Source organism: Pseudomonas pergaminensis (genome assembly GCF_024112395.2).
GTDB lineage: Bacteria > Pseudomonadota > Gammaproteobacteria > Pseudomonadales > Pseudomonadaceae > Aquipseudomonas > Aquipseudomonas pergaminensis.
The window spans coordinates 1833528-1891198 of sequence record NZ_CP078013.2 but is presented as its reverse complement, the minus strand read 5'-3'; the positions used below and the strand labels follow the sequence as shown (position 1 = coordinate 1891198).

The following is a 57671-nucleotide window of genomic DNA, read 5'->3' as shown; positions in this document are numbered from 1 at the left end:
GCTTGATCAACGAAACACATTGCGCACTCCAACAAACAGCCGACTTTATTAATAAATTGCGAGCACTCGGCTTATATGACAAAACGCTTTTGGTGGTAAAAAGTGATCACGGGGCGACCGCAGACTATTTTGACGACGCACCAAGTGATAAAAAAATGGAGGGTACCCAATTCAACGGCAACGCGCTGTGGGGGTACAACAGATATCGCCCATTGCTGATGATCAAGCCCTACTCAGCTGCCAATGAGATGATTGAATATAACCACCAAGCCGCCAGCTTGAGCGACCTGGCCAGAACTTTGTGCGAGCAATCTCCTAAGCCTCAGACATGCCAAGAATACAAGGGGCTGAACCTATTAATCCCTTCAGAAGAAGATAGCGCTCCAGTCCTATATATGGATGTCGTCAAGGACGACTCTTCCACTTTCGATTTTGATACTCAAATGACAATAAACTTACCCAGGAGTATGAGTTTCGAACAAGCGCTCAAGGACACTGGAAAAGTATCTCTGGACAATCCAATCGCAACATTCAAACAGCGCAAATCCGACCTGGACGAAATCCACACCGCCCTGGAAAACTATCACAACGTTCACGGCGCCTATCCCCAGAGCTCAGGATTTGACGGAATTCATTCCGATTGGGGACGCTCGTCAGAGAACTGGATTTCAGGCTTGGTACCTGCTTTCACTGAGGCCCTTCCCCGAGATCCTGAAATGAGCACAACCGCATTGCCACAATATCTGTACTGGTCCAACGGCACCGACTATAAACTCATCGCTCATGGAACACCTCAGTCCTGCTCCTTCGCTTCGCAGCTGAATCCCGAGATGGTTGATCCGGTCCGCCAATGCTACGCATTTGGCTACTGGAGCAAAAACGCCGAAGCCCGATAACACAATGTTTATAGTGCGTCATGGATAGAACGAGAAGGTAGTCATGCAGTCAGCCGTAATTTTTCTCGGGGCAGGAAGGCCTTTCCAAGGCGACGAGCACGCTGCCTTGCGCAACGCCTCGGGCCACACACGCGTGATCGACTGGCTGCTCCACGCCACGACGTCACGTTCGTCGGATGTTCATTTTGTGGGTGGCTATAAGGTCGACTCGATCAAGGAGCGATACCCGGACTTCAACTATTGGATCAACACGGACTGGCAGGAAACTCAATCTGCCTATTCATTTCTGCAAGTTGACCTGACAGATAAAACCAAGAGCCTGGTTTCCTACTCCGACATCCTGTTTCGTCGCAGCCTGATTGATACCATGGTCGAGTCGCAGGCCGATATCAGTGTTGCAGTCGACAGCCATTGGCGCACCCGATACGCTGGTCGTACGCGTTCGGACCTGGATCGCAGCGAGAAAGTCTGTCTTTTCGGACACACAATCACAAGACTCGGACCTGACATCCCGTCCAGTACCGCCTCGGCGGAATTCGTCGGATGCGTGCATTTCGGCCCGCGAGCAGTCCAATACCTACAAGCGTCCAAAATTGACTTGCAGCAGCGCTTCCAAAAGGGCCACCTTTCTGACCTCGTCGAGGCGTTACGCTGCCAAGGCATGAACGTACAAGCGGTTGACGTTCAAGGCGACTGGGCCGAACTCAATGAGCCTCAGGATCTGGCGCATTTTGTATTGGGTACTAAAGCGCAGACGCTTCGCCGCCTGCGCAGAATGGTCAAACTGAGTCGAATTGAAGATCAGGTCAGTTTCACGGTAGCTCAATGGTGGAAAATCGCGGACTCACTGACAGGTACTATCCAACATGAGTTTCCGGATCGATATTTGGTTATCCGCAGCAGTGCGCTTTCCGAGGACGGATTTGTCAACTCCAATGCTGGCGCCTACACCAGCCTGTTAAATATCGATGGCCGTGACTCGATACGCCTGAAAGAGGCGATAGAACATGTTATTTCCTCTTACAGCGATGCAAACCCTGACAATCAGGTGCTGGTTCAACCCATGCTGGAACAGGTGCTCGCAAGCGGTGTCGTGTTTACTCGCAGCTTGAGCAGCGGCGCCCCCTACTACATTGTTAACTACGATGACACCAGCGGCAGTACCGAATCAATTACCAGTGGGTCGAGCCAGGATCACAAGACACTGCTGATGAGGCGTGATGCTGTCGCGCACAGCCCTAACATCCCAGAACATTTGCGAGGCCTGCTCCCTGCACTGCGGGAAATTGAATCCTTGCTGAGCTATGACTCTCTGGACATCGAGTTTGCGATCACCGCAGATGCTGGACTTCACATTCTGCAAGTCCGCCCAATAGCAGTCGACCATTCCAAATGGGACGGCAATGACCAAGATATCTTGAAGCGCTTGGATGATGCCCGCGAGCTTTTCAACCAGTTGCAGCAACCAGCACCGTTCGTCGTGGGGAAAAGGGGCCTGTTCGGGATCATGCCGGACTGGAATCCCGCTGAAATTATTGGTACCAAGCCAAACCTTCTGTCTGCCAGCCTTTACCAATATCTGATCATGGATGAGACATGGGCTACTCAGCGCGCCGAGTACGGATACCGTGATGTGCGCCCCCAACCACTATTGATCAGTTTCGCTGGCCACCCTTACGTTGATATCCGCGCGAGCTTTAACTCATTTGTTCCCAAGTGCCTTGATGATGCACTGGCCGGCCGCCTAGTTGACTTTTATCTGTCTTCGCTGAAGCGCCAACCCCATCTTCACGACAAGGTAGAGTTTGATGTTGTTCCGACCTGCTTTGCTCTGGACTTTGACCGTTGGCATCAACGCCTGACCACGCACGGAGGGTTTACTGACAGCGAGATCGAGCAACTCCGCGCCGCCCTGAGGGACATAAGCCAGAACGCACTTACGCGCAGTCACCAGGATCGTACCACTATAGATGCGCTTGAACGCCGCTTCGCTCATCTTGCCTCGCCCACCATCCCCCCCCTAGAGCAAGTCTGGACACTGTTGCACGACTGCCGTCGGTACGGCGCCCTGCCATTTGCGCATTTGGCGCGCAGTGCTTTTATCGCCGTTACGTTCCTGCGCTCCGCTGTAAGTACCCGTGTCTTGACCGAGGCCGAAATGGACGATTTCCTGGGCTCCATTCGGACCGTCAGCCACGAATTGACCCATGATGCCTTGAGCTGCTCCAAAGGCGAGATGCGTAATGAAGACTTTGTACAGAAGTACGGTCACCTGCGCCCGGGCACCTATGACATCAACTCACTGAGCTATCGGGAAGACCCCGAGCGCTACCTGACACCTATCGTCGAGAGTGCGGTATCGCAACCTTCGACGCCCAGGGTTGACGGCCAACTATGGCATCAGGCACGGCACCGATTGACTAACGCCCTGAACGAACAGGGCATTGTCTGTAGTAGCGAAGAGCTGGAGACTTTTTTAAGAGAAGCCATCGAAGGACGCGAATACGCCAAGTTTGCGTTCACACGCAATCTTTCGCTAGCGCTTGATACGCTTGTAAGCTGGGCAGAGCCGCTGGGAATTTCACGCGAAGAGCTAGCCTACATGGACATCCACACGCTCATGGGGTTGAGAAATACAACACTTCCCCCTGAACAGCTCAGTCAGTTCATACGCGCAAAAGCCGATAGAGGCAGGGCAGAACATGAGCAAATACAGGTGATAGAGCTACCGCCCTTGCTGTGCTCCGCTGAGGACTTCAACGTATTCCTGTATCCGGCGACACAACCCAACTTCGTTGGCGCGGGCATAGTAAGCGGCATTTGCGTGGATCTGAGCCAAGGCACAGATGAGCAAGACCTTACCGGCAAAATCGCGATGATTCCACAGGCAGACCCCGGTTATGATTGGGTATTTGGTCGACAGATTGCGGGGCTGATTACCATGTATGGTGGTGCAAACTCGCACATGGCCATCCGCGCGGCGGAGTTTGGCCTACCCGCCGCACTAGGGGTTGGCGAGACACAGTATCGCACCCTGGCCGCCGCACACAGCCTCGAACTGGATGCAGGCAATCGCATGATTCGGGTGATCCGGTAATGCGTGTTGCAATCACACAACGTGTTGAACGAATCCCTGGGTACGCCGAACAACGTGACTGTCTCGATCAGCGCTGGACGACCCTCATGGAAGAACTGGGTATCGATCTGGTGCCGGTGCCTAATGGGATGTCTTCGGTAGATGGATGGTTCGAGCGCCAAAATATTGCCGGCCTTGTATTAAGCGGCGGAAACGATCTCACACACCTTCCCGGCGCAGCAAACGCCTCACCGGAACGCGATAAGACCGAGACCACACTTTTATCCAAAGCCATGGCAATGAGCCTACCTGTATTGGCAGTTTGTCGTGGGATGCAGATGCTTAATCATTTTCTGGGCGGTAGCCTCACGCGCCTTTCCGGCCATGCTAACGGCGCTCACGCCATATTCGTGTCAGACCAGACCCCGTTAATGGGAGAGTATCGAGAGGTGAACAGCTTCCATACTTGGGGAATTCAACCAGAAGACCTGGCAGAGAACTTGCTTGCTCAAGCTTGGGCACATGATGGCTCCATCGAGGCATTTATTCACACTCAGCTCCCCTGGACAGCCATTATGTGGCATCCGGAGAGACCTTCCGCTAATCCGACTCGTGATGCGAAACTAATTCGCCAGCTCTTCTTCAGTAAGGACACACCATGCGTGTAATTATTCTGGCGGCAGGTCAAGGCACTAGATTACGCCCTTTTACCGATGATAGGCCCAAGTGCCTCGTCGAGTTGAACGGTCGCCCTCTGCTGCATCGCCAACTGGAGGTGTTAAGAGCTGCGGGCTTGACTGAAATTGCGCTCGTTGGCGGATATCGTGCTGACTGCCTCGAAGGTCAAGGCGTCGAAGTACTCCACAACCCCCACTTTGCCACTACGAATATGGTCTCCACCCTTTTTTGCGCGCAGGACTGGATGGTTGACGGGGAAGATCTGCTGATTGCCTACGGCGATATCGTCTATGAGCTGTCGGTGCTTGAAAGCCTGCTGGCGACCGACGCTCCGCTCGCCATTTCAGTGGATCGAGAGTGGCGCCGATATTGGGAGATCCGCATGGAAAACCCTCTATCTGATGCCGAAACCCTAAAGCTCAATAGTCATAACTGCATCACCGAGCTAGGCAAAAAACCGACGAGCTATAGTGACGTCCAAGGACAGTACATGGGCTTGATCAAAGTGAAGGGCAATTGCGTAAAAGCATTTAGAAATGCCTGGCACAACCTAGACCGCACGGTTCTGCGAGACGGCAAGGATTTCGACAACATGTATATGACAACGTTTCTGCAGCATCTCATTGATACAGGGTGGACTGCCCGGGCTGCATTCACGGAGAACGGTTGGCTGGAGGTCGATACCGTTGAAGACCTGAATCAATATCATGGCCTACATCTCAGCGGACGCCTTAGCACATTTATCCAGCTTAGGGACTGAGCATGTTCACTGCATTGGGCAAAATGTTTCGGGAGTGGCAAGGCTTACAAGCTTTCAAACGTGTTCCACGCGAAGAACGCACATTGGTGTTCTACTCCGAAGGACGCGGATACTGGACCTACTTCGAGTCTATTTATAACGCACTCCAAGCGAGTCATAGCACTCCGATTCTGTATGTAACGTCAGCCGAAAACGATCCACTCCTGGAAAACCCGCTGCCGGGAATGCGCGCGTTCTACATTGGCGAGGGCAGCATGCGAACACTGTTCTTTGCCACTTTGGACACAGATGTGCTGTTGATGACAATGCCGGATTTGCAGAGTTTTCATATCAAGCGATCGCCATTTTCGGTCCATTATGCATACTTGCATCACTCGATCGTCAGCACCCATATGATTTATCGGCCAGCCGCATTTGATCATTTTGATTCAATCCTATGCGTGGGTCCTCACCATATTGAAGAAACCAGAGCTAGGGAGAAGCTGCTCGATCTGCCCCGAAAAGTGCTTGTAAAGCACGGTTACGGACGCCTGGATATGATCCTAGAGAGCGGCCGCCAAGGCCCTCCCGAGCGTTACGGAGCACCCTTCCAGGTGCTGGTTGCGCCGACATGGGGCGAAAATGGCCTTATTGAGCGTCACGGACTGGATGCAATCAAGCCACTGATCGATGCAGGCTTGAAGGTTGTACTACGCCCCCATCCTCGCACCCGCAAACTGGCGCCGGCAAAACTTGATGAAATCGTCGCACATTATCAGCATGAACCGCGATTTCGCCTGGATGAGGATAGCGATGCCACCACCTCTCTGCTCGATTCGGATATCATGCTCAGCGACTGGTCCGGTGCGGCCTTGGAGTTTTCGTTGGGGCTGGAGCGCCCGGTCATATTTGTAGATGTTCCACGCAAAATACTGAACTCAGAGTACCCAGCAATCGGTATTGAACCGATTGAAGTGCAAGCACGCAGGCAACTAGGCATCGTGGTCCCAACGGATGAGTTGGCAGAACTGGGGGGCATCGCGTGCGCCATGGCTGCTGATTCAAAAAAATGGCAAGAAACGGCGAGCGATAGACGTCGAGGCTGGGTTTATAACGTAGGGCAAAGTGGCGAAACAGCCGCTGCTTATTTGGTTTCCTTAATTAAATAATGATGGGGTGTAGTTCATGAAAAGATCAAACTTCTCAATCGTCGCATTGCTATGTTTGGTGATCTTGCCAATCAATGCATTCGCCTACTTGGACCCAGGTACTGGCAGCGCGATGCTGCAAGGCATTCTGGGCGCATTGGCGGCGATCGCGATGGTCATGAAACTATACTGGCACCGATTACTGCGCATGCTCGGTTTGCGCAAAGACGTCATGAAAAAAGAAACTGACACCGAGAAAAAATAAGTTAATTGATATCCACAAGTCACCCGTCGCAATCATGAGCGCCGGGGGCTTGCGGGCACAAACTCGCCTGCGAACTAAAGCCTCCTCCCGCCCAACGCAGTCAAAAGTCACTCTTATGCCATCACTTATAAAAGTTATTCAACACTATTGGCTTTGCTGCTTTCTGGTATTGCTTACTCAAGTGGCGCAGGCAACAGACCAGCCGTCCCCCTCGCTTTCAAATACAAATATGCAGTTGGACTTCAACTTATTAACAGGTGCCGTCCAGCATTGGTTACTTCCACAGCTGCACGGTGCATCCAGTCACGCCCAAGACATGGCAGCCCCTAAGGGAGAGTTGTTCTTGCTGAGTGGAGAGCTTGATGGCCGGCCGTTGAGCGAATGGCAGCAACTCGCTGGCGGATGGAAGGTAGTGGAACAACAACCAGACGTCATAGTACTTGGCCTGGAGAGTTCTGATTTACCCTTCAGCATCAGGAAGACGTGGCGCCTGCTGGAAAACCAATGGCGTGTCGAGTTCGCGCTCGACCTTGACCTCAAGAGCCTGAAAAAAAACCCGGCCAATCACCTGACCCTCCAAGTCGGACCCGGCATAGGAGAAACTCCCGCCAAAGGCCTAGGAATGGGGCAGAGTATTTATTCGTTCACTGAATTGGTTTATCGCGACGCAGAGGGCACTGGAACACTTCGGTTAAACGATACCGACTTCCCAAACGGATACGTATCTAATAAAGCGAGCCATTGGAGCTGGGTAGGCCTTCAAAGCCGTTACCTAGCCCTGATTATGGCGCCCTCCAACGATCTCACGAAGCGCGCAACCTGGCATGCCAGCATTCCGCAAACGTCGGACGTAGAGGCGGAGCATGCCTCATTCCAAACCTCCGTGAGCATTCTTCTACCTATTGGGGAGCCGGGAAGCCAATCCGTGCAATCCTATCAATGGTCGGTATTTGGAGGCGGCAAAGCGTACTCGGCGCTTACCGCTCAAACACCCGATCTAGACGGATTACTGTTTTCCGGATTGTGGGATTGGATGCGATGGTTGAGCTTGGCCATCATGCATCTACTGCACTTCATTCAGCAAATAGTCGGCAGCTGGGGCATTGCGATTATCCTGCTGGCAGCACTCGTACGCTTAGCAGTTTTCCCAATTGCCAAGAACGCGATTCTGGCGCAGAAGAAGTTCGCGGCCATTCAGGAGCGCCTCCGGCCTGAACTGCAAGACATTCGCAAGAATTACAAAGGGGGGGAGCAAAGTGAAAGAATTCTTCAACTGTACGAACAGCATAACGTCAGCCCCTTGGCAGGATTGAAACCACTTTTGATCGTGCTGATCCAAGTGCCTGTATTTATTTCTCTTTACCATTTACTGGGGCAGACATTTGAGTTAAGAGACGCTTCTTTTCTATGGATGAAAACATTGGCTGAGCCCGATCAGTTATTTTCACTGGGCGTAGACCTGCCTCTATTTGGCTCTTATTTCAACTTACTACCCGTGCTGATGTCTCTTACGACGATACTGAGCATAAAGCTAAATCCAACAGTCTCTCCCGAAGGAACATCATCGCTGCGCCAAAGCCTCACTACCGGACTGATGGGACTGTTTTTTTTCCTGCTGTTTTACTCCTTCCCTTCTGGAATGGTGCTGTACTGGACGGTTGCCAATATCCTGCAAGTCGCCCATCAAAAAATAGCGAAGGTAGCCTGAGCCCATGATGATCGAGCACTTTATCAGCAACTATTTGCCTGCCACACCGACACCTTGCAAACACGACGTTTACTTTGACACTGCATCCGTATTGCGCACAGCGGCAGCGTCCGCCGAATGGACGGATGGCGTGCACCAAGCCATACAGTTCCTCTCAAAACGCGTTGAGATCTCCAAGCACCTCTACGAGAGCTACCACGAGAACGGTACCAAGGCGTCCACAAACCTTTTGGCGGGTGAATTGCAACCTTTGGCGCTGACACTACTGTTCAAAGACTTCAGGCGCTTAGCAGACAATAGAAGCACGGCGTGTGCGGTCAAGAGGCTCAATGCCGTACTGAAGCTTCTGGACCGTCTGGCGGCCGAGAACAAGGCAGTGGACCCATCCCTAGCAAACCTGATCAATAACGAGGCTGAGCGGTTTCTGACAAGATTTCCGCACTGCGATACACCGCCCTCGAAAACGTTCGCGAATACCCAGGTGCCAATTAATGGTAGAACGCTCCCGATCACTGTCTTATTTTGGGAAGGCCCCATCGCTCGTGCATATCTGGCAACCCTAAAGGGTATGGGTTTGAAACCTGAAAAAATCATTCACCTAGTATCAAAGAATGATTTAGTCTCCCGAAAACCGATCGGGCGTTTTCTGCCAGGCAGCTTGAAGTTGGCTTATGCCCAGTCGAGGCAAAAAAACAGCATCCACTACTGGTCAACAACTCTGCGCAAAACAGAAAGCACTCTTTATAACTCGATCAGAAATACCGTTTCAGACAAACTGGGTTTCGCGGACAAGGACATAGATGAGGCACTAGCACTGTGCGATTTGAGTGATTATTCGCCCGACGTAGAAACGCTGATGATAGAAAACCTGGAAGACAGCGCGCTCTACGAACGACTACTGGCGCTTTCGCAAACACAGCTGTTATTCACCGGTGGCGGAATCGTACCGAAACGGTTGCTGGAAATCACCACACTCAAATTCATTCATATACACCCGGGTCACTTGCCGGAAGTACGCGGTGCTGACTGTGTCCTGTGGTCATACCTGATGAAAGGACGCACCTCCGCGACATGCTTCTACATGGCGCCGGGAATCGATGATGGCGACGTTATCCTAGCGAACTATTTGCCTTCACTGAGCCCAAACCTAAAAGTAACCGGCATAGACGTTAGGACGCTTTACAGGGCTACCTACGCATTTCTCGACCCATGGGTCCGGTCCTATGTACTCCGGCGAGCACTGATGGAAACTGCTGGCTTTACGCAGGTTGTAGCCTATCCACAAGTCGAAGACGCAAGCGTGACGTATCACTTTATGCATGATCAGATTAAGCGAACTGCACTTAACCAACTGTTCGCCGAGGCCTAGCCTATATTGACAGGGGAGGGCCCGACAAACCTAAACCCTGAGTTACTTCTGTATGGGCTGTATCGCGTGCTGTTGAGCAGGCAGCTCATCGATACATACATTCGCATTCAGGCGTGGAACCGGGGAGCCAGGACTCCCCTCTTTTGCTTTGTCGCGACTTGCAGCAATGGCATACCGTAATAGCGCGATGCACAATGCGAGCACGGCCCCACCCAACAAGCCAAGCAGCACGACAAGCAGACGATTTGGGCTAGCCGCCACCAACGGCTCAAGGGCCTGCTGGTCGACAGTCACTAACTTCAGGCCTGCCATATCAATATTCAGGCTACTCAAACGGGCCATTTCCGCGCGCAATGGTTGAACGCCCGCGAGAAAGATATCCTCATTTTCACGTGCGCTCAGCACTTCCACCTCGCGATTAGACACCAGTAGCTGAAGCTCCTTGGCTATCTGAGCGACACGAGGGTCAGTGAAGTCATCGGATTTTCGTTGCTTCAGTGCTACCAGCTCAGCGTTAAGTGCTTCTACCCCCATGAAAAACAGGGGTACTTGTTGATTATTGACTTCGGTGCGCATCACGCTGCTAGCGCCGGCATTACCGGATTCACCGAGTGAAAATGGGGTGGTCGGCCTTTGGATACCTAAAGACTTGGCAATCCCAATCGCTTCATTCAGCAGAGCAATACGATCATTGCGCAGCGACTTCAACTGCGAACGAAGCGCTTTTAGCTCATCCTGCAACTGTGCGCGCTTCAGCAAATCGTTTTCCCATAAAGAAGCGATTTTAGCCTCTTTTTCTACCTCATAATTCGAGCGAGCCGAGTCAAACCTACCTTTCAGTTCATTGATTCGGTTTTTGACGATTACGTCCAGGTCAGCAGAGATCTGCTCACGCTCAATGCCGATAGCATAGTCAACAAAGCCGTTAAGGATAGCGACGCCGTCGATGCCTTTCGGATAGGACATTTCAAGCTTGACGAAGGTAGTGAGCGAATTTTTCCTATCCGTATCCGGAAGAATCAAATGAATCGAATTACGGTTGAACGCCTCAAAGCTTTGCTCTAGGGTTTGGCCGGGACGCACAAACGGTTCAAACAGCTTTTGATTGGCTCTGAAGAAAGCAAGACGAGTTTCATAAGACTCGAGCGCTGCACCAACTTTAAGAAGAGCGTCAACCGGGGGAAGTTGGTAAACCTCAGACCGGTTCAAAGCATCCAAATCGTTAATAGCTGCAGGACGCAATACTGCACTGATTTTATACGTGGGTGTTGCCAAAAATGCATAGCATACTGCGATCAGCCCGCACCCCAAGGTGATAAAAAGCAAAAGCTTTTTTTGACGCGAGAGAAATTTAGAAAGCGCAACGAAATCTATTTCGTCGGAGGACCGTACAGGGGGGGCGCGAAAGCTACTACTCACAACAAAAACCTGCCTTCAAAGAGAAACTGCGGGCTCGTTATGCAGATCAGATTGTGTTTTTTCTAATTGGATGACCGCTAAAATCCAGCGTCGCTGCCAAATTTTTAGCGCACAAAATGCCCGTTATCGAGAACAGATTTCATTTTGCCATCTCTCTGACATATTACAAGTCTTGACAGATCTGTAGGGCAATTCTCAAGCGATAGAGGCCAACTCTTATAACAGTCGTCCGAAAGCGCAGAAAAGGGAAGGGAATTTCGAATGAGCCAGTTAACATTGAATGATTCGGCTAGGACGACTGCCTGTTAGAACCGCTTCGCAGCAACGCTGCACAGAGAATACATAAATGCCGAAAAAAATATCTGACAGACGGCATCATGGATCTCACATAGCCTCTCGATAGATCACGCTACTGCAGACCCTAGGTGCGCGCTGCGGGAGTGGGCTTACGACGTGGCTTAGGCATCCACATACTCAACAGCGGGCCTATCAACATGCCGATAATCAACGCCACGACCACAAACACCGATACTGGCATCTCACCCGTGATGAAGCCAAAGAATGACAAAGACACACCCTGCCGGTTTTCCAATACAAACGCGAGAACCACCAACGCAACCACCAGAGTCATCAGCAACACAACAACTCGCTTAACCCCACGCATAACCTTCTCCTACCCCAAAAACACTCAGACGCCTTCTTCCTCTTCTTCGTTCACCCGGTCGCGCAATTCCTTGCCCGGCTTGAAGTGAGGTACGAATTTGCCGTCAAGGCTGACGGACTGGCCGGTCTTTGGATTACGACCTACACGGGGTGCACGATAGTGCAAGGAGAAGCTGCCAAACCCACGGATCTCAATCCGATCCCCGGTCGCCAGGCACTGGGACATTTGCTCGAGCATGGTCTTGATAGCCAGCTCAACATCCTTGGATGAGAGCAGCCCTTGATGGGTGACAATTCGTTCGATCAACTCCGACTTCGTCATATTTTTCCCTTCTTTTTCAAGCAGCTAGGAAAAGCGCTTCGAAGGTTTTAGCATGACTTGATGAATTTGAACAGCCCGCCAGACAACTTATCTGCAGGTTAGATGGCAACTTGCTATAGGCGTATTCCATCATCAATTACAGATCACCAGCATGGTTCGCGTTACTGCGCCGGCGGGGTTCCAGCCGAACAGGTAGTCGCCCTCTTCGTCCGTGGCATCACTGGACCTGGTGATGACCTTATAGCCCTGCATTTTGCACTCTCGGGCCGCGCGCTTCTCGCACTTCTCCCATTTGTTACCCAAGCCCGAACAATCGATCTCGATGCCGCTGACGCCGCGTTTGGCGTGGGTCTTGGCGCTGGTGGTGGAGCAGCCTGCGAGCATGACCACTGCGAGTATTACGATAAGCCTGTTCATTCCATTCCTTATTGAAGCGACAACACAAGAACCGCTTTTTTTCTTAAGACTATAGTCAGTTCTGACACTGAGCTATACGCCTTGGTTCTTGGTGTTGATTCAACGAATTTCAGGCACAAAAAAGGGCGACCGAAGTCGCCCTTTTTCTATGGTCTGACAGAACTTAGTTCTGTTTTTCCATTTGTGCACGCAACAGGTCGCCCAGAGTGGTAGGACCAGCAGCGATGCTATCCGAAGGCTTGTCTTTCAAGCTTTGGATGGCTTCTTTCTCTTCAGCATCGTCTTTCGACTTGATGGAGAGCTGGATTACACGGCTCTTGCGGTCAACGCTGATGATCTTGGCTTCTACTTCCTGGCCTTCTTTCAGAACGTTACGCGCGTCTTCAACGCGGTCACGGCTGATTTCGGAGGCTTTCAGAGTCGCTTCGATATCGTCGGCCAGAGTGATGATGGCGCCTTTAGCGTCAACTTCTTTCACAGTGCCCTTAACGATTGCGCCTTTGTCGTTGTCCTGAACGTATTCAGAGAACGGGTCGCTTTCCAGTTGCTTGATACCCAGGGAGATACGCTCGCGCTCTGGGTCAACCGACAGGATAACGGTGTCCAGCTCGTCGCCCTTCTTGAAACGACGAACAGCTTCTTCGCCCACTTCGTTCCAGGAGATGTCGGACAGGTGAACCAGGCCGTCGATGCCGCCGTCCAGACCAATGAAGATACCGAAATCGGTGATCGACTTGATGGTGCCGGAGATTTTATCGCCCTTGTTGAACTGGCCAGAGAAATCTTCCCATGGGTTAGATTTGCACTGCTTGATGCCCAGGGAGATACGACGACGCTCTTCGTCGATGTCCAGAACCATAACTTCCACTTCGTCGCCGACTTGTACGACTTTCGAAGGGTGGATGTTTTTGTTGGTCCAGTCCATTTCGGAAACGTGTACCAGGCCTTCCACGCCTTCTTCCAGCTCAGCGAAGCAGCCGTAGTCGGTCAGGTTGGTAACACGCGCGGTAACGCGAGTGCTTTCTGGGTAACGGGCTTTGATAGCAACCCATGGATCTTCACCCAGTTGCTTCAGGCCCAGGGAAACACGGTTGCGCTCGCGATCGTATTTCAGAACCTTGACATCGATCTCGTCGCCAACGTTGACGATTTCGGAAGGATGCTTGATACGCTTCCAAGCCATGTCGGTAATGTGCAGCAGGCCATCCACGCCACCCAGGTCGACGAATGCGCCGTAGTCGGTGAGGTTTTTGACGATACCTTTGACTTGTTGGCCTTCCTGCAGGGATTCCAGCAGAGCTTCACGCTCGGCGGAGTTCTCTGCTTCCAGGACGCTGCGACGGGAAACGACAACGTTGTTGCGCTTCTGGTCGAGCTTGATGACCTTGAATTCGAGTTCTTTGCCTTCCAGGTGCGTGGTGTCGCGCACTGGACGAACGTCGACCAAAGAACCTGGCAGGAACGCACGGATGCCGTTAACGTCGACAGTGAAGCCGCCTTTAACCTTACCGTTGATAACGCCCTTGACCACTTCTTCAGCTGCGAAGGCTGCTTCGAGAACAATCCAGCATTCAGCGCGCTTGGCTTTTTCACGGGACAGCTTGGTTTCACCGAAACCGTCTTCAACCGAGTCCAGAGCAACGTGAACTTCGTCACCGACATTGATTGTCAGATCACCAGCATCGTTGTAGAACTGTTCCAGCGGGATCAGAGCTTCAGACTTCAGACCAGCGTGAACGGTTACCCAGCGAGCTTGGTAATCGATATCAACGATAACACCGGTGATGATGGAGCCTGCCTGAAGGTTCAGGGTTTTTAGGCTTTCTTCAAAGAGTTCCGCAAAGCTTTCGCTCATTTTAATTCCTGTTGATAAGGGCGAAGAATACGCCCATCTCCACACCCCAGACGGTGTGGGTCAGTTTCAATTAAAAGAAGCACCACAGGACTATGACTGGTCCCCTGCGGCCTTCTTGGTCACCCGGCGATATCGCGAATGGCGATCTCGCTCAAGATGCGTTCCAGCACCTGCTCGATGGACAACTCCGTGGAATCCAGCTGTATGGCATCAGCCGCCGGCTTGAGCGGGGCTACTGCGCGCTGGGTATCACGCTCATCGCGTGCACGGATCTCATCTAGCAGACTCGACAGACTAACACCATCGACTTTGCCCTTCAACTGCAAGTAGCGGCGGCGAGCCCGCTCCTCGGCGCTGGCGGTCAGGAAAATCTTCAAGGGTGCCTCGGGAAACACCACGGTTCCCATGTCACGGCCATCGGCCACCAGGCCCGGCGGCTCCTGGAAAGCCCGCTGGCGCTGCAGCAGCGCATCACGCACGGCCGGCAGCGCGGCAACCTGGGAAGCCCAGGAGCCGACTTGTTCGTTGCGCAGGTCGTCCGTCACATCGTCCCCTTCGAGGATGATGCGCTGGGGATGACCTTCTGTCGCGCCGACGAACTGCACATCAAGGTGTGCCGCCAGCAGCTTGAGGGATTCTTCGTTGGTCAGGTCGACGCCATGGTTGCGTGCAGCGAATGCCAGCAAGCGGTACAGCGCGCCGGAATCCAGCAGGCACCAGCCCAGGCGCTTGGCCAGGATGCCGGCGATCGTGCCTTTGCCCGAGCCGCTTGGCCCGTCGATGGTAATCACCGGTGCTTTGATATTCACAATTGAGCCTCTTGGGCAACACGGATGCCGACTTGGGCACACAGTGTAAGAAAATTCGGAAAAGACGTAGCAACATTGGCGCAGTCACGGATACGAATCGGCGCCGCCGCCCGCAGGGAAGCTACGCTGAACGCCATGGCAATCCGATGATCGCCATGGGCATGGACTTCACCACCGCCCATCAGGCCACCGTCAATGATAATCCCATCGGGGGTCGGTTCACACTTCACCCCCAGTGCCAGCAGACCGTCGGCCATGACCTGGATGCGGTCGGACTCCTTCACGCGCAACTCCTGAGCTCCACGCAACACGGTTCGCCCCTCGGCGCACGCCGCCGCGACGAACAGCACCGGGAACTCATCGATTGCCAGCGGCACCAGGGCCTCGGGAATCTCGATACCTGTTAGCGTCGCCGCGCGCACGCGCAGGTCGGCAACCGGCTCGCCGCCGACTTCGCGCTGATTTTCCAGGGTGATATCCGCGCCCATCAGCCGCAGGATGTCGATCACGCCAGTACGCGTCGGATTGACCCCCACATGCTCCAGCAACAGCTCGGAGCCTTCGGCGATCGAAGCCGCTACCAGGAAAAACGCCGAAGAAGAAATATCCCCCGGCACTTCTATATGGGTAGCCGTCAACGCCTGGCCCGATTCCAGCGAAGCCGTCGCGCCCTCCACCGCCACCGGGTAACCAAAGCCGCGCAACATGCGCTCGGTATGGTCACGGGTCGGTGCAGGTTCAATGACCGCGGTCTTGCCCTCGGCGTACAACCCCGCCAGCAGCAAGCAGGATTTGACCTGCGCGCTGGCCATCGGCATGGCGTAGGTCAGGCCTTTCAACGACTGCCCACCACGGATAGTCAGCGGCGGACGCCCTTCCGGACCCGTCTCGATCACCGCGCCCATGTCCCGCAGTGGCTTGGCCACGCGATTCATCGGGCGCTTGGACAGGGACGCGTCGCCCGTCAGCACGCTGTCGAAACGCTGCGCCGCCAGCAACCCGGACAGCAGGCGCATGGAGGTGCCCGAGTTGCCGAGGTAAATCGGCCCCGGCGCTGGCTTCAAACCCTGCAAGCCCACGCCATGGATGGTGACGCGCCCATGGTGCGGGCCTTCGATCACCACACCCATGTCGCGAAACGCCTGCAAGGTCGCCAGGGCGTCTTCACCCTCAAGGAAGCCTTCAACTTCAGTCACACCCTCAGCCAACGAACCCAGCATGATCGACCGATGGGAGATCGACTTGTCGCCCGGCACCCGAATGCTTCCGCTCAAGCGGCCGCCCGGGTTGGCGAGGAAGGTCAGGTCATCGGCGTTCACAGCGGTTTCCATGTAGGCCCGGCGCGCCAGGATCTTGCTGAAATGCTCACGCGCCACCCGCGCACGGGTGAACACGCCCAATAATTGATGGCCATCGCCGGCATCCACCGCGTCGCGCAAGGCATCGAGGTCGCTGCGGAAGGTGTCCAGGGTGCGCAACACTGCCTCGCGATTGGCGAGGAAGATGTCGTGCCACATCACCGGGTCGCTGCCGGCAATCCGCGTAAAGTCACGGAAGCCGCCGGCGGCGTAACGGAAAATCTCGAGGTTCTCATTGCGCTTGGCCAGCGAGTCCACCAGGCCAAATGCCAGCAGATGCGGCAGATGGCTCGTCGCAGCCAGCACTTCGTCGTGACGCTCGACCTGCATATGCTCGACATCCGCCCCCAGCTCGCGCCACAGGCGATCCACCACCGCCAACGCAGCCGGATCGGTTTGCTCCAGCGGTGTCAGGATGACCTTATGCCGACGGAACAACTGCGCATTCGACGCCTCCACCCCGCTCTGCTCGGAACCGGCAATCGGATGGCCCGGCACGAAGCGCGCCGGCATGCCACCAAACGCCTGTTGCGCCGCGCGCACGACGTTGCCTTTGGCACTGCCGACATCCGTGAGGATCGCCTGGCCCAGGTCCATGCCCGCCAACACCGCCAGCAATTTCTCCATGGCCAGGATCGGCACCGCCAGCTGGATCACGTCAGCGCCCTGGCACGCGAGCGCCAGGTCCGCCTCGCAACGATCCACCACCCCCAACTCGACCGCCAACTTGCGCGATTGCGGGTCCAGGTCGACACCCACCACTTCGCCACACACGCCGCTTTCACGCAGGCCTTTGGCGAAGGAGCCGCCGATCAACCCGAGACCGACCACCACCAGGCGACCGATCATAGGCACAGCAGGTTGCAATGCAGTGACATCAACCACGAGCCAGAACCTTGGCCAGCGCCTCGAGGAAGCGGCTGTTTTCCGCCGGCAGGCCGATGGTGATGCGCAGGTGGTTCGGCATGCCGTAGTTGGCCACCGGCCGCACGATCACGCCTTCGCGCAGCAGGCCCTGGAATACCGGAGCAGCCACTTGGCCGAGGTCGACACAAATGAAATTGCCCTTGGACGGAATCCAGCCCAGGCCTAGCTCACGAAAACCTTCCTGCAACTGCAGCATGCCGGTTTCGTTGATGCGACGGCCTTCTTCCAGGTACTCGGCATCCTTCACCGCCGCACAAGCCGCCGCCAGGGCGAGGCTGTTGACGTTGAATGGCTGGCGCACGCGGTTCAGCACATCAGCGACCACCGCGGTGGACAGGCCGTAACCCACGCGCAGCGACGCCAGACCATAGGCCTTGGAGAAGGTGCGTGAGACCAGCAGGTTCGGGTACGCCGCCAGGAAGTCGAGGCCGTCTGGCAGGTCGCTGCCCTCGGCATACTCGATGTACGCCTCGTCCAGCACCACCAGCACGTGTTCAGGCACGTCTTGCAGGAAGTCGTTCAGCGCCTGGGCGTCGAACCAAGTGCCGGTCGGGTTGTTCGGGTTGGCGATAAACACCACGCGGGTTTGTGCATCGATGGCCGCCAGCATGGCCGGCAGGTCGTGGCCCCAATCCTTCGCTGGAATGACGCGCGCATCGGCACCGACCGCCTGGGTCACGATCGGATAGACCGCAAACGCGTGCTCGCTGAACACCGCGTTCAAGCCTGGCGCCAGGTAGGCACGGCCGACCAGTTCAAGAATGTCGTTGGAACCGTTACCCAGGGTTACCTGGTTCAGCTCGACCCGGCACTTCTCCGCCAGCAGGGACTTGAGTGCAAAGCCGTTGCCATCGGGGTAGCGGGTCAGCTCGGCCAATTCTTCACGGATCGCCGCCAACACTTTCGGGCTAGGGCCCAGTGGGTTCTCGTTGCTCGCCAGCTTGACGATCCTGGACGGATCCAGGTTCAACTCACGCGCCAGCTCGTCCACAGGCTTGCCCGGGACGTAAGGCGACAGTTGTTGCACGCCCGGCTGAGCCAGGGCGAGGAAGTTGCCACTCATGTTAAAGCCTCACAAAACCGCTTTCGGGTAAGAGCCCAGCACCTTGAGTGCCACGGCTTCCTGACTGATTTTCTCGAGCACGCCCTTGACCAGTGGGTCCCGGTGGTGGCCGATGAAGTCGATAAAGAACACGTAAGTCCATTTACCGCTGCGCGAAGGACGAGTCTCGATGCGCGTCAGGTCAATCCCGTTGTCGTGGAACGGCACCAGCAGCTCATGCAGCGCGCCGGGCTTGTTGCTCATGGAAACGATGATGGAGGTCTTGTCGTCGCCGGTCGGTGGCACTTCCTGACTGCCGATCATCAGGAAGCGCGTGGAGTTGTCCGGGCGGTCCTCGATTTTCTCGGCCAGGCGCGTCAGGCCGTACAAGCCCGCCGCCATATCACCGGCGATGGCCGCCGAATTCCACTCGCCCTTGACCCGCTTGGCGGCTTCGGCGTTGCTTGAGACCGCGACGCGCTCGACATTCGGGTAGTGAGCGTCCAGCCACTTGCGGCACTGGGCCAGGGACTGGGCATGGGAGTAGATGCGGCTGATGCTGTCAGTCTTGGTGTTCTCGCCCACCAGCAGGTGGTGGTGGATACGCAGCTCGACTTCGCCGCAGATCACCATGTCGTGCTCAAGGAAGCTGTCCAGCGTGTGATTGACCGCGCCTTCGGTGGAGTTTTCCACCGGCACCACGCCAAAATTCACCGCACCGGCTGCCACTTCACGGAACACTTCGTCGATCGCCGCCATCGGCTTGCTGATCACCGCGTGGCCGAAGTGCTTCATGGCCGCCGCTTGGGTGAAGGTGCCTTCCGGGCCGAGGTAGGCCACTTTCAGCGGCTGCTCAAGGGCCAGGCACGAAGACATGATTTCACGGAACAACCGCGCCATCTCTTCGTTGCCCAGCGGGCCCTTGTTGCGCTCCATCACACGCTTGAGCACCTGGGCCTCACGCTCGGGACGGTAGAACACCGGCACTTCGCCTTCAGCCAGGGACGCCATCTTCACCCGTGCCACTTCCTGGGCACACCGCGCGCGCTCACTGATCAGCTCCAGGACTTTCTCGTCCAGGCTGTCAATGCGTACGCGCAGGGCCTTGAGTTCTTGCTCAGACATTAGCCGTGTTCCTTTTCGAACTCTGCCATGTAGGCAACCAGCGCCTTGATGGCGTTGATGTCGACAGCGTTGTAGATGGAGGCGCGCATGCCACCGACCGAGCGGTGGCCCTTGAGGTTCAGCAGGCCGCGCTCGTCGGCACCGGCCAGGAATGGCTTGTCCAGACGGTCGTCAGCCAGGCGGAACGGCACGTTCATCCACGAGCGGTCCGTCAGGTTGATCGGGTTGCTGTACAGCCCGCTGGCGTCGATGAAGTCGTACAGGGTGCGCTTCTTCTCTTCGTTCAGCTTGCCCATGGCGGCGACACCGCCCTGCTCCTTCAGCCACTCGAAGACCAGGCCGGACAGGTACCAGGCGAACGCCGGCGGGGTGTTGTACATCGAGCCGTTATCGGCCGCGACCTTGTAGTTGAGCATGGTCGGGCACAGCGAACGGGCACGCCCCAGCAGGTCTTCGCGGATGATGTTGACCAGGATGCCGCTCGGGCCGATGTTCTTCTGCGCGCCGGCGTAGATCATGCCGTACTTGGACACGTCGATCGGGCGCGAGAGGATGTCCGAGGACATGTCGCACACCAGCGGCACGTCGCCCACTTCCGGCACCCAGTCAAACTCCAGGCCTCCGATGGTTTCGTTGGCCACGTAGTGCACGTAGGCAGCGTCCTTCGACAGCTTCCACTCGTTCTGACCGGGAATGGCGAAGTAGTCGTAAGGCTTGGCGGTACCCGCGACGTTCACGTGACCGTAACGCGAAGCCTCTTCAATGGCCTTCTGGCCCCAGATGCCCGTGTCTATATAGTCAGCCGTGCCATCTTCCGGCAGCAGGTTCAGCGGGATCTGGGCGAACTGCTGGCTGGCGCCGCCCTGCAGGAACAGCACTTTGTAGTTGGATGGGATGTCCAGCAAGTCGCGCAGATCCTGCTCGGCCTTGGTGGCGATGGACACGAACTCATCGCTGCGATGGCTCATTTCCATCACGGAGAGGCCTTTTCCATGCCAGTCGAGGAGTTCACCCTGCGCACGCTGCAGGACTGCTTCAGGAAGCGCCGCGGGACCGGCACAGAAGTTATAGGCTCTCTTGCTCACATCCAATCTCACTCTGATCTGGTGGGGCTGCAATCATGTTCGGTAACAACCTTTCTCTGGAGCGAACCCTTGTGGGAGCTGGCTTGCCTGCGATAAGGGCACCTCGGTAGCGCAGTGATACCGCGGCGCTGCCATCGCAGGCAAGCCAGCTCCCACATTGACCGCGTCCAGCCAAAGGACGTGCTATTTCATAAGGAACAAACAACAAGGGGGCGAATCTTCATCCGCCCCCTGTGTGTCCGCTTATTCCTGCGGTTCTTCTTCGTCTGCGGCAGCATCGAGGGTTGGCTCGTCGACGTTGTCATCGCCGGCTGCGATCACCTCGCCGTCAAACTCCTCACCTTCCAGCTCTTCGCCTTCGACTTCCGATGGTTCCTGGACACGCTCCAGGCCGACCAGTTTTTCGTCCTTGGCCAGCTTGATCAGGGTCACGCCCTGGGTGTTACGGCCCAGGCTCGACACTTCAGCCACACGGGTACGCACCAGGGTGCCCTGGTCGGAAATCAGCATGATTTCCTCGCCATCGAGCACCTGGACCGCGCCGACCAGACGGCCGTTGCGGTCGTTGCTGACCATGGCGATCACGCCCTGGCCGCCACGCTTGTACTCCGGGAACTCGCTGATGGCCGTACGCTTGCCATAACCACGCTCGGAAGCGGTGAGGATCTGGCTGCCTTCTTCCGGGATCAGCATCGAAATCAGCTTTTGCCCTTCTGGCAGGCGCATGCCGCGCACACCGCGGGCGGTACGGCCCATGGCGCGAACGTCGGATTCCTTGAAGCGCGTGACCTTGCCGCCGTCGGAGAACAGCATGACTTCACGCTCGCCATCGGTGATGGCAGCAGAGATCAAGACGTCGCCTTCGTCCAGCTCCAGGGCGATCAGGCCCACGCTGCGCTGGCGGCTGAAGGATTCCAGCGGGGTCTTCTTGACGGTGCCTTTGGCGGTGGCCATGAAGATGAAGTGACCTTCGGTGTATTCCTCGACCGGCAACATGGTGGTGATGTATTCATCACTGTCCAGCGGCAGCAGGTTGACCAGCGGACGACCACGGGCGGCACGGGAGGCTTCCGGGATCTCGTAGGTCTTGAGCCAGTACACCTTGCCTTTGCTGGAGAACAGCAGCAGCGTAGTGTGGCTGTTGGCGACCAGCAGGTGAGCGATGTAATCCTCATCCTTGACGCCAGTTGCCGATTTACCTTTACCACCACGACGCTGGGCCTGGTACGCAGCCAGCGGCTGGGTCTTGGCATAGCCACCGTGGGAGATGGTCACCACACGCTCTTCTTCCGGGATCATGTCACCCAGGGTCAGGTCGAGGCGCGCGTCGAGAATCTCGGTGCGACGCACATCGCCGTATTCGGCGCGGATCACTTCCAGTTCTTCGCGGATCACTTCCATCAGGCGCACGGCGCTGCTGAGGATGCGGATCAACTCGCCGATCTGGTTGAGGATCTCCTGGTACTCGGCCAGCAGCTTCTCGTGCTCCAGGCCGGTCAGGCGGTGCAGGCGCAGTTCCAGGATGGCCTGGGCCTGTTCCGGCGACAGGAAGTACTTGCCTTCGCGCAGACCGTATTGCGGGTCCAGGGTCTCCGGACGGCACGAATCGGCGCCGGCACGTTCAACCATGGCCACCACGGCGCTGGATTCCCAAGGGGTGCTGATCAGCGCCTCTTTGGCTTCCGACGGGGTTGGCGAGGCTTTGATCAGGGCGATCACCGGGTCGATGTTCGACAGCGCAACGGCCTGGCCTTCCAGGATGTGGCCGCGTTCGCGAGCCTTGCGCAGTTCGAACACGGTACGGCGGGTGACCACTTCGCGGCGGTGACGCACGAAGGCTTCCAGCAGATCCTTGAGGTTCAGGATGCGCGGGCGGCCGTCGATCAGTGCAACCACGTTGATACCAAACACGCTTTGCAGCTGGGTCTGGGCGTAGAGGTTGTTGAGGATCACCTCAGGCACTTCGCCACGACGCAGCTCGATCACTACGCGCATACCGTCTTTGTCGGACTCGTCGCGCAGCTCGGTGATGCCTTCGAGCTTCTTCTCTTTGACCAGCTCGGCGATCTTCTCGATCAGACGCGCCTTGTTCAACTGGTATGGGAGTTCGGTGATGACGATCTGCTGGCGGCCACCGACCTTGTCGATGTCTTCGATGATCGAGCGGGCGCGCATGTAAATGCGGCCACGACCGGTGCGGTAGGCTTCGATGATGCCGGCGCGACCGTTGATGATCGCAGCGGTCGGGAAGTCCGGACCCGGGATGTATTGCATCAGCTCGTCGACGGTCAGCTCGGGGTTGTCGATGAGCGCCAGGCAACCGTCGATGACTTCACCGAGGTTGTGCGGCGGGATGTTGGTCGCCATGCCCACGGCGATACCGCTGGAACCATTGACCAGCAGGTTGGGGATCTTGGTCGGCATGACGGCCGGGATCATTTCGGTGCCGTCGTAGTTCGGCACCCAGTCCACGGTTTCTTTATGCAGGTCGGCCAGCAGCTCGTGCGCCAGCTTGGTCATGCGCACTTCGGTGTATCGCATGGCCGCGGCGTTGTCGCCGTCGACCGAACCGAAGTTGCCCTGGCCGTCTACCAGCAGGTAGCGCAGGGAAAACGGCTGGGCCATCCGAACGATGGTGTCGTACACCGCAGTGTCGCCGTGAGGGTGATACTTACCGATCACGTCACCGACAACACGGGCAGATTTCTTGTACGGCTTGTTCCAGTCGTTACCCAGCTCGCTCATCGCGAACAGCACACGCCGGTGCACGGGCTTCAAGCCATCGCGCGCATCAGGCAGTGCCCGACCGACAATTACGCTCATCGCGTAGTCGAGGTAGGACTGTTTCAGCTCGTCTTCGATATTGACCGGGAGGATTTCTTTGGCCAGTTCGCCCATGAGAAGCCTGATTCCTTTTTCGGGTGAAACCTCGTCACATCCATATGGGACGAACGAAGCTCGCCGCTGCCGGCAAAGTGCCTGACAACGACTTACGACAAATCAACGAGTTATGACACGGATCTGCACGTTATAGGCCACCCCTCGGGGCAACCCTGGAAACCGCCGGATGTTATCACAATCGCCGCCACGCACCTATCCCCCTGATGCGCATGGAGCATAGTAAGTTGACGGATGACAGGCTTGAGGGGGACGAGAGGGGCTCAGAGGTGGGGTGGTGCTATTTTTCGGGCGTGGATCCGAGGATTTTATTGACTTAAATGGCCAATCGCAGGCAAGCCATCTCCCACACTTAGACCTGTGAACACTATCCAATGTGAGAGCTGGCTTGCCTGCGGTTGCCATTTCACGGGCGCCAGGCTCCTCAATGCAAGCGCTTGCGACACATCAACTTGGCCAATTTGGCCGTATCCGGCCGCTCGACCACGCCTTTCTCCGTCACGATCACATCAATCAGGTCAGCCGGCGTCACATCGAATACCGGATTAAACGCAGCGGCCTCAAGACGCTGCCCCATCACGTTTAACAGTTCCCCGGCATCGCGCTCTTCCAGGGCCACGTCATCGCCAGTGGCCATCATCATGTCCAGGGTCGAGCTCGGCGCCACCACCATGAAGCGCACACCGTGGTGCATCGCACACACCGCCAGTTGGTAGGTGCCGATCTTGCTGATCACATCGCCATTGGCGGCAATGCAATCGGCGCCGACGATCACCCAGGTCACGCCTTTGGTCTTGAGGATATGCGCACCCGCCGAATCGGCATTCACGGTCACCGGGATGCCCTCGCCCGCCAGTTCCCAGGCGGTCAGCCGCGAACCCTGCAGCCAGGGCCGGGTTTCATTGGCGTAGACCTGCTCGACCATGCCTTCCAGGTAAGCTGCTCGAATCACCCCGAGCGCCGTGCCCACGCCGCCGGTCGCCAGGGCGCCTGCATTACCATGGGTAAGGATGGCCTGGGCATTGCCTTGGTGCTTGCGGATCAGCTCGACGCCCAGCTGGGCCATGGTCAGGTTGGCTTCGCGATCACTCTCGTGGATCGCAATCGCCTCGGCTTCCAGCACCGCCAGCGGGTCGGCGTGCTTTTTGACGCGGTCCAGGCGGTCGCGCATGCGCTTCAACGCCCAGAACAGGTTCGACGCAGTCGGTCGGGCATCGGCTAAAAGTGCGTAGTCTTCTTCCCACGCAGCCTGCCAGTCACCGCCCTCGCCGATCCGTTCACGCGCTGCCAGCACCAGGCCATACGCGGCACTGATACCAATGGCCGGCGCCCCGCGCACCACCATCGAACGGATGGCCGCCGCGACGTCTTCGACCGTGACGCACGCCACCCAGCTCTCGCGGGACGGCAAGGCACGCTGATCGAGCAGGTACAGCGCGCCATCACGCCAATCGATGGCCTTCACCTTCTCCGCTGCCAACAGTCGATCGCGCATCCCTTACTCCGCACTCATGAACAAAGCCGCCGATTATAGCGATCCGCCAGCCAGGACGCTCGGGTATACTTCGCCCTTCTTTTATAGCTGCCTGGGAAGAAGCCTGCGATGACCGCCACTGCCGCCCCGCTCGACTTATTGTTGCTGCCTACATGGCTGGTGCCTGTCGAACCCGCTGGCGTGGTGCTCAAAGAGCATGGCCTGGGCATACGCGATGGGCGCATTGCCTTTATTGGCCCTCGCGAAGCCGCCTTGAAGCAGCCCGCCCTGGAGACCCGTGAGCTGCCGGGCATGCTGCTCAGCCCCGGCCTGATCAACGCCCACGGCCACGCGGCAATGAGCCTGTTTCGCGGCTTGGCTGACGACCTGCCACTGATGACCTGGCTGGAAAAGCACATCTGGCCCGCCGAGGCCAAGTGGGTCGATGAAGCCTTCGTGCGCGACGGCACCGACCTGGCCATCGCCGAGCAAATCAAGGGCGGCATCACCTGCTTCTCCGACATGTACTTCTACCCCAAGGTCGCCAGCGACTGCGTGCACAACAGCGGCATGCGCGCGCAGATCGCGATCCCGATCCTCGACTTCCCGATTCCGGGCGCCAGCACGCCCGACGATGCCCTGCGCCAGGGCATCGAGTTGTTCGGCGACCTCAAGCACCACCCACGCATCAAGATCACCTTCGGCCCCCACGCGCCCTATACGGTGTGCGATGACAACCTGGAAAAAATCCGCGTAATCGCCGAAGAGCTGGACGCCGCGATCCATATGCACGTGCACGAAACCGCCTTCGAAGTGCAGCAAGCCGTCGAGCAGACCGGTGAGCGCCCACTGGCACGCCTGGGTCGCCTCGGGCTGTTGGGGCCGCGCTTCCAGGCCGTTCATATGACCCAAATCAGCGAGGACGACCTGGCTTTGCTGGTAGAAAGCAACACCAGCGTGATCCATTGCCCGGAATCGAACCTGAAACTGGCCAGCGGCTTTTGCCCGGTGGAGCGTCTGTGGCAGGCTGGCGTGAATGTAGCGATCGGCACCGACGGCGCCGCCAGTAACAATGACCTCGACCTGCTGGGCGAAACCCGCACCGCAGCCATGCTCGCCAAGGCGGTCGCCGGCTCTGCCACCGCGCTGGACGCCCATCGCGCCCTGCGCATGGCGACGCTCAACGGCGCGCGGGCCATGGGCCTGGAAAGCGAGATTGGCTCGCTGGAAGTTGGCAAGGCGGCAGATATCGTCGCCTTCGATCTGTCGGGGCTGGCGCAACAACCGATCTACGATCCGGTCTCGCAGCTTATATATGCCACCGGACGCGATTGTGTGAAACACCTTTGGGTCGCCGGCAAGCAGTTGCTCGACGACCGGCGATTGACCCGCATGGATGAACAACAGTTGACCGCCACGGCCATCGCCTGGGGCCAACGCATCAGCGGGCACAGCGAATAACGAAGGTTTTGAACCTCAGGGTTCAGAACTGACCAAACGATTTATCAGGTTTAGAGGATTCACCATGAGCAACGTCGACCACGCCGAAATCGCCAAATTCGAAGCCCTGGCTCACCGTTGGTGGGACCGCGAGAGCGAATTCAAGCCGCTGCACGACATCAACCCGCTGCGGGTCAACTGGATTGACGAACGCGTCAACCTGGCCGGCAAGAAGGTGCTGGACGTGGGTTGCGGTGGCGGTATTCTCAGCGAAGCCATGGCCCAGCGCGGCGCGACCGTGATGGGCATCGACATGGGCGAAGCGCCCTTGGCCGTGGCCCAACTGCATCAACTGGAATCCGGCGTGAGCGTGGAATACCGCCAGATCACCGCCGAAGCCCTGGCCGAAGAGATGCCCGAGCAGTTCGACGTGGTCACCTGCCTTGAGATGCTGGAACACGTACCGGACCCGTCCTCGGTGATCCGCGCGTGCTTCCGCATGGTCAAGCCCGGCGGCCAGGTGTTCTTCTCCACCATTAACCGCAACCCCAAGGCCTACCTGTTCGCGATCATCGGCGCCGAATACATCATGAAGCTGCTGCCGCGCGGCACCCATGACTTCAAGAAATTCATCCGCCCGTCCGAGCTGGGTGCCTGGAGCCGCCAGGCCGGGCTGACCGTCAAGGACATCATCGGCCTGACCTACAACCCGCTGACCAAGCACTACAAGCTGGCCAACGACGTTGACGTCAACTACATGATCCAAACCCTGCGCGAGGAGTGAGCCTGTGAAGTTGCGAGCGGTTCTCTTCGATATGGACGGTACCCTGCTGGACACCGCGCCGGACTTTATCGCCATCTGCCAGGCCATGCGGGCCGACCGCGGCCTGGGGCCGATCAACCCCGAGCATATCCGCGATGAGATCTCCGGCGGCGCGCGGGCGATGGTCGCCGTGACCTTCTCGATGGACCCGGAATCCCCAGGCTTCGAAGCACTGCGCCTGGAATTCCTCGAGCGTTACCTCAAGGGCTGCGCGGTCCACAGCAAACTGTTCGACGGCATGGCCGAGCTGCTGGAAGACATCGAGAAGGCCAACCTCATCTGGGGCGTGGTCACCAACAAGCCACTGCGCTTTGCCGAACCGATCATGCAGCAACTGGGCCTGGCCGAGCGCTCGGCGCTGCTGATTTGCCCTGATCACGTAAAAAACAGCAAGCCGGACCCGGAGCCGATGATCCTGGCGTGCAAGATGCTCGACCTGGACCCGGCCAGCGTGTTGTTCGTGGGCGATGACCTGCGCGATATCGAGTCCGGCCGCGACGCCGGCACCCGCACCGCAGCGGTCACCTACGGCTATATCCACCCGGACGACAACCCGCGCCACTGGGGCGCCGATGTGGTGGTGGATCACCCGCTGGAACTGCGCAAGGTGCTGGATAACGCACTGTGCAGTTGCTGATTATTCACCGAATCTACTGACCAATGAAGATCCAAATGTGGGAGCGGGCTTGCTCGCGAAGGCGGTCTATCAGGACCAAATTTGCTGCCTGATACTCCGCATTCGCGAGCAAGCCCGCTCCCACAGGGGATCAACGTTGCTTTCAAGTTTGGTGTCTGCAACCTGCTGAATTTTGTCGAGGCTATTTATGTTTGATTACTCCGCACGTCCAGACCTGCTCAAAGGCCGCATCATCCTAGTGACCGGCGCCGGTCGCGGGATCGGCGCGGCGGCGGCGAAGACCTACGCCGCCCATGGCGCTACCGTGCTGTTGCTGGGCAAGACCGAAGCCAACCTGGCCCAGGTGTATGACGAAATCGAAGCGGCCGGCCAGCCGCAACCGGTGGTGATCCCGTTCAACCTGGAGACCGCCCTGCCCCATCAATACGATGAGCTGGCCGCGATGATCGAAAAGGAATTCGGCCACCTCGACGGCCTGCTGCACAACGCCTCGATCATCGGCCCACGCACGCCGCTCGAGCAGTTGTCCGGCGAGAATTTCATGCGGGTCATGCACGTAAACGTCAACGCGATGTTCATGCTGACCAGCACGCTGTTGCCGCTGCTCAAATTGTCCCAGGATGCGTCGGTGGTGTTCACCTCCAGCAGTGTCGGGCGCAAGGGTCGGGCTTACTGGGGCGCTTATGGCGTGTCGAAGTTTGCGACCGAAGGCTTGATGCAAACCTTGGCCGATGAGCTTGAGGATGTGGCAGCGGTACGCTCCAACAGCATCAACCCCGGCGGCACGCGCACCAGCATGCGCGCCCAGGCGTACCCTGGGGAAAACCCGATGGAACGGCCCGCGCCGGAAGAAATCATGCCGGTGTACCTGTACCTGATGGGGCCGGACAGTGCCGGGATCAACGGCCAGGCGTTCGACGCGCAATAACCGGCACATTGTAAAACCAAATGTGGGAGGGGGCTTGCCCCCGATTGCAGTGGATCAGTCAACAGATACAATGACTGTCCCACCGCTATCGGGGGCAAGCCCCCTCCCACATTTTTCAGCAGTGTGGTTTAGTTTTTCACCACTTCTTCAAGGGTGAAGCGGCCCAGCGGGTTCTGCAGGAAGTTGCTCACATTCTTACGTGAGATGTTGATGTAGGGGCTGTAGTACAAGTCGATCCAGTTCACATCCTGTTTCGCCAGCTTCTGCAGTTCCACGTACATCTGCTCACGCTTGACCGGGTCTGCTTCGATCCGCGCAGCGGCCACCAATGCCTTGACCTTGTCGTTCTTGTAACGGGTCATGTAGTTCTGGTTGGTGTCGTGGCCCAGCACGAAGGTGGTCTTCTGGTCTGGGTCGAGGATGTCGTTGGTCCAGTACATCACCGAAATATCGTACTCACCGTCCACCAGCATCTGCCAGCTCTGGGTCGGGTCGACCTTTTGCAGGTTGGCGGTTACGCCGACCTTGGCCAGTTGATCCTTGATGATGACCGCAATCTGCTCGTCGGCCTCGTTGCCGGCGTTGACCACGTAGTTGAGCTTCAAGTCCTTGGCTCCGGCCTGCTCCAGCAGCTTCTTGGCGGCGGTCGGGTCATACGGGCGTTGCAGGTTGTTGGCGTAGTGGTACAGCGAGCCTTTTGGAATGTAGGAATAGGCCACGGTGCCTTGGCCGTAAGTGGCGGTCTTCACCAGTGATTGTTTGTCGATGGCCATGTCCAGCGCCTGACGCACTTCCGGCTTGGCCAGCAGCCCGTGGTCGTGGTTGATCAGCAAATGATCTTCACGGGTGGACGGGTCGGCGTGGATCACCACGTTCTTGTCTTTCTTCAACTCTTCAACCCGCGAGAACGGTACGAAGATCGCCGTGTCCAGCTCGTTGTTCTGCACCATGCGCATGCGCGTGTTGTCGTCGGTGACGGACACCCACTCCACGCCATCCAGGCTCACGTTCTTGGCCTGCCAGAAGTTCGGGTTTTTCTTCAGGATGACGCGGTCGCCCTTGCGCCACTCGTCCACGGTAAAGGCACCGGAGGTCACCGGGTTTTCCGAGTAGGCGTCTTCGCCCATCTTGGTCATGGCTTTTTCCGACAGGATCGACACCGTCGGCGACGCCAATTGCGAGAGGAAGGCCACAGCCGGGGTCTTCAAGGTGACCACCAGGGTTTTCGGGTCCGATGCCTTGGCGGTGTTGATCAGGTTGAAGGGATCAGCCCACAGCGAAGCCTTGTTGTCACGGATGCGCAGCAGGCTGAACGCTGCATCGTCGGCGGTGATCGCCGAACCGTCGGAGAACTTCGCATCACGCAGCTTGAAGGTGTAGGTCAGGCCGTCCTTGGAAATGTCCCAGCTTTCGGCCAGGCCCGGTTCCATCTTGGTGCCCAGGTTGTCGACGCGCACCAGGGTGTCGTAGACGTTGGCGAAAACCCAGGTATCGCGGTTTTGCGCGCTTTTGATCGGGTCGAACGTGGTGCTGTCTTCACGGCAGCCGATGGTCAGGACACCAGCGGCCTGGGCGAAACCGGCGGTCAGCGACCAGGCGGTCAACGTTGCGGCGGCGAGCAACTTCAAGTGGCGCGATTGCATATCACAACTCCTTGTTAATGAATGGCAGAGGGTTAAAGCAAAGGTTCTTCAAGCACGCAACTGTACCGATGCTCGTGCAGGAAATGCGTTGGCGGCAACACCACGGAACACAGTGAGCGGGCATGCCGGCAGCGCGGGTGAAAGGCGCAGCCTGTAGGCAAATTCAGCGGGCTCGGTGGTTCACCCGGCAAGGGTTCGGTAGGCAATGGTCGATGCGGGTCAATCTCGGGAATCGCCTGGATCAACGCCGCCGTGTACGGGTGGCGTGGCGCCGTGAAGACCGCCTCCACCGGGCCTTCTTCGACGATTTTGCCCAGGTACATCACCGCCACGCGGTCGCACAAGCGGCGCACGATGGCCAGGTCATGGGCAATAAACAGGATCGCCAGGTTCATGCGCTGTTGCAGTTCCAGCAACAGGTTGATGATCTGGCCCTGGATCGACACGTCCAGCGCCGCCACGCACTCATCGGCGATGATCAGGCGCGGCTCGACCGCCAGCGCCCGGGCAATGCCGATGCGCTGGGATTGGCCGCCGCTGAGGGACCCGGGTTTGCGGCTGGCCAGTTCGGGGCGCAGGCCGACCAGGTCGAGCAGTTCATTCACGCGTTCGGGAATATGCGCGGGCGCAACCTTGCGCTGCACGCGCAGCACTTCGGCGAGGGTTTCGCCGATGGTGTGGCGCGGGTTCAGCGCGGCGTACGGGTCCTGGAAGATCATTGCGGTTTCATGCCGCAGGCGAGCAATGTCGATGGCGCTGCCATGGGCCATGTCGACGCCATCGAACAACACCTGTCCGGCACTGATCGGGTTGAGGTGCAAAATGGCCCGCCCCAGGGTGCTTTTGCCGCTGCCGGACTCACCTACCAGCCCAAGGGTTTCGCCAGCCGCCAGGTTCAGCGACACGCCGTTCACCGCCCTCACCCACTGTTTGTTCAAGCCGAACAGGCCAGTGCCGGACGCGGCAAACTTCACCTCAAGGTCCTTGATCTGCAATAGGCTCATGGCTGCGCTCCCAACGGGTAATGACAGGCGACTCGCGCGCCTTCCGGCAGCACCTCGGTGCACAAGGTGCCGACCTGCGGGCAGCGCGGGTTGAACCGGCAGCCAGTGGGCAACGCGTCCAGCAACGGCGGCTGACCGGGAATGGTGCGCAGCAAGGCATGGCCGCTGCTGTGGGCAGGCTGGCAGTCAATCAGCCCGGCAGTGTACGGGTGCTGCGGGCGAGCCAGCAGGTCGTATTTGCTGCCGTGCTCGCACAGGCGCCCGGCGTACATCACGGCGATGGAATCGCAGGTTTGCGCGACCACGCCGAGGTCGTGGGTAATCATGATGATCGACAGCCCGCGCTGATCACGCAGGTCCAGCAGCAACCGCAGGATCTGCGCCTGCACCGTCACATCCAGGGCCGTGGTCGGTTCGTCGGCGATCAGCACTTTGGGGTTGCAGCCGAGGGCGACGGCGATCATCGCGCGCTGGCGCATGCCACCCGAAAACTCGTGGGGGTAGTTGTCGACCCGCGCCTGGGGATCGGGGATGCCCACTTGGCGCAGCACCTCGATGGCCTGCAGGCGCGCGTCTTTTTTCGACGCACCTTGATGCAGTCGGATGCCCTCGGCAATCTGCTCGCCGATGCGCATCAACGGGTCGAGGTGGCTGCTGGGGTTCTGGAAGATCATGCCCAACTGACCACCGCGCACGGCACGCATGCCGGCGTCATCCAATGACAGCAGCTCCTGGCCGGCCAGCCGCACCGCACCGCCTTGCACGCGCAGGCTGGGCGATGGCAGCAGGCGCATCAAGCCGCGACAGGCCATGGTCTTGCCCGAGCCGCTTTCCCCCACCAGGCCGAGGATCTCGCCTTCGGCCAAGTCGAAGGACACGCGGTCCACCAGGGTCACATCGCGCCCGGTGTTGTTGGCGATCACACTGAGGTCGCGCACTTGCAACAGGCTCATGAGCGATCCCCCAGCACTTGTGCCACACCATCGGCCAGCAGGCTGAAGCCCATGGCCAGGGTCACGATGGCCAAGCCCGGAAAGGTGCAAATCCACCAGGCCGTAGTGATAAAGGCTTGCCCCTCGGCGACCATGGTGCCCCACTCAGCAGTTGGCGGTTGCACGCCCAGGCCCAGGTAGCTGACGGCGGCGCCATTGAGCAGGACCAGCACGGCGTCAGACATGGAAAACACAATCGAACCAAACATCGCATTGGGCAGCAGATGCCGGAACAGAATGCGCCCGTGGCCAAAGCCCAGGCTCTTGGCGGCCAGGGCAAAGTCGCTTTCCTTGAGCACCAGGATCTGCGAGCGGATCAGCCGCGCATATGACACCCAGCCCACCAGTGCCATGGCGATGTAGAAGCTCTTCAGGCCCGGCCCGAGGATGGCCATGATCGCCAGCATCAGCACCAGGAACGGGAAGGCCAGGATCACATCGATCACGCGCATGCAGACGCCGTCAAACCGCCCGCCGATGTAGCCGGAGACCGCACCGACGAAGGTGCCAATCATGAACGGGAAGATCACCCCAATGATGGCCAACTGCAGGTCGATGCGCGCGCCCCAAATCACCCTCGAAAGGATATCCCTGCCGTAGTTATCCGTGCCAAACGGATGTGCAAGGCTGGGGCCGAGCAAACTGAAATCAGTGTTCTGTGCGATCGGGTCATAGGGCGCGACCCACGGCGCAAACAGCGCTAGCGCCAGCCACACCAGCAGAATCAACAGGCCCCACGCAGCGGTCAGCCGGCCATTGCGCAAACCAAAACGCAGGCGCAAGCGCCACGGGGCAATCAACGGGCGGCTGCTCATTGCATCTTCACCCGTGGGTCGAGGGCCACGGTTACCACGTCGGCGATGAAGTTGACCACCACCGTCGCGCACGCCAGCACCATGGCCACGCCCTGCACCACCATGTAGTCGCGGGTGAAGATGCCGCGCACCAGCAACTGGCCGATGCCGGGAATGGCGAACAGGCTTTCGATCACCACGGTGCCGCTGATCAGCCAGCCAATATTCACCGCCAGCAGGTTGACCGCCGGCACCAGGGAGTTGGGCAACACATGGCGACGAAACACCGCCGCTTCTGACAGCCCACGAGCGCGAGCGGCGGTGACATGGTCAGCCTGCAACTCCATCAACATGCTCGCCCGCAGGTTGCGCACCAGCACCGCCGACAACGCCAGGGCAATCGTCAGGCATGGCAGCACCATGTGATGCGCCTTGTCCAGCCAGGTGCGGCCGTAACCGGACACGGGAAACAAGCCCCACTGCACGCTCAGCAACAGGATCAGCATCAAGCCCAGCCAGAACGCCGGCATGCCCAGGCCAACCGTGGTAAACACGCGGATCAGGTTGTCCGCCCAGCCGCCCTTGTTGCGGGCGGCCAGCGTCGCCAGCGGCACCGCGATCAGCAGCGCCAGCACCACGCTGCCCAGCACCAAGACCAACGTGGGTTCGATGCGGGTGACAATCAACTTGAGGGCGTCGACCTTGTACAGCAGCGATTGGCCGAGGTCGCCCTTGAGCAGGTTCTTCAGGAAGTAGAAATATTGCAGCCACAGCGGCTGGTCGAGGCCGTACTGGGCGCGGATCTTCAGCAAGGCGTCGGGCGTGCTGCGCGAGCCCAGCAGCGCGCGCGCCGGGTCGCCGGGAATCGAGCGCACCAGCACAAAGGTGATCAGGCTGATGCCAAACAGCACCGGCAGCAATTGCAGCGGCCGGGACAGCACAAAACGGTAGCGCGCCAGGTTCATCCGTCAGCCTCGGTGACGAGCGAGAAAGTCCAGCAGCACCGGGAAATATGCCTGGGGTTCTTCATAGAACGGCATATGGCTGCTGTTGGGGAATACGTGCAATTCGGCGTGCCGGGCTGCGAGCTTCATGCGCAGGGCACAGGCCGGCGTGAGTTCGTCGTGCTGGCCGGTGGTAATCAGGATCGGCATCTTGAACTCGGCCATCTCGGGGATGCGGTTCCAGTCCTTGAGGTTGCCGATGTAGAGGAATTCGTTGGGGCCCTGCATGGTTTCGTAGGGGCCCATGTTCCAGTCGCCCAGGGACCGCTTGACCGGCTCGGGCCATTCGTCGAGGCGGCACACGTGGCGGTAGTTGAGCAAGGTGATCGCGGCCTGGTATTGCGGGTGGTCGAGGGTGCCCATGGCCTCGTGGCGCTGCATCATGGCCACGGTTTCGCTGCCGAGGGCGCCACGCAGGCGCTCCAGCTCCTGGGACAGGTGCGGAATGTCGCCCACGGTGTTTTCGAGGATCAGGCTTTTCAGGGCGTCGGGGTAATGAATGGCGTATTCGATGCCGAGCCAGCCGCCCCAGGAATGCCCAAGCAAATGCACGCGGCCCAGGCCCAGGGCCTGGCGCACGGTTTCGACTTCTTCGACATAACGGCGGATTTCCCACAGGGAAATATCGGTGGGTCTGGCTGATGCACCCGTGCCAAGCTGGTCGAATGCAACCACTCGCAGGTTATGGTCTTTGAGCCAGCCATGGGCGTCGCGCAAGTAGTCACACGGCAGGCCCGGCCCGCCGTTGAGGCACAGCAGCACCTCATCGCCTTCGCCGAAGCTGTAGACCACGAGGTTATGGCCGTCGACTTGCACGTTGTACTGCTGGTCGGGGGCAATTTCACGCCACATGCATACATTCCTTGTGTAGTGTCGGCCTGGCAGGTAGCGGGCCGCGATCAGGCCAACACTACCGAGGATGCCGCGCGTCCATAACCTAGCATTTCTTATAGGTTTGGCCTGGCAGTCCTTCGCCGGGGCGTGGCATTCTACTTGCAGCAAGTCGAGATTCAAATGAATTCGGGAGCAGAACGGATGCTGGCCAAGCTGACTGCCTTAAATCACCGTCTGATGCCGGGCAGGAGCCTGGACGAGCAGATGGACAACACCTTTGTCCTCGCCCAGCAATTGGGCTTCGATGCACTGGTGTATGACTACACCCCGGTGCCGATCGACCAGGATGGTGCATTGATCACTCCTTCGGTGCTGGAACTGCGCAACACCCCGCCCGACTGGCACACCTTGTGGTGCAGCGAAGGGTTCTACCAGATCGACCCGGTGCAACATCTGGCCCTGAGCACGGTGTCGCCGTTCGTATGGTCCTACGACGTCAAGGCCGATACTCCCCTGCAAAAGATCATCGATCCCTGCCATGCGCCGGTTTCGTCCTACCTGCACGACCAGCAATTGACCTGCGGCGTCAGCGTGCCGATCCACCTGCCCCGCGGCGGCTTCGCCTCGCTGACCGGCCTGCGTACCGGCAAGGCGCGCAGTGTGTTGCAGGATGCGCAGCAGACCTTGTCGGACTTCAGCCTGATTTCCCACGCCTTGCAGGAAGCGGCCTACCCGCTGTTCAGCAAGGAGCTACGCACTTACCCGCATATTCACCTGACCAAACGTGAACGCGAGTGCCTCAAATGGGCCGCCGACGGCCTGACCGCCGCCGAAATCGCCACGCAATTGAGCCGCTCACTGGCCGTGGTCACCCTGCACCTGGCTTCGGCGATGCACAAGCTGGGGGCCAAGAACCGCGTCCAGGCGGTGGTGCGCGCCACCCATTACCGCTTGCTCGACGACTGACCGCCGGGCAAAACCTAGCTGTTTTGCTAGTTACTTAAATTTCTCCTACGCATTATCGTGTCCCTGATCATTTTTTCAGAGCAGGGTACGAAATGGAATTCATCGAAAAAATCCGCGAAGGGTATGCGGCGTTTGGCGCCTACCAAACCTGGTACCGCGTCACCGGTGACCTCTCCAGCGGCCGCACACCCCTGGTGGTTATCCACGGTGGCCCCGGATGCACCCATGATTATGTCGACGCGTTCAAGGACGTCGCGGCCAGCGGCCATGCCGTGATCCACTACGATCAGTTGGGCAACGGCCGCTCCACCCACCTGCCCGACAAAGACCCGTCCTTCTGGACCGTGGGCCTGTTCCTCGAAGAACTCAACAACCTGCTGGACCATCTGGAGATCAGCGATAACTACGCGATCCTCGGACAATCCTGGGGCGGCATGCTCGGCAGTGAACACGCGATCCTGCAACCCAAGGGCCTGCGTGCCTTTATCCCCGCCAACTCGCCGACGTGCATGCGCACCTGGGTCAGCGAAGCCAACCGCCTACGCAAATTGTTGCCCGAAGGCGTGCATGAAACCCTGCTCAAGCACGAAGCCGTCGGCAACTATCAGGACCCGGAATACCTCGCCGCGTCGCGGGTGTTCTATGACCATCACGTGTGCCGGGTCATCCCGTGGCCGGAAGAAGTGGCGCGCACCTTCGCCCAGGTCGATTCAGACCCAACCGTGTACCACGCCATGAGCGGCCCGACTGAATTCCATGTGATTGGCAGCTTGAAGGACTGGAAATCCACCGGGCGCCTGTCGGCGATCAATGTACCGACGCTGGTGATCTCCGGCCGGCACGACGAGGCCACGCCCTTGGTGGTCAAGCCGTTCCTGGATGAAATCGCGGATGTGCGCTGGGCGCTGTTTGAAGACTCCAGCCACATGCCCCACGTGGAAGAACGCCAGGCGTGCATGGGCACCGTGGTGAAGTTTCTGGATGAGGTGTGTTCCGTGCATTACAAGGAACGCAAGGCCAACTGACCCCCAGTGTAGGAGCCGGCTTGCCGGCTCCTACAGGGGTAGCGTTAGACTTCGGAGGTCTCAGGCTTGGTTGTTTTCCTCGGGACATCCGCCACCAGCGGGATCTCCCTCCCTTCGGCATCAAACAACTTGCCGCCCTTGAAGTAATCCCCATCACGCAGCTCCGACACATCACGAAAGCACAGGCTGCGCTCGGTCCCCGCCACAAACACCGATTGCTGGTCCGAATTGCCGGCGGTGAAATGGTTGAACGCCAGGTTCAGCAGGATCGCCATGATCGCCGACGAACTGATCCCCGAGTGGAAGATGGTCGCAAACCAGCTCGGGAAGTGATCGTAGAAGCTTGGCGCGGCAATCGGGATCATGCCAAAACCGATGGAAGTGGCAACGATGATCAGGTTCATGTTGTTGCGGTAATCGACCTTGGACAAGGTGCGAATACCACTGGCCGCCACGGTGCCAAACAGCACAATCCCGGCACCGCCCAGCACTGAGGTGGGCACCGCCGCGATCACGCGCCCCATGAACGGCAACAGCCCGAGAATCACCAGGAACAACCCGCCCGTGGCCACTACAAAGCGGCTCTTGACCCCGGTGACCGCCACTAGGCCGACGTTCTGGGCGAACGCGCTTTGGGTGAACGAACCGAAGATCGGCGCAAACATACTCGACAACATGTCGGCGCGCAGGCCGTTGCCCAGGCGCTTGGAGTCGACCTTGGTGTCGATGATTTCACCCACCGCCAGGATGTCCGCCGAGGTCTCGACCAGGGTCACCATCACCACGATGCACATGGAAATGATCGCGGCGACATGGAAGGTCGGCATGCCGAAATGGAAGGGTGTGGGGAAACCGAACATCGGACCCTGGGCCACACCGGAGAAGTCGGCCATGCCAAGGAACACCGCGATCACGGTGCCGATCACCATCGCCAGCAGGATCGACAAGCGCGAAATCGTCGCGCTGCCGATCTTGCTCAGCAGCAACACCAGCACCAGGGTCAACGCCGCCAGGCCGATGTTGGACATGCTGCCGAAATCCGCGGCGCGGCTGTTGCCGCCCATGGCCCAGCGCGCCGCAACGGGCATCAGGGTAAGGCCGATGGTGGTGATCACAATACCCGTCACCAGCGGCGGGAAAAACTTGGTGATCCGCGAAAACACCGGGGTGATCAGCAGCCCGATAAACGACGCGGCCATCACCGCCCCGAGAATCGCTGGCACACCACCGGCGCCATCACTGCCGACAATCGCCACCATGGTTGCTACACCGGCAAACGATACGCCCTGCACCAGCGGCAACTGACAGCCAAAAAACGGCAGGCCCAGGGTCTGCAGCAGCGTGGCCAGGCCACCGGCAAACAGCGACGCGGCGATCAACAGGCCGATATCCGCCGGTGACAAACCGGCCGCCTGGCCGACGATCAACGGTACCGCGACAATGCCGCCGTACATGGTGAGCACATGTTGCAGGCCGTAAGCCATGTTGGCCGCGACGCCGAGATTCTCATCTTCGGGCCGCTGCGGTGACGCCTTCGGGATAGTCATGGTGAGGGGTTCTCTGTTTTTGTTGTGCGGCCACTGTATGCAATGTTTGGACTGCATGTCCATAGAGTTGTATACAATCGATCGAACAAGATACCCTCCATCGGCGTTACAAAAACAATCCGGCCGTGATGAGCCAGAACGCCAAAGGACCCAGAACAATGAAAAAGGCATTACAGGGAGCGACCGTTGCACTCACCCTCCTCGGCGGTGGGGAGGCCGTTGCGGTGGAATGGATGAACAACAGCGTAGGATTTCGCTACGGCCAGCAATTCACCAACCCGAACAACCCCGACGAGTTCAGCAAGCGCATTTACAGCTTCACCCACGCCAGTGGCTACCGGTACGGCAGCAATTTTCTCAACCTTGATGTGTTCCTGTCCGACAGCCGTGACCCACGCAAGGGCACCGATCATGGCGGGAGCGAGGTGTACGCGGTGTACCGCCACCAGTTGTACGCATCGCGGGTGTTCGACGTGCCGCTGGGCACCGGGTTGATCAAGGATTACGCGCTGACCCTGGGCTTCGATGCCAACCGCAACAACAACTTCGCCTCAGCCAAGAAGCGCGCCCTGGTGGTCGGCCCGACCTTGAAGTTCAACACCGTCGGCGTGCTGGACCTGAGCCTGATGTACTACAAGGAAAGGAACCACACTGGCATCCCCGGCGCGCAGGAGTCGAACCACACCTTCGACGACACCTACATGCTCAACCTGACGTGGATGCGCCCGTTCGAGATCGCCAACCATGCGGCGAAATTCCAGGGTTTTATCAATTACGTCGGGGAAAAAGGCGAGGACTACCACGGCCGCGACACCGCGCCGGAGGCCCTGATGCGCACCGCGCTGATGGTGGCGGTGCGACCGGGCAAAAGCGCCAAGCCAAACCTGTACCTTGGGGTGGGTTACGAGTACTGGCATAACAAGTTCGGCGTGGACGGCGGCCGAGGTAGCCGCACATCGACGCCGACGGTGAATATGGAAATCACCTTCTGACTGAAGAAACCCAATCAACTTGTGGGAGCTGGCTTGCCTGCGATGCGAGCGACTCGGTGCATCAGGTACACCGAGCCGATGCTATCGCAGGCAGCCCAGCTCCCACAGTTTTGACCGCGTTGTCACTTCAGATTCGAGCCAGTTCGGAGCTATCGGTTTTCGGCCTCGCCAGCCAGTAACCCAACACCGCCAGTGGCGCGGTCGCCAGCATCACGATTACGGTAATCAGCAGCGGTTGCTCGATCATCGACGACACCAGCAGGCTGCTGAGGAAACACAGACCCAGTTGCAGGGTGTTTTGCAATGCCGCCGCCTTGCCGGAATTTTCCGCAAACGGCATCAGCGCATTCGCCACGACGATGGGGTAACTGGCACCGTTGACCAGCGCCATCAGGCAGAACGGAATCAGCAAGGTGGTGAGGGTCGGCACCGTCAGCGTGGCAACCAGATACAACGCCACCATGCTGATGCAATACGCCAGCAGCAACCAGGGCAGCAACGTCTTGCCCGGTAAGTGCTGCAAGGCACTGCGGCAGCTGTAACCGCCCACCAGAAATGCCAGCGTCGGCAGCACGTAGCTCAGGCCGATGTCATTCGGGCTGTAGCCCATGCCACCCAAGATGAACGGTGACGCGGTCAGCCAAGCAAAAAAACTCGCCGAACAGGCGGCGAAGATCAGCACATTTCCGGTAAACACGCGGGAAGTGAGCAACTGCCCGTAACCGAGGCGCATGGGTTTGCGTTCCTCCGTCGGACGCTTCGCCACCGTGCGCAGGAACAATGTCGGCAGCAACAGCAGCACCGACACCCCCAGCAATACACCGAAGATCGCCTGCCAACCAAAGTGATTCAGCACCATAGCGCCCAACAGCGGCGCCAACGCAGGCGACAACGACATCAGCGGCATGATGCTGGCGAACACACGATGAGCCTTATCTGCCGGGTAGCGATCGATCACCAGCGCCTGCCAACTGACGGCGGCGGAACACACGCCGATCGCCTGGATGAAGCGCAGCGCCAGCAATTGCGGCGCGGTCTCGACCCAGAACATCCCCGCACAGCCCAGTACAAACAGGCTCAGGCCAGCGAGCAGGATCGGCTTGCGACCCAGGCGATCGGACAATGGCCCCCATAACAACTGCCCCACCGCAAAGCCGGCGAGGAAAATACTCAAGCTGGCGCCTACCGCGCCTGCGCCAATCTGCAACTGCTCGCCCATAGCGCCGAACGCCGGCAAGTACATGTCCATGGCGAGGTAACCGAGCATGCTCAGCCCCGCCAAATACCCAGTGAAACCAAAAGAATTTTTCATCGAAGCCTTGCTAATCCTGCCATCAAACTATTTGCTGACTGGCGCCCATTATGAAGCTGGCAGTTGATGTGTGAAGCGATAATAATTGGACACTCTTATCAATATTTTTGAAGGCAACCGCCATGTGGTCCGAATATTCCCTGGATGTGGTCGATGCAGTGGCGCGGCATGGCAGTTTCAGCGCGGCCGCCCAGGAACTGCACCGGGTGCCGTCGGCCATCAGCTATACGGTGCGCCAGCTTGAAGAATGGTTGGCGGTGCCGCTGTTCGTGCGGCGCCACCGCGACGTCGAGCTGACACCTGCGGGCCGCTTGTTTATCGACGAAGCCCGTGGCGTGATGAAAAAAATGCTCGGCACACGGCGCTTGTGCCAGCAGGTCGCCAATGGCTGGAGTGGCCAGTTGAAGGTGGCGGTGGACTCCATCGTCAAACCCCAGCGCTGCCGGCAGTTGGTGGTGGATTTCTACCGGCAGTTTCCCGAGGTCGAGCTGTTGCTGGAGTACGAGGTGTACAACGGCGTGTGGGATGCGTTGGCGGATGAGCGCACTGACATTGTGATCGGCGCCACCAGCGCGGTGCCGGTGGCCAGTCACTTTACCTTTCGCGACATGGGCTTGTTGAACTGGCTCTGCGTGGTCAGCGCGCGGCATCCGCTGGCGAGCGTCGACGGGTTGCTGAGCGACGATCAGCTGCGCCCCTTTGCTTCGCTGTGCATGACCGACACTTCGCGCAACCTGCCCAAGCGCGACACCTGGACCCTGGATAACCAGCGCCGGTTGGTTGTGCCGAATTGGTCCTCGGCAATCGATTGCCTGCGCGATGGCCTGTGTGTCGGCATGGCGCCGGCGCACCAGGTGCTGCCGTGGATCGAACGCGGTGAGCTGGTGGCGTTGCGACTGAGCCGACCGTTTCCGGCCAGCCCGTCGTGCGTGGCCTGGGCGCAGAGCAAGCTTTCACCGGCCATGGCGTGGTTGTTGGAGTATTTGGGGGATACCGAGACGATGAACCAGGAGTGGCTGAACGGAAACGATCCCTGACAACCATGGAGATCCCCTGTGGGAGCGGGCTCGCCCGCGATGGCGGCGTGTCAGTTTGCCAATATTTCGACTGATACACCGCTATCGCGGGCAAGCCCGCTCCCACAGGGTGAATGTCATTTCAATCCAATAGACGGGTAATGGCTCGCACGATCATCTCGACTTCCTTGGCATCCAGGGTCAGTGGCGGCAGCAGGCGTATGACCTTGCCGCGCGTCACATTGATCAACAACCCATGCTCCTGAGCGGCACGCAGGGCCAGGTCCCGGTAAGGGTGGGTCAGCTCAATACCTATCATCAACCCCCGCCCGCGAATCGCCAGTACATGCGGGTGCTCGCTCAGCTCTACCTGCAACCGCGCCAGCAAGCGTTCCCCCTGCTGCGCGGCGTTCTGCAGCAAGCCTTGTTCTTCGATGATGTCCAGTACGGTGCACCCCACCCGACACACCAAGGGATTGCCGCCGAAGGTGCTGCCGTGGCTGCCCGGTGTGAACAATTGGGCCACGGCGGACCGGGCCAGGCAGGCACCGATCGGCACGCCGTTGCCGAGGCCTTTGGCCAGGGTCATCACATCCGGGACAATGCCTTCCTGCTGGAAGGCGAACCAGGCGCCGGTGCGACCGATGCCGGTCTGGATTTCATCCAGCATCAGCAGCCAGCCGTAGCGCGTGCAGTGGTCACGCAGGGCCAGCAGGTAGCCCGGCGGGGCCGGCAGCACACCGCTTTCACCCTGGATAGGCTCCAGCAGTACCGCTGCGATACGCGCGCCGAATGCGTGTGTGATGGCTTCTATCGCAGCGATATCACCAAAGGCCACCTTGAGAAAATCCCCCGGCAAGCGCTGGAAGCCCAAGCGCACCGACGGCCCATCGCTGGCCGCCATCGTGCCGAGCGTGCGGCCATGAAAGGCGTTTTCCATCACCACCACCAAGGGTTCCTCGATGCCTTTTTTCCAGCCATGCAGGCGCGCAAGTTTCAGCGCGGTTTCGTTGGCTTCGGCACCGGAGTTGTTGAAAAAGGCGCGGTCCAGGCCAGACAGTTGAGTGAGACGCTGGGCCAGCCGTTGCTGCCAGTCGATGCTGTAGAGGTTGGAGGTATGCAACAGCAAGCCAGCCTGCTCGCTGATCGCCGTCACCAGCCTGGGGTGCGAGTGGCCGACATTGGTCACCGCCACACCGGCCACGGCGTCCAGGTATTCGCGCCCCTGCTGGTCCCACAGGCGCGTGCCGAGGCCGCGGGTGAAGCTCAGGGCCAGGGGTTGGTAAGTGGTCATCAGGCAGGCGGCGGTCATGGTGCGGGCTCCGGTGCATCGTAGGAATGACTGCAGTATCGTTAGCCACCTGAGCTGGATAAACTGCACATCTCTGCAATGACTTTAAACCAGGACTTGATAATGGATCTGTTCCAGGCAATGTCGGTGTACGTGAAAGTGGTCGAGACCGGCAGCATGACGGCGGCGGCCCAGGCCTGTGGGATGTCCACCACCATGGTCGGCAACCATTTGCGCGCCCTGGAGCAGCGACTGGGGGTCAGCCTACTCAAGCGCACCACGCGCAAACAAAGCCTTACGGAATTTGGTGGGCAGTATTACCAGCGTTGCCTGGAAGTACTGGGCTTGGTGGCCGACTCCGAGCAGCTGGCCGAGCAGGCCCACAGCGACATTCCCAAAGGCACGCTGCGTATCACCGCGCCCCCCGTGTTCGGCACCGAACGCCTGACACCAGCCTTGAGCGAGTTTTCCCGGCGCTACCCGCAGATCAACCTATACGTGGTCCTGAGCAATGAGCGCATGGATTTGGTCGACAGCGGCTTCGACGTAGCGATCCGTCTTGGCGAATTGGAAACCTCCAGCCTGATCGCCAGGCCATTGCAGGACTACACCCTCACCCTCTGCGCGTCACCGGCCTACCTGGCGCGACACGGCACACCGCAAACCCCCGATGACCTGCAGCGGCACAACTGCCTGGCGTTCGCCTACCCGGCAAGTGACAACTGGCGCGACTCCGAAAAGCTCTGGCGCATGACCGACGATGCCGGCGAGGTGCAAATTCCGGTGTCTGGCTCATTGACCATCAACAGCTCGCAAGGTCTGCGCCAGGCGGCTGTAAACGGCATGGGCATCATCATGCTGGCCGATGCCCTGGTGCAGCCGGACCTGGACAGCGGCAAGCTGGTGGCCTTGCTGACCACCTATCGACTGCCCAGCCGCCCGATGCACCTGCTCTACGGCCAGGACCGTTATCGCCTGCCCAAGCTGCGCGCCTTTGTGGATTTCGCCATGGAGAAGTGGGCGCGCTAGTAGTCCACGCCTAATTCGCGCAGGCGCGCCGCCGTACGCTCGGCCGATACGTGGTGAATCCCCTGCCAACCCAAGGCAACCGCCGCTTCGATATTGCCGGCAACATCGTCGATAAACACCACTTCAGCCGGCTGGATATCCGGCAAGTGGGCGCGTACCTGGCTGAGGCTGGCGTGATAGATCGACGCATCCGGCTTGATCAGCTTCAGCTCGCCGGACACCAGGATGTCGCGAAAGTACTGCAGGAACGGGTAATTGGCCCGCGCATAGGGGAACGTCTCGGCAGACCAGTTGGTAAGCCCGAACAGCGGCATGTCGGCCTGGTGCAACGCGTTGAGGATCGCCACGCCGTCTGGCAACGGGCCACGCAGCATTTCGTGCCAACGGTCGTAATAGGCCTGGATCAGGCGCTCATGATGGGGATGTTGCTCGATCAGGCTGCGGGTGCCATCTGCCAGGGTGCGGCCAGCGTCCTGCTCGGTGTTCCAGGCCTGGGTGCAGATGTTGTCGAGAAACCATTGCCGCTCACGGTCGTCGGCAATCAGCTTGCGATACAGGTGATGCGGGTTCCAATCGAACAGGACACCGCCGAAATCAAAAACTACTGCACGAATCGTCATCAGATCCTCCGTTAGCGTGAGTGATAGCGGATGAAGTCTGGCAGATTCTGGTCGGCAGGGGTCACGCGTTGACGCGTAGGAGGGCTCTGAATAACAAACAGATCAACTGGCGGAAAGGGTGGGTGTGGGAGCTGGCTTGCCTGCGATGACATCACCGAGGTGTATCAGCTACACCTCGGTGCCTGCATCGCGGGCAAGCCCGGCTCTCGCAGCAAGCCAGTTGCTACAGGTTCGGCCGTGTTCAGGCCTGGATCAGGCCATTGATCTTGACGGTCGGGTTTACATCCGCTTCGTAATCGACGCCAGCGACTTCAAAACCGAACAAACGCAGGAATTCCGCCTTGTAGCCGGCAAAATCGCTGATCTCGTTGACGTTGTCGTCGGTGACCTGGTTCCACAGTGCTGCCACGGCGTCCTGGACTTTGGGTTCCAGCTCGGCCAGGTCGGCACGCAGGCGGCCGTCGGCGTCGAGCTTAGGCTCTTTGCCGTACAGGCTGTCCTTGAACAGGCCGTAGACTTGCTCGATGCAACCTTCGTGGGTGCCCTGCTCTTTCATCACCTTGAACAGCAGCGACAGGTACAGCGGCATGATCGGGATCGCCGAGCTGGCCTGGGTGACCACGGCCTTGAGTACCGACACACGGGCGTCGCCCTTGAGTGCCGCGAGGTTGTCGCGCAGGGTCAGGACTTTCTTGTCGAGGTCTTTCTTGGCTTCGCCGATGGAGCCGTTCCAGTAGATGTCCTGGGTCAGCTTTTCACCGAGGTAGGTGAACGCGGTGGTCTTGGCGCCTTCGGCCAGGACGTCGGCGTCACGCAGGGCGTCGATCCACAGCTGCCAGTCTTCGCCGCCCATGACTTTCACGGTGCCGTCGATTTCTTCCTGGGTGGCGGGCTCAAGGGTGGTGTCGACCACAACGCCTTTGTCGGTGTTGATGCCGCGCAGGGTCACGGCCTTGCCGATCGGCTTGAGGGTGGAGTTGTGCACCACGCCTTGCGGGTCGGTACGGCGTGGCGCGGCCAGGCTGTAGACAACCAGGTCGATCTTGCCCAGGTCTTTCTTGATGGTTTCGATGGTCAGGCGCTTGATCTCGTCGGAGAACGCGTCGCCGTTGATGCTCTTGGCGTATAGGCCTTTCTCGACGGCAAACTTCTCGAACGCGGCGCTGTTGTACCAGCCGGCGGAGCTCAGCTTGCCTTCTTCGCCTTCTTTCTCAAAAAACACGCCCAGGGTGTCGGCGCCGCAGCCAAAGGCAGCACTGATGCGCGCGGCCAGGCCGTAACCGGTGGATGCACCGAGGACCAGGACCTTTTTCGGGCCGCCTTCGATAACGCCGTGCTGAGTGACGTAGTCGATCTGCTCTTTGACGTTCGCTTCACAGCCAACAGGGTGAGCGGTCACACAGATGAAGCCACGAACCCGCGGTTTGATGATCATAAAATTTCTGCCTCTTCCAAGGTGCCGAAGGCCAGTGGTGGCCATTCAACTTCAATCGTACCGGTCTATGACGTCCAAAAAACCGAAGCGTCACGATAGTCGCAAATCTTCCGTTTACAAAATCCAATCCACTCAGTGCTACAAGGGTTAAAAACTGTGTAAAGCCTTCACAATTTCGCAATATTTAAAACGCCTATCCAGCCTCGAACGCCTTATCATGACGCAGTTGTTTCAACATGTTTCAAAAACCCCACCACTCGCAGCCAGGGATCCGGACTTGTCGAATGGCGTCCTGCTGGAGCTGAGTTACATGAATAAGCCTGCTTTGCGTAAAAAAGCGGTATCGATCGCCTGGGTACTCGGCGTGCTGCTGATCATTGATGTGTTCCCCGAAACCACGCTGGTGTTTCTCGGCCTGGTCGTGGTGTGCGGCGTCTACGACTTCCTGCGTAATGGCCTGTATGACGCGCCCACCCTCAAGAAATACTTCATCGGCAGCGGTCGCAACACCTGGCTGCTGGCGCCGTTCAACACCCTGTTCGACCTGATGAGCTCGCGTAACCGTCACGTCTACACGATGGCCGACCTGCCACCGGCCTGGCGCGAGGACCTGCAACAGGTGATCGATAACGCCATGGCCCACAAGGACGAAATCATCGGTTACCTGGACGAACGCATGGCCGAGAAGAAGCGCGGCATGCTGTTTTTCCAGTGGTACGGCCAAGCCATCGAAACCACCCTGGATATTCCGCAACTGCGCGAAAAACTGCCGTTCGTGAAGACCATTGGCGTGTCGGTGTTCAATGAAAACCGCTCGACGTCCTTCCACTTCGGCCCGCTGCGCATGATGTTCCGCGTGCTCTACAACATGGCTCCGGCGCCCCATCACGAGGGCGTCTACATCCAGGTGGGTAAGCACAAGCATTACTGGCACGACGACCCGTTGTTTATTTTCGATGACACCTTGATGCATGCGTCTTTCAACAAAAACGATGCCAAGCGTTACTGCCTGTTCATCGATATCGTGCGGCCGACCCCGGTGCCCCTGGTTCTCAACGCCGTGATCGCTGGGTTTGCCGGCATGGCCTTTACCCTGCGTCGGGTTTTCTACAAAAACTGGAAGCTGATTCAGTAAGTTCTGCGGCATGATGGTACTGGACGGTGTTTGCGCTCGGCCTTGCGCCTGAGGTAAATAACTGTCTCGTGCGACCGAAATCGGCGCCCATCATTCTCAAGCCATCGCGGCCCCTTAGGGGTGCGGTGGCTGCGCTTTCAAGGAATCAGAATGCCCCAACGTCAAGTCATCAATGCCTCCGTCAGCCCCAAGGGCAGCCTCGAAACCCTGTCACAACGTGAAGTCCAGCAACTGAGCGAAGCCGGTTCCGGCAGCATCTACACCCTGTTCCGCCAATGCGCCCTGGCGATCCTCAACACCGGCGCGCACATCGACAACGCCAAGACCATCCTCGACGCCTACAAAGACTTTGAAGTGCGCATCCACCAGCAGGACCGCGGTGTGCGCCTGGAATTGCTGAACGCCCCGGCCGATGCCTTCGTCGATGGCGAAATGATCGCCAGCACCCGCGAAATGCTGTTCAGCGCCTTGCGTGACATCGTCTACACCGAAAACGAGTTGGACAGCCAGCGCATCGACCTGAGCAATTCCCAGGGCATCACCGACTACGTGTTCCACCTGCTACGCAACGCCCGGACGCTGCGCCCCGGTGTCGAGCCGAAGATCGTGGTGTGCTGGGGCGGGCACTCGATCAACACCGAAGAATACAAATACACCAAGAAAGTCGGCCATGAACTGGGCCTGCGCAGCCTCGACGTATGCACCGGCTGCGGCCCTGGCGTGATGAAAGGTCCGATGAAAGGCGCGACCATTTCCCACGCCAAACAACGGATCACCGGCGGGCGTTACCTGGGCCTGACCGAGCCGGGCATCATTGCGGCCGAAGCGCCGAACCCGATCGTCAACGAGCTGGTGATCTTGCCGGACATCGAAAAACGCCTGGAAGCCTTCGTCCGCGTCGGCCATGGCATCATCATCTTCCCAGGCGGTGCCGGTACGGCAGAGGAGTTCCTGTACCTGCTGGGTATCTTGATGCACCCGGACAACCGCGACTTGCCGTTCCCGGTCATTCTCACCGGGCCGAAACATGCCGCGCCGTACCTGCAACAACTGCACGCCTTCGTCGGCGCCACATTGGGCGAAGCGGCCCAGGCGCACTACCAGATCATCATTGATGACCCGGCCGAAGTAGCCCGCCAGATGACTGCTGGCCTCAAGGCGGTGAAGCAGTTCCGCCGCGAACGCAACGACGCGTTCCACTTCAACTGGCTGTTGAAGATCGACGAGGGCTTCCAGCGCCCGTTCGACCCGACCCACGAGAACATGGCCAGCCTGCAGTTGAACCACGCGCTGGCGCCTCACGAACTCGCGGCCAACCTGCGCCGTGCGTTCTCGGGGATCGTGGCGGGTAACGTCAAGGACAAAGGCATCCGCCTGATCGAGCAGAACGGCCCGTATGAAATCCACGGCGACCCGGCCATCATGAAACCGCTGGACGAACTGCTACAGGCCTTCGTCGCCCAGCACCGCATGAAATTGCCAGGCGGCGCGGCGTATGTGCCGTGCTACCGCGTGGTGCAATGACTTAGCGCTGTACCGCCACGCATTTGATTTCCACCAGTAGACCGGGGTGCGCCAGTTCGGACACCCCGATCGTGGTCCAGGCGCAATGCCCGCGTGGGAACAAGCGGTTTTTCACCTCGCGAAATACCGCCATGTGCTGGCTCATGTCGACGTGATAGGTGGTCATGTCCACCACGTCGTCGAAGGTGCAGTCGCCCTCCTCCAGAACCTCCCGCAGATTTTCCCAGGCCGCGACGAATTGCGCCTCGGGGTCCTCGATCACCGCCAATGCAGCCGTCCGCCCGACCTGGCCTGCGCAGTACAACGTCTTGCCGACCTTTACCCCGGGCACGTAGCCGGCGCGCTCGACGATGGGGTGCATGGAAGGGGGAATGATGAGGTGGCGGTCGGTCATGGTTCGTATCTCTTTAAACCCTGTGGGCGGGGACAGTTCGGGCTAGTGTTTTACCTGTTCCGCCTGACCCACGCCAGATGAGCGACCTATGGACCAACGGATATTGTCCTCGGTCACTCCTTACCCCAGGGTAAGGAATATAACGATGCAGATCTTCACTATGGCGACCGCCACACTGACCTCGAAAGGTCAAATCACCATTCCTGTCCAAGTCAGGACCGCCCTTGGCCTGGAAGCAGGCGACCGGGTCGAGTAAGACCGATGTGGTGACGGTACTGGAAACCCTGTTACGGACCCGCGAATTGACCGTGGAGCATGGTGAGATCATCTGGCAGGCACTGCGCAAGTTTATGGCGAACAAGGCCGACTTTGCAGACTGCCTGGTCGAACGCTGCGCCCATGCCGCCGGTTGCACGTACACAGCGACCTTCGACCTCAACGCGATCAAGACAACGGGCATGAAGCGCCTGGCCTGAACCGCAGCGTTGCGACTGCGGGCGGGCTTTGGTACAAACCGCTTTTACCTTGATCGAGAGAAGACTGACGTGCGCACGTTTCTACTCGCAGCCCTTGCCATGGCCTCCACCACCGCACTGGCTGACGCCATCACCTGGCCCGACCTGCCAAAAACCTGCTTCGTCAGCGGCCGTTCCGCCACCAGTGCGGATCTTGAGACCGGTTGCGCCGCTTTCCTGATCAATGTGAAAGGCCAGGCGGCGGGTACGCCGATCAAGCTGGATATTCCCCAGTACGCCATGCACATCGACGAAGCCACCGGCAAGGAAACCCCGGTGATCCTCATCCAGGCGGAGGAGAATGGCGAGGTCAAGGCGGTGGGTTACAGGGAGCTGGGCTCCGATCAACTCGGTGCCGCGCTGCTGCGGGAAGTTCGGCTCCTGGGCACCCAGAAGCCGATTTAGCCGGGGCTCAGCGAACCCAGCCACCACCCTGCCAGTGGTACCCATCATTACGCTGCACCCAATGCGGATGCACGTAGCGGTACCCCTCCCGCACCGGCTCCCAGTGGCCGTGCACCGCGACATAGCGCCCACCTTCCCAACGCCAGTAACCGCGTGACCAAATATAGCCATAGCGCACCGGCGGCTCGACTTCGATCACCTGCACCGGCGGCGGCTGCGGGGCGACGACTTCGACATACTCACGTTGCACCGGCCTGCGCTCATGCACAACGCGTTCTTGCACACACCCGGATGCCGCGACCACCATGGCCGCCAATGCCGCATAACGTAGCAACATAAAAAACCCTCGGGCGCTGACGCCCACAACCTGCACGGCTAAAAAATGCCCCCTTGTTACAGCCTCGCTCCTGCTTGGCCTTGGGTATTTTTAACAGGTGATGTCTGTCGGCTTGCTGAACCCAAAGCCCTCAAGAGGCGCACGCGACGGTCGGTCGCTTCAGGCGTATCAACAGCAGCCCGCCGACGACCACGGCGATGCCGGCGTAGGTCGAGGCCTGGATCACATCGCCAAACATCAACGCCGCCCATACCAGGGTGACCGGTGGTTCGAGGTAGACCAGCGCCGCCACCTGGGTCGCGGTCATCACGCGCAGCAACATCCACAGGCTCAAATAGGCGACGAAGGTCGAGAACAAGGTGAGCCAGACAATTGAGATCAATACGTCAGGGTCGTGGGGAATACTCAGCGTGTCGGTGTAGAGCACCGCGCCGGTAAAGCCGATCAAGGTCAGCAGCGATTGGATGAACAACGGCAGCACCAAGCCTGCGTCCTGGCGCTGCTTAGTGCGGCGCTCATAGAGGGTCGCCAGCGTCAGCCCCAGCGCTGCGGCCAGTGGCAACAGGTACATAACCAGGCCGACACCCTTCCCGCCACTGCCGTACTGCCCGGCGATCACGATGGAAACGCCCACGAAGCTGATCATCAGCCCGCTCCACTGCCAGCCACCACTGCGTTCAGTCGCGCTGCCGGTCGATAGCGCTGCCGTCATCAAGGGCTGCAGCGCCGCGATGATCGCAGCTATGCCGGGAGACAAACCATTCTGGATCGCCACATAGAGGCAGCTCAGGTACAGGAACTGCGAGAGAAATCCGATGACGGCGTAATGGCGAACCTGCGCCCAAGTAACCTTCAGCAACCTGACATTCAGGAACAGCCCCAGGCACACCGAGACCAGCAGGAAGCGCCAGAACAGCAGATTAAAGGCGCCGCCGCCTTGCGTACCCAGTTTGGCGCCGATGTAGCCAGAGCTCCATGAGAGTACAAATGCCACCTGCAACAGCAGCCGCTTTAAGGTTGATCGCGTCATAAAGCCTGCCCGTCAGTTCACGTTGACCGAAAGGCTAAGGGCCGCGCATGCTTCTGTATATTTGAATAAGCCGCACCATCAATTCGAAATAGTGGAATCATGGCCAAACAACTGAATATCGACCTGCTGCGCACCTTCCACGCGGTGGCGCGTTTCGGGCGCTTCAACGAAGCGGCCGAGCATGTGCATCGCAGCGCCTCCACCGTGACGACACAGATACAGAAGCTGGAAGATCAGGTCGGCCAGCGCCTGTTCAGCCGCAGCAACCAAGGCGTGGAGTTGACGCTTTACGGCAAGAAACTGCTGGGTGAAACCACCGAGTTTCTCAAGAGCCATGACCGCCTGCTGATCTCGCTGATGCCACAGCGTATGGAGGGCAAGATCCGCCTGGGCGTTCCGGACACCTATGCGCCGGCGTTCATACAGGAGTTTCTGCCTCGACTGATCGCTGACAATCCGCTGCTGGAATTGGAAATCGAAGCGCGCACCAGTGGCGAATTGCTGAACCTGTTCATGGCCGACCAACTGGACCTGGCGATCACCGTCAGCGCCCAGCCGCTGGCACAGGGCGAACGCTTGGGGCCCGTGCAGCCGCTGTGGGTCGCGAGCGAGCGCTTCAATTGCCCACCCCATGCGCCGCTGCCCATCACCGTACCTATCGCGGGTTGCCCGTATCGCGCAGCCGCGTTGCGAGCATTACAGGATTACGGGCTTTACCACCGCTTGCTGCTGGAAAGCCCCAACTCATCCGCGGTTGAAGCCTGTGTTCGCAGTGGCGTTGCGGTGGGCCTGATGGAAGAGAGCCGCATGGGCGAAGGGCTTGTGCACATGACAGAACTGCCACCGCTGCCTGCACAACACCTGTACTTGTTGTGCGATTCCGGCAACGCGCTAGCCTTGCACCTGAATGAGCAAATCAGGCACTTCAGGGTTTGAAGACCAGCCACAAAAAAGCCCGCTGACCGTCACCGGTTCAGCGGGCTTTTCACATCGGCTGGGTACTTGGCTTACAGCGCCAGGTCAGAGGCCGGCTTGCTCGGCTCAGCCGCAGGCTTGGCCGCCTCGGTAGCCTTTGGCGCAGTCACTTGCGGGATCGCAGGTGGTGGCGTCAGTTGCAGGATACCGGCGGTGTAGGCCCATTCCTTGGCAACAGCTTCAGGGCTGTCGTTCAGCTTGGTGCCGTAGCTCGGTACGATCTGGTGCAGCTTGGACTGCCACTCAGGGGTCGCCACCTTGTCCTTGAACACTTTCTGCAGCACGGTCAGCATAATCGGAGCCGCAGTGGACGCGCCTGGCGATGCACCCAACAGGCCTGCAATCGTGTTGTCGGCGGAGCTGACCACTTCGGTACCGAGTTTCAGGACGCCGCCCTGCTCTTCGTCACGCTTGATGATCTGCACGCGCTGACCGGCTTGCCACAGGCGCCAGTCGGATTGCTTGGCGTTCGGGAAGTACTCTTGCAGCGCCTTGAAGCGGTCGTCATCCGACAGCATCAGTTGGCCGGCGAGGTACTCGACCAGTGGGTATTCACGAATACCGACTTTGGTCATTGGCCAGATGTTGTGGGTGGTGGTGCTGGTCAGCAGGTCCAGGTACGAGCCTTCTTTCAGGAACTTGGTCGAGAAGGTGGCGAATGGGCCAAACAGGATTACGCGCTTGCCATCCAGCACACGGGTGTCCAGGTGCGGAACCGACATCGGTGGCGCGCCAACCGAAGCTTTACCGTAGGCCTTGGCCAAGTGCTGCTCGGCGATGGTTGGGTTATCGGTCACCAGGAACGAGCCGCCAACCGGGAAGCCAGCGTATTCCTTGGCTTCAGGAATGCCCGACTTTTGCAGCAGGTGCAGTGCACCGCCGCCGGCACCGATGAACACGAACTTGGCGTCGGTTTCAGTCTTGGTGCCGTCTTTCAGGTTTTTGTAGCTCACGCGCCACGAACCGTCGGCGTTCTTGGTGATGTCCTGCACTTCGCTCGACAGTTTCAGGTCGAACTTAGGCGTGGTTTGCAGGTGAGCGACGAACTGGCGGGTGATCTCGCCGAAGTTCACGTCGGTGCCGATCGGGGTCCAGGTGGCCGCGATTTTCTGGTTCGGGTCACGCCCTTCCATCATCAGCGGAACCCACTTGGCGATCTGCGCCGGGTCTTCGGAGTACTGCATGCCGGCGAACAGCGGGCTCGCTTGCAGCGCTTCGTAGCGTTTTTTCAGGAACTTGATGTTGTCATCGCCCCACACGAAGCTCATGTGCGGCGTGGAGTTGATGAACGAACGCGGGTTCTTCAGCACGCCCTGCTGGACCTGCCAGGACCAGAACTGACGGGAGATCTGGAACGCTTCGTTGATCTCGACCGCTTTCGGGATCTCAACGTTGCCGTTCTTGTCTTCCGGGGTGTAGTTCAGCTCAGCCAGGGCCGAGTGACCGGTACCGGCGTTGTTCCAGCCGTTGGAGCTTTCTTCGGCCACGCCATCGAGGCGCTCGACCATTTCCATCGACCAGCCCGGCTCCAGCTCATTGAGCCATACACCCAGGGTCGCACTCATGATGCCGCCGCCGATCAGCAGCACATCGACTTTCTTTGCCTCTTCCGCTTGAACGGACGTGATCCCCAGCGACAAAGCCAGCCCCAGCAGGGCAGTGTTTACTTTTTTAAACATCAGTAGCACCTATGATAAAACGCCATCCGCCCTACCGCCCCTGATCATGGGCAACCCTCAATCACGCTGCGCCAGGCAACGCACCGCGGGGTTCGCACATTCACTCAAGGACCGCAGGGTGGGCACACAAGGCCGACGTATCGACCTCACTTTTATGTCCCTTCTGCGCTGACTTCTTATCATTATTGGCTTCAGCTACCTGGGCGACAGCCAACTGCCGGGACGTATACGGATGTACGTACCAGAGAGAGACTAGACCAAGATGGCGCGCAGAATATCACGCCCGGCGTCGGATATGGACTTGCCAGTCGCAAGGCCATCAGTTCGCCAGTTTTAAGATCTGTCTCATGGGCCTATAAATCGCAGCATTGCACTATGGATTGGCTCACCCAACGGGTAGCAGACAACCTTCCATCCTTTAAAAGAGGCATTGCAATGCTGAACAAACTGAGCCAACTCACCCTTGCCTGCGGCGCTTGCTGGCTGCTGGCTGGCACTGCACAGGCTGCGGACGGGCAGATCGAATTCACCGGTTCGGTCACCGACAACGCGTGCACCATCACCACCGGCGACGTGAATAAATCCGTGACCCTGGACGCGGTACGTATTGCCGACTTCGCACCCACCGTGGGTTCCACCGCCAAGCCCAAAGCGTTCTCCATCAGCCTGGACAACTGCAGCACCGCGACCCGCAAGAACGCCGCCATTACCTTCAGTGGTCAGCAGGACGCCACCGATTCGACCCTGCTCGGTCTGACCGGGGAAAATCAAGTGCGCGGCATCGCGATTCAGATCGCCGACTCGCGTACCGGCAAAAAGCTGCCACTGAACACGGCGACCGCCGATTACGACCTGCGTACGCAGTCCAACACCTTCGACTTCACCGCCGCCTACGTGCGTACCGTCGCCGACACGACTACCGGCGAAGGCGACGATGCCGTGACCACGTCCGGTATCGGCACCGGTCAGGTGCACGCGCTGGCCAGCTTCGACGTTACCTACAAGTAATTGCTCGTCAATACCGTGGGCCGCTCGCCGGCCCACGGACTTTCAAAGGTCTCTCATCATGCGTTTGAACCTGTGTTTTTTGCTCGCCCTGTTGCCGCTCTGGCACAGCGCGGCAGCCAATGCCGCCGTCACGGTCGGCGCCACGCGGCTGATCTACGACGGGGCTTCCAGTGAAGCCAACCTCACCGTCAGCAATCGCGAAGACACCTCGCCCTACCTGGTGCAATCCTGGGTCAGCCGCTTTGGCACGGGCAATGACGAAAGTGTCGACAGCTTTATCGTCACCCCGCCGCTGTTCCGACTCGATGCGAACAAGGAAAACATCCTGCGCGTCATCTTTACCGGGGGCGCCGATGTACCCCAGGACCGCGAAAGCCTGTTCCTGATGAACGTCAAGGCGATTCCGGCCATGAGCGACGACCAGAAAGGCAAGAACGTGCTGCAGATTGCTCTCAAGACCACCATCAAGCTGTTCTACCGTCCCGCAGGCGTCAAAGGCTCGCTCAAGGACGCAGTGGCACAGGTGGGCTGGACGTCAACCGCGGGGGCATTGCAATTTAATAACGCCTCCAAGCTGCACGTCGTGGTCAGCGAACTCACACTCAACGGCCTGCCGATCACCCAGGCGCCGGATGTGCTACGCCCTGGGGAACAGCGCGAACTACCGATCCAGGCCAAGGCGGGCGATGACGTGTCGCTCAGCTACATCGACGACTACGGCAGCATCGTGACCGCCCCCCTTATCCGCATTCATTGATACACGCGCACGCCCCCATCAGGAACGCCCATGCACCGTTCATTCCCATTCACGCGCCGTCGCGCCGTGAAGGCTTTCGGCTGTCCGCTCGTGGCTGCCGTTGCCTTGCACCTGGCCCCCGCACAAGCCGGCTACGAGTTCGATGCCTCGTTCCTCGAGATCGGCGGTGGGCAGAGTTCGGCGGCGGTGAAACAACAGGTCAGCGCCATGAGCGAAGGCCAGTTGCCGGGAATCTACCGGGTCGATGTGCTAGTCAACCAACACGCTGTCGACCAGCGCGACGTGCGCTTCGTGCGCGCCACCGGCACGGCGGATCGCTCGGCCACGGGGCTGTTCCCGTGCCTGGATGCGGATTTTTTGCGCGCCCAGGGCGTGGCCGAAACGGCCCTGCAAAACCGAAGCGATGCGGACCCGACCTGCGTGGCCTTCGACCAAGGCCTGGCCGGAGTGGTCTACGACTACGACTTCAACCGCCAGTTGCTGTCGATCGACATTCCCCAGGCGTACCTGGGCAGTATTGCGTTTGAGGTGCGCCGTCGGCAGTGGAGCACCGGTGAGAACGTGGCGTTCACCAACTACAGCTTCAGCGGCAGCACAACAGAGTCCGACAGCGGCCGTCGCCAGAACCAGTTCGGTAGCCTTCGCAGTGGCATCAATGCCGGGGCCTGGCGCCTGCGCAATTTCTCGACCTGGCAGAAAGGCACGGGCGACACCGGGCGCTGGGAGTCGATGGAAACCTATGCCCAACGGGACATGGGCAACATGATGGCGATTGCTACCCTGGGCGACGCTACCACTGAGGGCGACCTGTTCGACGCGATTCCCTATCGCGGCGTGGGCATCGCTTCGGACCTGGACATGCTGCCCGACCAGTCCCGTGAATTCGCACCGGTGGTGCGCGGCATCGCCAATGGCCGCTCGCGGGTGATCATCCGCCAGCGTGGCTACGTGATCCATGAGCAATGGGTGCCATCGGGGCCGTTTGCCTTGACGGATCTGTATCCCACCGCCAGCAATGGTGACATCGAGGTCACCGTGGAAGGCCCGGACGGCCAGCGCCAGGTCTACACCCAGTCGTTCTCGTCGGTGCCCTACATGCTGCGCGAGGGGCAGCAAAGCTATTCGTTGTTCGCCGGCCAGTACCGCCCGGCGCAGTCGGCCTTTGCACAAGAAACCCCGGCCTTCCTCCAGGCCTCCCTGCGCCGAGGTTTGAGTGGCAGTACCACGCTATTCGGCGCCAGCCTGCTCAGCGACCAATACAACGCCGGCCTGCTGGGTTTCGCCCACGACTTCGCCGGCTTCGGCGC

At 59.0% G+C, this 57671-nt stretch carries 51 protein-coding genes and 2 pseudogenes (2 of these 53 cut by a window edge); 26 read left to right on the top strand and 27 right to left on the bottom strand.

The window, feature by feature from the left end; all coding sequences use genetic code 11:
• The 8 genes from KUA23_RS08625 to KUA23_RS08590 all read left to right on the top strand — a co-directional run.
• A protein-coding gene (locus KUA23_RS08625; protein ID WP_346356390.1) for a sulfatase-like hydrolase/transferase crosses the window boundary here: on the top strand, positions 1–896 show its end. Its footprint begins 1126 nt before the window's first position; 896 of the gene's 2022 nt are visible here — the last part of the coding sequence; the start codon falls outside the window, past its left edge; the stop codon is at positions 894–896.
• A gap of 43 nt (positions 897–939) precedes the next feature.
• Entirely contained in the window at positions 940–3993 is a 3054-nt protein-coding gene (locus tag KUA23_RS08620; RefSeq protein WP_346356389.1) for a PEP/pyruvate-binding domain-containing protein, read from the top strand.
• Complete coding sequence (locus tag KUA23_RS08615) at positions 3993–4640, top strand: gamma-glutamyl-gamma-aminobutyrate hydrolase family protein (RefSeq protein WP_256997322.1); 648 nt, start codon at positions 3993–3995, stop codon at positions 4638–4640. The genes KUA23_RS08620 and KUA23_RS08615 overlap by 1 nt, the downstream gene beginning before the upstream one ends.
• Positions 4631–5410 (top strand): phosphocholine cytidylyltransferase family protein, encoded by a 780-nt coding sequence (locus tag KUA23_RS08610; RefSeq protein WP_078047501.1) that lies wholly within the window; start codon positions 4631–4633, stop codon positions 5408–5410. The genes KUA23_RS08615 and KUA23_RS08610 overlap by 10 nt, the downstream gene beginning before the upstream one ends.
• 2 nt (positions 5411–5412) lie before the next feature.
• Positions 5413–6558, top strand: coding sequence for a CDP-glycerol glycerophosphotransferase family protein (locus tag KUA23_RS08605; RefSeq protein WP_346356388.1), 1146 nt, complete (start codon positions 5413–5415; stop codon positions 6556–6558).
• A 16-nt stretch (positions 6559–6574) separates the two neighbouring features.
• Positions 6575–6802 carry a hypothetical protein gene (locus KUA23_RS08600; protein ID WP_149873213.1) on the top strand — a complete coding sequence of 76 codons (228 nt, stop codon included), beginning with the start codon at positions 6575–6577 and terminating at the stop codon, positions 6800–6802.
• Positions 6803–6917: 115 nt separating this feature from the next.
• Positions 6918–8510: a YidC/Oxa1 family membrane protein insertase gene (locus tag KUA23_RS08595; RefSeq protein WP_252993757.1), complete on the top strand. Its 1593-nt coding sequence runs from the start codon at positions 6918–6920 to the stop codon at positions 8508–8510.
• Positions 8511–8514: 4 nt separating this feature from the next.
• Positions 8515–9879: a formyl transferase gene (locus tag KUA23_RS08590; protein WP_252993756.1), complete on the top strand. Its 1365-nt coding sequence runs from the start codon at positions 8515–8517 to the stop codon at positions 9877–9879.
• A 42-nt stretch (positions 9880–9921) separates the two neighbouring features.
• On the opposite strand, the gene KUA23_RS08585 is transcribed toward KUA23_RS08590, so the two are convergent.
• From KUA23_RS08585 to mtnA, 12 genes are all read right to left on the bottom strand, one after another.
• Positions 9922–11298: a Wzz/FepE/Etk N-terminal domain-containing protein gene (locus KUA23_RS08585; protein ID WP_346356387.1), complete on the bottom strand. Its 1377-nt coding sequence runs from the start codon at positions 11296–11298 to the stop codon at positions 9922–9924.
• A 421-nt stretch (positions 11299–11719) separates the two neighbouring features.
• Positions 11720–11962 (bottom strand): LapA family protein, encoded by a 243-nt coding sequence (locus KUA23_RS08580; protein WP_078047495.1) that lies wholly within the window; start codon positions 11960–11962, stop codon positions 11720–11722.
• Between the two features lie 24 nt (positions 11963–11986).
• Entirely contained in the window at positions 11987–12283 is a 297-nt protein-coding gene (gene ihfB / locus KUA23_RS08575) for an integration host factor subunit beta (protein WP_003189779.1), read from the bottom strand.
• A gap of 132 nt (positions 12284–12415) precedes the next feature.
• Positions 12416–12700 (bottom strand): hypothetical protein, encoded by a 285-nt coding sequence (locus KUA23_RS08570; protein WP_252993755.1) that lies wholly within the window; start codon positions 12698–12700, stop codon positions 12416–12418.
• Positions 12701–12863: 163 nt separating this feature from the next.
• Positions 12864–14555 carry a 30S ribosomal protein S1 gene (rpsA, locus tag KUA23_RS08565; protein ID WP_025856938.1) on the bottom strand — a complete coding sequence of 564 codons (1692 nt, stop codon included), beginning with the start codon at positions 14553–14555 and terminating at the stop codon, positions 12864–12866.
• 119 nt (positions 14556–14674) lie between these two features.
• Positions 14675–15364: a (d)CMP kinase gene (cmk, locus tag KUA23_RS08560; RefSeq protein WP_003172653.1), complete on the bottom strand. Its 690-nt coding sequence runs from the start codon at positions 15362–15364 to the stop codon at positions 14675–14677.
• Entirely contained in the window at positions 15361–17571 is a 2211-nt protein-coding gene (locus tag KUA23_RS08555; protein ID WP_250883470.1) for a bifunctional prephenate dehydrogenase/3-phosphoshikimate 1-carboxyvinyltransferase, read from the bottom strand. The genes cmk and KUA23_RS08555 overlap by 4 nt, the downstream gene beginning before the upstream one ends.
• A 28-nt stretch (positions 17572–17599) precedes the next feature.
• Positions 17600–18712 (bottom strand): histidinol-phosphate transaminase, encoded by a 1113-nt coding sequence (hisC, locus tag KUA23_RS08550; protein ID WP_078047492.1) that lies wholly within the window; start codon positions 18710–18712, stop codon positions 17600–17602.
• 9 nt (positions 18713–18721) lie between these two features.
• Positions 18722–19816 carry a prephenate dehydratase gene (pheA, locus tag KUA23_RS08545; RefSeq protein ID WP_003172650.1) on the bottom strand — a complete coding sequence of 365 codons (1095 nt, stop codon included), beginning with the start codon at positions 19814–19816 and terminating at the stop codon, positions 18722–18724.
• Positions 19816–20901 carry a 3-phosphoserine/phosphohydroxythreonine transaminase gene (serC, locus tag KUA23_RS08540; RefSeq protein ID WP_078047491.1) on the bottom strand — a complete coding sequence of 362 codons (1086 nt, stop codon included), beginning with the start codon at positions 20899–20901 and terminating at the stop codon, positions 19816–19818. Before serC ends, pheA begins: the two co-directional genes overlap by 1 nt.
• Before the next feature lie 243 nt (positions 20902–21144).
• Positions 21145–23799 (bottom strand): DNA gyrase subunit A, encoded by a 2655-nt coding sequence (gyrA, locus tag KUA23_RS08535; protein ID WP_028619469.1) that lies wholly within the window; start codon positions 23797–23799, stop codon positions 21145–21147.
• Between the two features lie 424 nt (positions 23800–24223).
• Positions 24224–25294, bottom strand: coding sequence for an S-methyl-5-thioribose-1-phosphate isomerase (mtnA, locus tag KUA23_RS08530; protein ID WP_078047489.1), 1071 nt, complete (start codon positions 25292–25294; stop codon positions 24224–24226).
• Positions 25295–25402: 108 nt separating this feature from the next.
• Here mtnA and KUA23_RS08525 point away from each other — a divergent pair, with 108 nt between their 5' ends.
• The 4 genes from KUA23_RS08525 (at position 25403) to KUA23_RS08510 (ending at position 29101) form a co-directional block, all read left to right on the top strand.
• The gene (locus KUA23_RS08525) at positions 25403–26734 is read left to right on the top strand and encodes a TRZ/ATZ family hydrolase (protein WP_252993754.1); all 1332 of its coding nucleotides are present in this window, start codon (positions 25403–25405) and stop codon (positions 26732–26734) included.
• A gap of 64 nt (positions 26735–26798) precedes the next feature.
• On the top strand, positions 26799–27497 hold the full coding sequence (gene ubiG / locus KUA23_RS08520) for a bifunctional 2-polyprenyl-6-hydroxyphenol methylase/3-demethylubiquinol 3-O-methyltransferase UbiG (RefSeq protein WP_003189760.1): 699 nt from the start codon (positions 26799–26801) through the stop codon (positions 27495–27497).
• Between the two features lie 4 nt (positions 27498–27501).
• Positions 27502–28173: an N-acetylmuramic acid 6-phosphate phosphatase MupP gene (gene mupP / locus KUA23_RS08515; protein WP_078047487.1), complete on the top strand. Its 672-nt coding sequence runs from the start codon at positions 27502–27504 to the stop codon at positions 28171–28173.
• A 187-nt stretch (positions 28174–28360) separates the two neighbouring features.
• Positions 28361–29101: a YciK family oxidoreductase gene (locus KUA23_RS08510; RefSeq protein WP_034102626.1), complete on the top strand. Its 741-nt coding sequence runs from the start codon at positions 28361–28363 to the stop codon at positions 29099–29101.
• A gap of 128 nt (positions 29102–29229) precedes the next feature.
• Here the strand turns inward: KUA23_RS08510 and KUA23_RS08505 are convergent, their stop codons facing one another.
• Genes KUA23_RS08505 through KUA23_RS08480 form a run of 6 tightly spaced genes read right to left on the bottom strand, consistent with a single transcriptional unit; the run spans position 29230 to position 35390 of the window.
• Positions 29230–30744 carry an ABC transporter substrate-binding protein gene (locus tag KUA23_RS08505; protein WP_099494469.1) on the bottom strand — a complete coding sequence of 505 codons (1515 nt, stop codon included), beginning with the start codon at positions 30742–30744 and terminating at the stop codon, positions 29230–29232.
• 32 nt (positions 30745–30776) lie between these two features.
• Complete coding sequence (locus tag KUA23_RS08500; RefSeq protein WP_252993753.1) at positions 30777–31748, bottom strand: ABC transporter ATP-binding protein; 972 nt, start codon at positions 31746–31748, stop codon at positions 30777–30779.
• Positions 31745–32701 carry an ABC transporter ATP-binding protein gene (locus KUA23_RS08495; protein ID WP_078047483.1) on the bottom strand — a complete coding sequence of 319 codons (957 nt, stop codon included), beginning with the start codon at positions 32699–32701 and terminating at the stop codon, positions 31745–31747. Before KUA23_RS08495 ends, KUA23_RS08500 begins: the two co-directional genes overlap by 4 nt.
• Positions 32698–33555 (bottom strand): ABC transporter permease, encoded by an 858-nt coding sequence (locus KUA23_RS08490; RefSeq protein ID WP_252993752.1) that lies wholly within the window; start codon positions 33553–33555, stop codon positions 32698–32700. Before KUA23_RS08490 ends, KUA23_RS08495 begins: the two co-directional genes overlap by 4 nt.
• The gene (locus KUA23_RS08485; protein WP_012722919.1) at positions 33552–34499 is read right to left on the bottom strand and encodes an ABC transporter permease; all 948 of its coding nucleotides are present in this window, start codon (positions 34497–34499) and stop codon (positions 33552–33554) included. The genes KUA23_RS08490 and KUA23_RS08485 overlap by 4 nt, the downstream gene beginning before the upstream one ends.
• Before the next feature lie 3 nt (positions 34500–34502).
• The gene (locus KUA23_RS08480; protein WP_099494464.1) at positions 34503–35390 is read right to left on the bottom strand and encodes a proline iminopeptidase-family hydrolase; all 888 of its coding nucleotides are present in this window, start codon (positions 35388–35390) and stop codon (positions 34503–34505) included.
• Positions 35391–35573: 183 nt separating this feature from the next.
• On the opposite strand from KUA23_RS08480, the gene KUA23_RS08475 reads away from it, so the two are divergent.
• Positions 35574–36338: a LuxR family transcriptional regulator gene (locus tag KUA23_RS08475; protein ID WP_078047480.1), complete on the top strand. Its 765-nt coding sequence runs from the start codon at positions 35574–35576 to the stop codon at positions 36336–36338.
• A 92-nt stretch (positions 36339–36430) separates the two neighbouring features.
• The gene (locus KUA23_RS08470; protein ID WP_078047479.1) at positions 36431–37363 is read left to right on the top strand and encodes a proline iminopeptidase-family hydrolase; all 933 of its coding nucleotides are present in this window, start codon (positions 36431–36433) and stop codon (positions 37361–37363) included.
• Between the two features lie 44 nt (positions 37364–37407).
• Here the strand turns inward: KUA23_RS08470 and KUA23_RS08465 are convergent, their stop codons facing one another.
• Positions 37408–38910, bottom strand: coding sequence for a nucleobase:cation symporter-2 family protein (locus tag KUA23_RS08465; RefSeq protein WP_078050883.1), 1503 nt, complete (start codon positions 38908–38910; stop codon positions 37408–37410).
• 158 nt (positions 38911–39068) lie between these two features.
• On the opposite strand from KUA23_RS08465, the gene KUA23_RS08460 reads away from it, so the two are divergent.
• Entirely contained in the window at positions 39069–39902 is an 834-nt protein-coding gene (locus KUA23_RS08460) for a nucleoside-binding protein (protein WP_252993751.1), read from the top strand.
• A gap of 127 nt (positions 39903–40029) precedes the next feature.
• On the opposite strand, the gene punC is transcribed toward KUA23_RS08460, so the two are convergent.
• On the bottom strand, positions 40030–41214 hold the full coding sequence (gene punC, locus KUA23_RS08455) for a purine nucleoside transporter PunC (RefSeq protein ID WP_252993750.1): 1185 nt from the start codon (positions 41212–41214) through the stop codon (positions 40030–40032).
• Positions 41215–41336: 122 nt separating this feature from the next.
• On the opposite strand from punC, the gene punR reads away from it, so the two are divergent.
• The gene (punR, locus tag KUA23_RS08450) at positions 41337–42251 is read left to right on the top strand and encodes a DNA-binding transcriptional activator PunR (RefSeq protein WP_078047476.1); all 915 of its coding nucleotides are present in this window, start codon (positions 41337–41339) and stop codon (positions 42249–42251) included.
• 121 nt (positions 42252–42372) lie between these two features.
• On the opposite strand, the gene KUA23_RS08445 is transcribed toward punR, so the two are convergent.
• Complete coding sequence (locus KUA23_RS08445) at positions 42373–43542, bottom strand: aspartate aminotransferase family protein (protein WP_252993749.1); 1170 nt, start codon at positions 43540–43542, stop codon at positions 42373–42375.
• Positions 43543–43644: 102 nt separating this feature from the next.
• Between KUA23_RS08445 and KUA23_RS08440 the strand changes: the two genes are divergently transcribed.
• Positions 43645–44550, top strand: coding sequence for a LysR family transcriptional regulator (locus KUA23_RS08440; protein WP_252993748.1), 906 nt, complete (start codon positions 43645–43647; stop codon positions 44548–44550).
• Here the strand turns inward: KUA23_RS08440 and KUA23_RS08435 are convergent.
• On the bottom strand, positions 44547–45170 hold the full coding sequence (locus KUA23_RS08435) for an HAD family hydrolase (RefSeq protein WP_252993747.1): 624 nt from the start codon (positions 45168–45170) through the stop codon (positions 44547–44549). The genes KUA23_RS08440 and KUA23_RS08435 overlap by 4 nt on opposite strands.
• Before the next feature lie 241 nt (positions 45171–45411).
• Positions 45412–46605 carry an enoyl-ACP reductase FabV gene (gene fabV / locus KUA23_RS08430; protein WP_100491263.1) on the bottom strand — a complete coding sequence of 398 codons (1194 nt, stop codon included), beginning with the start codon at positions 46603–46605 and terminating at the stop codon, positions 45412–45414.
• Positions 46606–46915: 310 nt separating this feature from the next.
• Between fabV and KUA23_RS08425 the strand changes: the two genes are divergently transcribed.
• Together KUA23_RS08425 and ppnN are read left to right on the top strand one after the other, a co-directional pair.
• The gene (locus KUA23_RS08425) at positions 46916–47740 is read left to right on the top strand and encodes an aspartyl/asparaginyl beta-hydroxylase domain-containing protein (RefSeq protein WP_252993746.1); all 825 of its coding nucleotides are present in this window, start codon (positions 46916–46918) and stop codon (positions 47738–47740) included.
• Positions 47741–47890: 150 nt separating this feature from the next.
• Positions 47891–49264 carry a nucleotide 5'-monophosphate nucleosidase PpnN gene (gene ppnN, locus KUA23_RS08420; RefSeq protein WP_078047470.1) on the top strand — a complete coding sequence of 458 codons (1374 nt, stop codon included), beginning with the start codon at positions 47891–47893 and terminating at the stop codon, positions 49262–49264.
• Between the two features lies 1 nt (position 49265).
• Here ppnN and KUA23_RS08415 read toward each other — a convergent pair whose 3' ends face one another.
• Positions 49266–49658: a RidA family protein gene (locus KUA23_RS08415; protein WP_100491265.1), complete on the bottom strand. Its 393-nt coding sequence runs from the start codon at positions 49656–49658 to the stop codon at positions 49266–49268.
• Between the two features lie 88 nt (positions 49659–49746).
• Between KUA23_RS08415 and KUA23_RS08410 the strand changes: the two are divergent.
• The 3 genes and pseudogenes from KUA23_RS08410 to KUA23_RS08400 all read left to right on the top strand — a co-directional run.
• A pseudogene (locus tag KUA23_RS08410) lies at positions 49747–49911 on the top strand (AbrB/MazE/SpoVT family DNA-binding domain-containing protein); the annotation flags it as partial.
• Positions 49907–50134 (top strand): annotated as a pseudogene (locus tag KUA23_RS08405) (VapC toxin family PIN domain ribonuclease); the annotation flags it as partial. The pseudogenes KUA23_RS08410 and KUA23_RS08405, both read left to right, overlap by 5 nt.
• A gap of 99 nt (positions 50135–50233) precedes the next feature.
• Positions 50234–50578 (top strand): hypothetical protein, encoded by a 345-nt coding sequence (locus KUA23_RS08400; RefSeq protein ID WP_078047468.1) that lies wholly within the window; start codon positions 50234–50236, stop codon positions 50576–50578.
• Between the two features lie 7 nt (positions 50579–50585).
• Here the strand turns inward: KUA23_RS08400 and KUA23_RS08395 are convergent, their stop codons facing one another.
• Together KUA23_RS08395 and KUA23_RS08390 are read right to left on the bottom strand one after the other, a co-directional pair.
• Positions 50586–50915: a YXWGXW repeat-containing protein gene (locus KUA23_RS08395; protein ID WP_043274284.1), complete on the bottom strand. Its 330-nt coding sequence runs from the start codon at positions 50913–50915 to the stop codon at positions 50586–50588.
• A gap of 130 nt (positions 50916–51045) precedes the next feature.
• Positions 51046–51945 (bottom strand): DMT family transporter, encoded by a 900-nt coding sequence (locus tag KUA23_RS08390; RefSeq protein WP_078047467.1) that lies wholly within the window; start codon positions 51943–51945, stop codon positions 51046–51048.
• A 99-nt stretch (positions 51946–52044) separates the two neighbouring features.
• On the opposite strand from KUA23_RS08390, the gene KUA23_RS08385 reads away from it, so the two are divergent.
• Positions 52045–52881: a LysR family transcriptional regulator gene (locus KUA23_RS08385; RefSeq protein WP_078047466.1), complete on the top strand. Its 837-nt coding sequence runs from the start codon at positions 52045–52047 to the stop codon at positions 52879–52881.
• Positions 52882–52952: 71 nt separating this feature from the next.
• Here the strand turns inward: KUA23_RS08385 and mqo are convergent, their stop codons facing one another.
• A complete protein-coding gene (gene mqo / locus KUA23_RS08380; protein WP_078047465.1) occupies positions 52953–54599 on the bottom strand; it encodes a malate dehydrogenase (quinone) in 1647 nt (548 codons plus the stop codon).
• 435 nt (positions 54600–55034) lie between these two features.
• Here mqo and KUA23_RS08375 point away from each other — a divergent pair, with 435 nt between their 5' ends.
• The 3 genes in view from KUA23_RS08375 to KUA23_RS08365 are tightly spaced (at most 58 nt apart) and all read left to right on the top strand, a layout consistent with a single transcriptional unit that may run on beyond the window.
• Entirely contained in the window at positions 55035–55607 is a 573-nt protein-coding gene (locus tag KUA23_RS08375) for a fimbrial protein (protein ID WP_078047464.1), read from the top strand.
• Between the two features lie 58 nt (positions 55608–55665).
• Positions 55666–56364, top strand: a complete 699-nt coding sequence (locus KUA23_RS08370; RefSeq protein WP_078047463.1) for a fimbrial biogenesis chaperone — start codon at positions 55666–55668, stop codon at positions 56362–56364.
• Between the two features lie 30 nt (positions 56365–56394).
• A protein-coding gene (locus tag KUA23_RS08365) for a fimbria/pilus outer membrane usher protein (RefSeq protein ID WP_252993745.1) crosses the window boundary here: on the top strand, positions 56395–57671 show its beginning. Its footprint extends 1300 nt past the window's final position; the window shows 1277 of its 2577 coding nt (coding positions 1–1277); its start codon is at positions 56395–56397; its stop codon lies beyond the right edge, outside the window.

What these genes read in the sequence shown, in the direction of transcription:
- KUA23_RS08620 (WP_346356389.1), top strand. Translation starts at nt 940, where the DNA reads ATGCAGTCAGCCGTAATTTTTCTCGGGGCAGGAAGGCCTTTCCAAGGC.
- KUA23_RS08615 (WP_256997322.1), top strand. Translation starts at nt 3,993, where the DNA reads ATGCGTGTTGCAATCACACAACGTGTTGAACGAATCCCTGGGTACGCC.
- KUA23_RS08610 (WP_078047501.1), top strand. Translation starts at nt 4,631, where the DNA reads ATGCGTGTAATTATTCTGGCGGCAGGTCAAGGCACTAGATTACGCCCT.
- KUA23_RS08605 (WP_346356388.1), top strand. Translation starts at nt 5,413, where the DNA reads ATGTTCACTGCATTGGGCAAAATGTTTCGGGAGTGGCAAGGCTTACAA.
- KUA23_RS08600 (WP_149873213.1), top strand. Translation starts at nt 6,575, where the DNA reads ATGAAAAGATCAAACTTCTCAATCGTCGCATTGCTATGTTTGGTGATC.
- KUA23_RS08595 (WP_252993757.1), top strand. Translation starts at nt 6,918, where the DNA reads ATGCCATCACTTATAAAAGTTATTCAACACTATTGGCTTTGCTGCTTT.
- KUA23_RS08590 (WP_252993756.1), top strand. Translation starts at nt 8,515, where the DNA reads ATGATGATCGAGCACTTTATCAGCAACTATTTGCCTGCCACACCGACA.
- KUA23_RS08580 (WP_078047495.1), bottom strand. Translation starts at nt 11,962, where the DNA reads ATGCGTGGGGTTAAGCGAGTTGTTGTGTTGCTGATGACTCTGGTGGTT.
- ihfB (WP_003189779.1), bottom strand. Translation starts at nt 12,283, where the DNA reads ATGACGAAGTCGGAGTTGATCGAACGAATTGTCACCCATCAAGGGCTG.
- KUA23_RS08570 (WP_252993755.1), bottom strand. Translation starts at nt 12,700, where the DNA reads ATGAACAGGCTTATCGTAATACTCGCAGTGGTCATGCTCGCAGGCTGC.
- rpsA (WP_025856938.1), bottom strand. Translation starts at nt 14,555, where the DNA reads ATGAGCGAAAGCTTTGCGGAACTCTTTGAAGAAAGCCTAAAAACCCTG.
- KUA23_RS08555 (WP_250883470.1), bottom strand. Translation starts at nt 17,571, where the DNA reads ATGATCGGTCGCCTGGTGGTGGTCGGTCTCGGGTTGATCGGCGGCTCC.
- hisC (WP_078047492.1), bottom strand. Translation starts at nt 18,712, where the DNA reads ATGAGTGGCAACTTCCTCGCCCTGGCTCAGCCGGGCGTGCAACAACTG.
- pheA (WP_003172650.1), bottom strand. Translation starts at nt 19,816, where the DNA reads ATGTCTGAGCAAGAACTCAAGGCCCTGCGCGTACGCATTGACAGCCTG.
- gyrA (WP_028619469.1), bottom strand. Translation starts at nt 23,799, where the DNA reads ATGGGCGAACTGGCCAAAGAAATCCTCCCGGTCAATATCGAAGACGAG.
- mtnA (WP_078047489.1), bottom strand. Translation starts at nt 25,294, where the DNA reads ATGCGCGATCGACTGTTGGCAGCGGAGAAGGTGAAGGCCATCGATTGG.
- KUA23_RS08525 (WP_252993754.1), top strand. Translation starts at nt 25,403, where the DNA reads ATGACCGCCACTGCCGCCCCGCTCGACTTATTGTTGCTGCCTACATGG.
- ubiG (WP_003189760.1), top strand. Translation starts at nt 26,799, where the DNA reads ATGAGCAACGTCGACCACGCCGAAATCGCCAAATTCGAAGCCCTGGCT.
- KUA23_RS08510 (WP_034102626.1), top strand. Translation starts at nt 28,361, where the DNA reads ATGTTTGATTACTCCGCACGTCCAGACCTGCTCAAAGGCCGCATCATC.
- KUA23_RS08505 (WP_099494469.1), bottom strand. Translation starts at nt 30,744, where the DNA reads ATGCAATCGCGCCACTTGAAGTTGCTCGCCGCCGCAACGTTGACCGCC.
- KUA23_RS08500 (WP_252993753.1), bottom strand. Translation starts at nt 31,748, where the DNA reads ATGAGCCTATTGCAGATCAAGGACCTTGAGGTGAAGTTTGCCGCGTCC.
- KUA23_RS08495 (WP_078047483.1), bottom strand. Translation starts at nt 32,701, where the DNA reads ATGAGCCTGTTGCAAGTGCGCGACCTCAGTGTGATCGCCAACAACACC.
- KUA23_RS08490 (WP_252993752.1), bottom strand. Translation starts at nt 33,555, where the DNA reads ATGAGCAGCCGCCCGTTGATTGCCCCGTGGCGCTTGCGCCTGCGTTTT.
- KUA23_RS08485 (WP_012722919.1), bottom strand. Translation starts at nt 34,499, where the DNA reads ATGAACCTGGCGCGCTACCGTTTTGTGCTGTCCCGGCCGCTGCAATTG.
- KUA23_RS08480 (WP_099494464.1), bottom strand. Translation starts at nt 35,390, where the DNA reads ATGTGGCGTGAAATTGCCCCCGACCAGCAGTACAACGTGCAAGTCGAC.
- KUA23_RS08475 (WP_078047480.1), top strand. Translation starts at nt 35,574, where the DNA reads ATGCTGGCCAAGCTGACTGCCTTAAATCACCGTCTGATGCCGGGCAGG.
- KUA23_RS08470 (WP_078047479.1), top strand. Translation starts at nt 36,431, where the DNA reads ATGGAATTCATCGAAAAAATCCGCGAAGGGTATGCGGCGTTTGGCGCC.
- KUA23_RS08465 (WP_078050883.1), bottom strand. Translation starts at nt 38,910, where the DNA reads ATGACTATCCCGAAGGCGTCACCGCAGCGGCCCGAAGATGAGAATCTC.
- KUA23_RS08460 (WP_252993751.1), top strand. Translation starts at nt 39,069, where the DNA reads ATGAAAAAGGCATTACAGGGAGCGACCGTTGCACTCACCCTCCTCGGC.
- punC (WP_252993750.1), bottom strand. Translation starts at nt 41,214, where the DNA reads ATGAAAAATTCTTTTGGTTTCACTGGGTATTTGGCGGGGCTGAGCATG.
- punR (WP_078047476.1), top strand. Translation starts at nt 41,337, where the DNA reads ATGTGGTCCGAATATTCCCTGGATGTGGTCGATGCAGTGGCGCGGCAT.
- KUA23_RS08445 (WP_252993749.1), bottom strand. Translation starts at nt 43,542, where the DNA reads ATGACCGCCGCCTGCCTGATGACCACTTACCAACCCCTGGCCCTGAGC.
- KUA23_RS08440 (WP_252993748.1), top strand. Translation starts at nt 43,645, where the DNA reads ATGGATCTGTTCCAGGCAATGTCGGTGTACGTGAAAGTGGTCGAGACC.
- KUA23_RS08435 (WP_252993747.1), bottom strand. Translation starts at nt 45,170, where the DNA reads ATGACGATTCGTGCAGTAGTTTTTGATTTCGGCGGTGTCCTGTTCGAT.
- fabV (WP_100491263.1), bottom strand. Translation starts at nt 46,605, where the DNA reads ATGATCATCAAACCGCGGGTTCGTGGCTTCATCTGTGTGACCGCTCAC.
- KUA23_RS08425 (WP_252993746.1), top strand. Translation starts at nt 46,916, where the DNA reads ATGAATAAGCCTGCTTTGCGTAAAAAAGCGGTATCGATCGCCTGGGTA.
- ppnN (WP_078047470.1), top strand. Translation starts at nt 47,891, where the DNA reads ATGCCCCAACGTCAAGTCATCAATGCCTCCGTCAGCCCCAAGGGCAGC.
- KUA23_RS08415 (WP_100491265.1), bottom strand. Translation starts at nt 49,658, where the DNA reads ATGACCGACCGCCACCTCATCATTCCCCCTTCCATGCACCCCATCGTC.
- KUA23_RS08400 (WP_078047468.1), top strand. Translation starts at nt 50,234, where the DNA reads ATGGCCTCCACCACCGCACTGGCTGACGCCATCACCTGGCCCGACCTG.
- KUA23_RS08395 (WP_043274284.1), bottom strand. Translation starts at nt 50,915, where the DNA reads ATGTTGCTACGTTATGCGGCATTGGCGGCCATGGTGGTCGCGGCATCC.
- KUA23_RS08390 (WP_078047467.1), bottom strand. Translation starts at nt 51,945, where the DNA reads ATGACGCGATCAACCTTAAAGCGGCTGCTGTTGCAGGTGGCATTTGTA.
- KUA23_RS08385 (WP_078047466.1), top strand. Translation starts at nt 52,045, where the DNA reads ATGGCCAAACAACTGAATATCGACCTGCTGCGCACCTTCCACGCGGTG.
- mqo (WP_078047465.1), bottom strand. Translation starts at nt 54,599, where the DNA reads ATGTTTAAAAAAGTAAACACTGCCCTGCTGGGGCTGGCTTTGTCGCTG.
- KUA23_RS08375 (WP_078047464.1), top strand. Translation starts at nt 55,035, where the DNA reads ATGCTGAACAAACTGAGCCAACTCACCCTTGCCTGCGGCGCTTGCTGG.
- KUA23_RS08370 (WP_078047463.1), top strand. Translation starts at nt 55,666, where the DNA reads ATGCGTTTGAACCTGTGTTTTTTGCTCGCCCTGTTGCCGCTCTGGCAC.